The following is a 57,671-nucleotide window of genomic DNA, read 5'->3' as shown; positions in this document are numbered from 1 at the left end:
CTGCTGGCCGGTATTCGCTTTATTCGCAGCCGGAGGGACGTTTTCGGTGCGATTTCCCTGGATCTCTTCGCCGTGCTGCTTGGCGGCGCTACCGCCCTGCTGCCGGTATTCGCTCGCGACATCCTGCTGACCGGCCCCTGGGGCCTGGGCCTGTTGCGCTCGGCACCTGCTGTAGGGGCATTACTCATGTCCTTCTGGCTGGCGCGCTTTCCTATCGAACGCAATGTGGGTCGCACCATGTTTACCGCCGTCGGCGTGTTTGGCGTAGCGACTATCGCCTTCGGCCTGTCCACGTCGTTCTGGTTCAGCCTGGCCGTCCTGGCCGTGCTGGGAGCAGCCGATATGATCAGCATGGTGATCCGTGGCGCCTTTGTACAACTGGAAACACCTGACGAGATGCGTGGCCGTGTCAGCGCGGTCAACGGTTTGTTTATCGGTGCCTCGAACCAGTTGGGCGAGTTTGAGTCCGGCGTGACGGCAGCCTGGTTTGGCACCGTGCCTGCCGTTGTATTGGGCGGCACCGGAACCCTGGTAATCGCGGGCCTGTGGATCAAGCTGTTCCCAACCTTGGCCCGACGCGACCACTTGCATACGCCCAAAATCGAATAGGTCCGTATGGATTGACACAGCGCTTCCGCCCGGTAGCGCTGAACTCTCCGGAGCTACCAAGGGTCAGGTGACAAGACCCATTGGCAGACTCTCCGGGAGCTTCGTCATGAAAATATCACTTGATGGCCAGGTGGCCCTGGTCACCGGCAGCAGTTCCGGTATCGGTGCCGCCTCTGCCAAGGCACTGGCAGACGTCGGTGCTGCAGTTGCAATTAACTACCACTCTAATGCCGAGCCCGCTGAACAACTGGCCGAAGAAATAAACGCGGCAGGCGGTAGGGCCATTGCCGTTGGTGGCGACGTAGGTGATGAGCAAGACGTCGACCAGATGTTCGCCAAGACACTGGAAGCTTTTGGTCGATTGGATATTCTCGTAGCTAATGCCGGTCTGCAACGGGATGCGCCCTCGGCCGACATGTCGCTGAAGGACTGGAATCAGGTTATTCAGTCCAATCTTACCGGCCAGTTCCTGTGCGCCCGTGCGGCGATCCGCCAGTTCCTGGAGCAAGGCGTTAACCCTGAACTGTCGCGTGCGGCTGGCAAAATCATTTGCATGAGTTCCGTCCATGAAGTTATTCCCTGGGCCGGTCATGTCAACTATGCCGCCTCCAAAGGAGGGGTCAGTCTGATGATGAAGACCCTGGCGCAGGAGATGGCACCCAAACGTATTCGCATTAACAGCATTGCCCCTGGTGCTATCGCGACCGCCATCAATGAAGAGGCTACAGGCAATGAAGAAGGACGACGCCAGTTGCTAAAGCTGATTCCCTACAAGCGTGTCGGGGATGTCGAAGACATCGGCAATGCTGTCGTTTGGCTCGCCTCTGATCTGTCCGATTATGTTGTAGGTGCCACCCTGTTCGTGGATGGCGGTATGAGTCTTTATCCAGGCTTCGAAGACAATGGCTGAAACGGCGCGAACAGTGATACGGGACATCGAACACCACGGCATTATTGGCGACTTGCGCACCTGTGCATTGGTCGCCGATGATGGCACTATCGATTACCTATGCTGGCCTAATCTGGACAGCCCCTCCGTTTTCACTGCCCTGCTCGACTCGGATATCGCCGGGCTATTCAGCCTTGCCCCAGACTGGTCGGATGCACGTCGCCTGCAACTGTATCTGCCGGACAGCAACGTATTGCAAACCCGTTGGCTCGCCGAAAGCGGCGTGGCCGAGCTGACCGACCTGATGCCGATCTGTTCGGATGAGGACGCCTTGCCTCGCCTCATCCGGCGAGTTGTAGCCATCAAGGGCGAGGTCCGTCTCAGAATGCGCTGCGCGCCTCGCCATGACTATGCGCGCGCCCGAACACAAGCTATTGCCGACGATGACAGCGTACGCTTCGAGGCGGAAGGTCAGCCCAGTCTCCGCCTTGCAGCCAGCATCCCTCTAGAGCTCGACGAAGAGGCCGCCGTCGCGATGTTCACCCTGCATGAGGGCGAGCAAGCGCTGTTCGTCTTTGGTTCGGCCGACGATGAAAAAGTCATCGCTGACAACATAGAACCTTGTCTGCAAGATACCTTACATTTCTGGCAGAACTGGACACGTAAGAGCCATTATCGCGGGCGGTGGCGGGAAATGGTCGAGCGCTCAGCCTTGGCGTTGAAAGTACTGACATCACGCAAGCACGGCTCGATCGCCGCGGCTGCAACCTTTGGCCTGCCGGAAACACTCGGCGGCGAGCGTAATTGGGATTACCGTGCGACCTGGGTCCGCGATGCATCCTTTACCGTATATGCCTTCATGCGCTTGGGCTATACCGAAGAAGCCAATCATTTTATGCATTGGATTGGTCAGTGCATTGAAAACAGTACTGAGCTACCACACAAGCTGCAGGTCATGTATCGCTTGGATGGTCACTGTGAGTTCAAGGAAGAGTCGCTCGATCACCTTTCCGGTCATGCTTACTCAACCCCAGTACGCATTGGTAATGATGCCTACCGGCAAGTTCAGCTGGATATCTATGGTGAACTGATGGATGCCGTCTACCTAGCTAATAAATACGGTGAAGCAATTTCTCACCAGGGCTGGCAACGGGTCATTCGAATTACCGATTATGTATGTGAAAACTGGCAAAATCCCGACGCAGGCATTTGGGAAATTCGGGGAGAGCCACAGCATTTCCTACATTCACGCCTGATGTGCTGGGTTGCCATAGACCGGGCCTTACGCCTGGCCATAAAACGCTCATTGTCTATGCCCTACCAGCGCTGGTACGACGCCCGTGCAGCGATCCATGACGACATCTGGGCTAACTTCTGGAATAAGGAGAAGGGTCATTTTTCTGCCACCCGCGGAGGGGATTCGCTGGATGGCGCCCTACTGCTGATGCCTCTGCTGCGTTTTGTCAGCGCCACTGATCCTTGCTGGCTCGCCACGCTGGATGCCATCAAGAACACTCTGGTGCACGACGGCATGGTTAAGCGCTATCAGTTGGCTGATACCCCCTCTGATACCCTGAAAGGCGAAGAAGGCTCCTTTACAGCTTGCTCCTTCTGGTACGTAGAGTGTTTAGCTCGTGCAGGTCGCCTGGAAGAAGCCCGTCTGGAATTCGAGAAAATGATCCGCTACGCCAACCCACTGGGCCTGTTTTCCGAGGAACTCGACGCACGCGGGCATCACTTGGGCAATACACCTCAGGCCTTGAGCCATCTGGCTCTTATCAGCGCCGCATTTTTTATCGATCGCAAGCTCAGCGGCAACGGTACGCAATGGCAACCTTGAAGGATGACGTTGTTTTATAGTAGCCCGATACATGCGGCAAGAACGTCATGACTTACAGGCACGAGCATACAGTGGGCCTGAAAAACATAACCTGAGTGCCTCGATGGCGTTATGAGCTAAGAGGCTTGTTTCATGGCGCTTCCAGCCCTCCTCCCCATAACACTTTTACCTCACATCTCGCCTGCACACTAAATTTACGCTCCGCTTAAAGGGGCTTTCGTGGTATCTTTTTAAGTTGAACGATCAATTAATAATGAACCTATAGGGCAAGGACTCGCCCTCGATGCTGTCTTAAAGCCAGCCACCTGACAGAACCGCCACTTGCCGGAAGCCGGCGGTATCCGCTGTACAGGTTTTGGCTTCTGCCTACAGGAGAATGACTCCATGAGCAGTACACCCTCATCCGGTACTGTACGCCTCAATCCCCCCCCTTTTTATTGCGCCGCCCTTTTCATCCTGCTGTTCGCGCTGATTGTGATCGGCTTTCCCGAACGCGCTGGTACCTGGTTACTCAAGGCCCAAACGTGGGCTTCTCAAACCATTGGCTGGTATTACTTGCTGGCCATGACGCTTTATCTACTTTTCGTTGTCGTAACCGCCCTATCGGGCTATGGCAAGATCAAACTGGGTGCCGATCATGACCAACCGGAATTTAGCTACCTGTCCTGGGCAGGTATGCTATTTGCCGCCGGGATCAGCATTACACTCTTCTTTTTCTGTGTTTCCGAGCCGCTAACCCATTTCGCACAGCCGCCTCAGGGCGAGGCCGGAACCCAGGCCGCCGCGCGTCAGGCCATGCAGCTGCTGTTCCTGCATTGGGGCCTGCATGGTTGGGGGGTGTTTGCCCTGGTTGCCATGGCATTGGCTTACTTTGCTTATCGGCACAACCTGCCGCTAGCCTTGCGCTCGGCGTTGTATCCGCTGATTGGCAAACGTATCAACGGCCCCATCGGTCACGCTGTGGATTGCTTCGGTATTATCGCCACCGTCTTTGGTTTGGGCGCAGACATGGGGTTCGGCGTTTTGCAGCTCAACTCCGGGCTCGACTACCTCTTCGGTATTCCTCATACCCAATGGGTACAAGCCCTGCTGATCGTTGTCATGATGGGCGCTGCTATCCTTGTGGCGGTGTCTGGCGTGGACAAGGGCGTTCGTATCATGTCCGACCTCAACATGCTGCTCGCCGTCGGACTCCTGCTGTTCGTGCTGTTCGCCGGTCCGACCCAGCACCTGCTCAATACGTTGATCCAGAATATCGGTGACTACCTGGGCGCCGTACCAACCAAGAGCTTTGACCTGTACGCCTATGACAAACCATCGGACTGGCTGGGCGGCTGGACGGTCTTCTATTGGGCCTGGTGGATCGCCTGGGCGCCTTTCGTAGGCCTGTTTATTGCTCGCATTTCCCGCGGCCGTACCATTCGCGAATTCGTTTTCGGTGTGTTGTTCATTCCGCTCGGCTTTACCCTTGCGTGGCTGTCCATCTTTGGGAATAGCGCCCTGGAACAGGTGCTGAACCATGGCAGGCTCGACCTTGCCCAGACAGCGCTCAGCGAGCCGTCCCGTGTGCTCTATGACATGCTTGAGAGCTATCCCGCCAGCCGCCTCGTTATCGCCGTAACGGTATTCGTAAGCTTTGTATTCTTTGTGACCTCAGCCGATTCCGGCACGGTGGTATTGTCCACTTTGTCCTCGAAGGGGGGCGAAGCGGACGAAGATGGTCCCAAATGGCTGCGTGTTTTCTGGGGCGCCGTGACGGCCCTGGTTACCGGCGGGCTTTTGGTTGCCGGCAGTATGGACGCACTCAAGTCAGCCGTTGTACTAACATCGCTGCCATTCTCCCTGGTGCTCCTGCTCATGATGTGGGGCTTGCATAAGGCCTTCCACCTCGAGTCGCAACGGCAACGGGCCCAGTTGTATTCTCTGGCTCCGGTAACGCCAACGCATTCCCGACGCAGCGGTGGCTGGCGCCAGCGCTTGGCGCAGGCTGTGCATTTCCCATCGCGGGATGAGGTCTATCGCCTCATGGATACGGTCGTCCGTCCAGCCATCGAGGATGTGGCCGAAGTATTTCGGGAAAAAGGGCTTGCCGTGCAGGCGGACCTGGATCCGAACAATGCCAGCCTCAGCCTGGAAATCGGCCATGGCGAGCAGCATCCCTTTATCTACCGGGTCATCATGCAGGGGTATTTCACCCCTAGCTTTGCTCGAGCAGGCATGGGTGGGTTGCACCTGAAAAACCGCCGCTATTACCGGGCTGAGGTTTACCTGGCTGAAGGTAACCAGGACTATGACTTGGTAAGCTACACCAAGGAGCAAATCATCAACGATATGCTCGACCAATATGAACGGCACCTGCAGTTCCTGCATCTGGTGCGCTAGTAATAATCGGGCAGGTCAAGGCCTGCCCGATCCTGAATCGGAAGAATGGATCGGCAGTGAAAGGGTAAAACACGAGCCCTTGCCTACCTCACTTTCTACATGGATATCGCCGCCTGATTGCCGGGCAAAGCCGTAGACTTGTGGCAATCCCAGCCCGGTTCCCTGCCCTTCGCCCTTAGTGGTAAAGAAAGGCTCGAATAAACGGCTCAAAATGGCTGGCTCGATCCCCGTCCCATTATCCGTGACGCTGATTGCCACCTGAGAGCCGGCTCCTTCGTCGATACCTTGATAAACCTGTACGGTAATATGGCCTCGGCCTGCGCTTACGGCATCGCGTGCATTGATAACAAGATTGAGCAGGGCCACATCAAACTGGCTCGTGTCTGCTTTCACCCAGTATGCCTGGGAAGGCAAGATGAATGACAAGGTAGCACTCTGGCCCACGCTGGTACGCAGGATGTGTTCGAGCTTGTGGATCCGCTCACCAACCTCGAACACCTCCAGCGCCAGGGGTTGCTGACGGGAAAAAGCCAGTAACCGGTGGGTCAGGCTGGCGGCCTGCTCGGTCACCTGCCGACCGTAGGCTACATACTGTTGGCGTTTCTCGTCAGGTAGATCCGGGCGTTCCAACATGCTCAGCGTCGTGCTCATGACCGTCAGCAGATTATTGAAGTCATGGGCAACGCCTCCGGTCATCTGACCCAGCGCCTGCATTTTTTGATTTTGTCGCAAGGCCTCTTCTGCCGCTGCCCGTTGCTCCCGCTCGTATTCTCGGGTCGAGTCCACGGCATTGATACGCTGAGCGGACCATAGCGTGATACCTCCCAATAGCGCAGCAGTACAGGTTGCGACCGCAGCCAGCAGGAACAGCTCCGAATACCACCCCTGAAGCTCACTCCAGGCTGCGATCCAGTTGATAACGACCGGCAACCCCAGCATGAAAGGCAACAGCCGCCGTGCTTCACGGCCGCCCAGGGTATCGCTGACAAGCAATGCGACCCAACCCTCAACCGGGGGCATCATCAGCACCCCCAGCGACAGGACGGTCAGAGCAAGCGCCGTAGGGATCGCAACGCTGGAAAATCCGACGATACCGTAGAGCGGGGAGGTTTCGAACAGGTAAGCCAGCAAAGTCGACACGGCAATGAGTAAGCTCAGCGTTGTCGCACCTACGCCGAACCAACACAGTGACGCGCGCCCCTTGGTTAACAGGCTGCCGGATAAAAATAGATAGCACCACGCAACGACTTCCGACATGAGCCCTGGATAAAGCCGGCCCGGCTGCGCCTGTACCGCTTCAGGAAAAAACCAGCTATCAATTCCTATGCTAAGACCCGTCCTGCGTTCGATTAGCGTGAGCAAACAGAGCACAGCCACAAGTGCCGCCGGAACACATGATAGCCGTGAAAGATGGGGAAAAGGTTGCAAACCAAACAGCAACGAGAGTCCAACCAGACCAGCATTCATAGCGGTGATTGGTTGTGTGAACGGAAAGCCGGGCAACAGTGATTTGGCAGCCCCGATATCAAATGCCCAGCCGGTAAGGTTGACCAGCCCAAGCCCTATGCCAAATACCGCGCACAGCAGTGTCCATAACCGAGGGCTCGGCACCCACGATCCAACAGCATGTTCAGCCACAACGTGTTTGTTGGGCACTATGAACGAAAAGCGTCCTTTCACCCTGAATCTCTATCAATAGCCACGCAGTGGTAGAAATATTCAATGGATGGTCCATGGCCTATCGGTTCGAGCGGCCTCGCCTTAATCCCTGTTCCGGCATGATCAACCTAACGGCGACTATTGGCAGAAAATACTGTGTCTGCAAACAGGGAATTGTTGCACCAAGTGAACCAAACGACCTACTTCTACTGATAAACCAGCGAGGCGGCAGTCCGTACGAGTAGCGGCCTATTAATTAGAGTAGCCGCCACGCACAATGGCATTATGCGTATACTGCGTAACCTAGCGCGGCTACGCCGTTAGTGGCTGCCCTGTCGATGGAATTCAAGCATTGCCTCAGCCAGCTACTCCATACGGCTTTTTGCGCCGTACCCCTGCCCTGCAGTGGGTGTTGTTGATCGTTATCTCCGGCCTGGTCTCCTTTATACTAGACCGCGCTGGCTTTCCCGCCGCCCTGTTTCTGGGCCCCATGTTGGTTTCGATTGCTTTTGGCGTAAACGGTGCCACGATCCGTCTACCCAAGCCCCTGTTTCAGATTAGCCAGGGGGTTGTGGGTTGCCTCATCGCACATGCCATGACAGCTGCGGTTCTGCTCATGGTCGCCCAGCACTGGCCCCTCATGCTCTTGTCTACGTCGATTACCGTGTTGCTCAGTGTGCTGGTTGGCCTGTTTCTCGTACGCTTCGGCGGTCTGCCAGGATCTACCGCCGCCTGGGGTACAACGCCTGGCGCCGCGTCGGCGATGGTAGCGATGGCCGAGGAATACGGGGCGGATTCCCGCATCGTTGCAACCATGCAGTATGTCCGGGTGGTATGCGTCGTCATGATCAGTGCCCTGGTAGGCCGCTTCCTGGGCGCCGAGGGCACGGGGGCGGCAACACAGGCCGCCCAACTGGAATGGAACTGGCAGAGCCTGAGCTCATTTGCCGTGACGCTGGGTGTGGTCGTAGTTGGGGCTTGGCTAGGCCGACGCCTGCCTGCCGGTGCACTGATGCTGCCAATCGTGCTTGGCACATTGGTTCAGTTAGGGGCCGGTATCCAAATCACCCTCCCTCATTGGTTGCTGGCTCTGGCGTTTGGCGCCATGGGTTGCTACGTGGGGCTGCGCTTCGATCAGGCTACGGTCCGCTATGTGATGCGGGCGCTGCCCAAGATGATCTTTGCCTCGCTGATGTTGATCGCCCTATGCGCCGTTTCAGCCCTGCTACTGGCTCACCTGATGGACAAGGACTTTCTCTCTGCCTACCTCGCTACAAGCCCGGGCGGTCTGGATTCCATGGCCATCATTGCGGTGGAAAGCCATGCCGATGTTGGCCTTGTTCTAGCCATGCAGGCCTTGCGGTTACTCGGAGTGATCGTAACCGGGCCTTTCCTGGCCCGGCAAATCGCCCGCTTCGCCAAGCCTGCATAGAGCCCGTAAGCGCAAGGCGCTAACGCCGTGGCTTGGCCCGTGCCGTGGCCTCGGCGATCAGTGGGTCGTCTGGCCAGTAATGTTTGGGATAGCGCCCTTTCAGATCCTTTTTTACTTCGATATAGGTACTGCGCCAAAAGTTAGCCAGGTCCTGTGTTACCTGGACTGGTCGTTGTGCTGGCGAAAGCAGATGCAACTTCACCGCGACGCGACCGCCAGCGATGCGCGGTGTGTCGGCCAGCCCGAACATCTCCTGCAAACGTACCGCCAGCACAGGCGGCTCCTCACTATAGTCTAGGCGAATACGAGAGCCAGAAGGCACCTCAAGGGTCTTGGGCGCCAGCTCGTCTAGCCGGGCCGGCAGTGGCCAGGGCAACATCCCTTGCAGAATGGACGCCAGATCCAGCTGGGCAAAGTGGGCTAGACGGCTGACACGCCCCAGATACGGCAGCAGCCAGTTCTCCAAGCTATTGAGCAATGCCGCATCGGACACGTCCGGCCATTCGCTTTGGCCATCACACGCAAGGTCCAGACGCCGCAGCAGGCCGACCCGTGCCTGCCACTGGCGCAGCTCAGGAGTCCAGGGCAGTAACTCCAAGCCCTTGCGGCGTAGCAGCCCCAACAAGGCCTTTCCGCGAGCCGACTCATCCAGATCGCGCAGGGCTTCGCGCGCCAGCACCAGCTCACCTATACGCTGCTGACTCTCGGCTTTTAGCACTCCTTCACGCTCGTCCCAGTCCAACCGTTCCTGTACCGAAACCTGCTCGGCCAGGGGGCCGGCAAACAGAGCCGGGTCCAACTCGGCAGCCAAATAGATGCGCTCTTCCCGCTGCCCCTGCCGACTCCCCAGATCCGCCACAACCAACCAGGGCGACTTCATTAAAGCATCGGCCTCATTGAACAGCGCAGCACGCCCATTAGCCAGTCGGTACTCGGCCCCACCCGCACGACGCTGTTGGGCGATCCGATCCGGGTAGGCAAAGGCTAACAGGCAACCAACCCAACGGGGATGTTCCGGGTCACTGACCGCCTCGCTCGGCTGGCCTCTCAGCAGGCCGCGAAACTGCCGGGAAAGCTGACGGATACGGGACACACTGCCTTTCGGCCCTTTACCTTGTCCGGCCAGTAAGGCCAATCGATGGTAAAGGTCGGCACCTTCGCCCCGTAGCACGTCACGCTCGGAAAGCAGCGCTGCCAGGTCGCAGGCCAGCTCGGTCAACCCGAGCGCCTGTCCACGTAGCAGCAGATGCGCCAGACGAGGATGTGCGGGCAAGCCGCTCATGGCCTGCCCATGAGAGGTCAACGCAGAGCGATCCGGGGACAAGGCCTTCAGGCGCATCAGCATATCCTGGGCCTGGGACAGGGCTGCGGCAGGCGGCGGATCCAACCAGACCAACTCGTCTGCGGCTGCTCCCCAGCGGGCCAGTTGCAGGGCAAGCGAGGACAGATCCGCCTGGAGTATTTCAGCCGTGTCATAGGCCGGCAGTTGCTCATGTTGTGCTTCCGACCACAGGCGATAGCACACACCCGGTTCAAGACGCCCTGCTCGCCCCGCTCGCTGCGTAGCCGAGGCGCGAGAGATACGCCGGGTTGCCAGACGGGTCATGCCGCTGTTGGGGTCAAACGCCGGTGCCCGTGACAGGCCGGCATCTACCACCACCCGTACGCCTTCGATAGTCAGGCTGGTCTCGGCAATATTGGTTGCCAGAACTACCTTTCGCACACTTGACGGGGGAGGCTCAATCGCAGCGCGCTGAGCTGACAGTTCCAGCTCACCATACAGCGGTGCCAGCCGAATATCGGGCCGAGCCCCTAAAGACTGCTCTAATTGTTCATGCACACGCCGGATTTCAGCCTGCCCCGGCAAAAAAACCAGAACGCTGCCCTGCTCTTCGTCCAACGCCTGTAGCACCGTTTGGACGACCCTTGGCTCGAGACGCTCGTCAGCGGTATACGGCCGCCCCCAGCGGGTCTCGACGGGAAACATCCGACCCTCACTACGCACCACCGGCGCCTCGTCAAGCAGCTTTGAGAGCCGCTCACCCTCCAGCGTAGCGGACATCACCAGCACCTTGAGCGGAGTGTCACGCAGCAAGGCGCGACCATTAAGCGTTAGCGCCAGGGCCAGATCGGCATCCAGGCTGCGCTCGTGAAATTCATCAAAGATCACCAGCCCCACGCCCTCAAGCGCCGGATCGTCCTGCAAGCGCCGGGTCAGAATACCTTCAGTAACCACCTCGATCCGGGTACGCGGCCCGACCTTGCTGTCCAGCCGGATGCGATAACCCACCGTTTCGCCAACCGCCTCGCCGTATTCCGCTGCCAACCGCTCCGCGGCGGCACGGGCCGCCAGACGGCGGGGTTCCAACATAAGTATGCGTTGCCCAGCCAGCCAGGGCTCATCAAGCAGGGCCAGCGGCACGCGTGTGGTCTTGCCCGCGCCAGGCGGGGCTTCCAGCACGGTTTCATCACGCTGGGCCAGGGCGGCACGTAGGGCAGGCAGTACGGCGTCGATCGGTAAGGGTGTCATTGGCAGCAATTTGTGGTCATAAGCGTGGGCCGACGATTATAACGATCCCAACGGCCCGCTTCCGGCGCTTCGTTGCGCCCGTTATAGTGCGGCTCCCTAACCCATGGAGGTGTTTATGCCGATGCGCACTCGACTGATCTGCGGCGCTCTTGCCGCTGCGGTACTCACCCAACTCTCTGCCTGCGGCACCCTGTTCTTCCCGGAACGTCGCGGCCAGATCACCGGACAGATAGACCCCGGCATTGCTATCCTGGATGCGGTTGGCCTGCTTTTTTACGTTATCCCCGGCTTGATCGCCTTTGGCGTTGATTTCGCCTCTGGCGCTATCTACCTGCCCAACGACAAGTATTCGTCCGTAGATCCGACCAAACTCAAGGACGCGATCAATGCCGACGGCACTGTTGACAAGGCCAAGCTCAAAGCCATTATCGAGCGGGAAACCGGCCATAACCTGCCCCTGACTGATCCGCGCCTGATCCAGCGCAGCGGCAGCGTGCAGCAGTTGGCGGCCTATGGTCTACGCCCCGCAGCTTGATCGATGAGTACACCTGCCGAGCAGGCCCGCCTGCTCAAGCTGGCAACAACTGCTTCGCTGTCAATCGCCGGCGTGCTCATTGTAGCCAAGGCAGCTGCATGGTGGTTCAGCGGCTCGGTTAGCCTGCTCGCCGGGCTGACCGATTCGTTGCTGGATGGCGCTGCTTCGCTGTTCAACCTGCTGGCGGTGCGCTACGCCCTCAAGCCCGCTGACGACGACCACCGCTACGGCCATGGCAAGGCAGAATCTCTGGCAGGAGCCGGGCAAGCCCTGTTCATCACGGTAAGCGCCATCCTGATCGGCATCCAGGCGGTTAACCGTCTGCAAAATCCCGAGCCGCTTGGCACACCCCTGCTGGGCATCGCCGTGATGATTCTTTCGCTGGTACTGACTGCCGGCTTGCTCTTGTTCCAGCACCGCGTTATTCGAGCAACGGGCTCCGCCGTTATCCGCGCCGACTCGCTGCACTACCGCTCTGACCTGCTACTCAACAGCAGCATTCTGATCGCCCTGGTGCTATCGGCCTACGGCTGGGACAGCCTTGATGCCCTGTTCGGCCTTGGCATCGCCCTGTACATTTTCTGGAGCGCTCTGGGCATCGCTCGGGATTCGTTCAACGTATTGATGGACCAGGAGCTGCCGTACGAAGTCAGCGAGCATATGTTGGCCCTGGCCTGTAGCGTTCCTCAGGTACTCGGTGCCCATGACCTGCGGACCCGAATCTCCGGCAGCAGCTGGTTTGTACAGCTTCACCTGGAACTGCCCGGCGAGATGACCCTATCCGAAGCTCATCGCCTGTGTGACGAGGCCGAGGCAGCCATCCTGGCAGAATACCCTCAGGCCGAAGTGCTGGTTCACGCTGACCCGCTGGATGCGCCCGATGTACCTCATCGTCACCCGCTGCCACCCGCGTGCCGCTCACGTACCTCCTCAGAGCCCTGAGCGGCACGCTTGGCTATTCCACTGAGGCTGTGTGTCAGGCGGTCAGTAAGCGACGCTATAGCCTTTTCCGCTCAAGCAGGCACCCATGGCCCGACGATAGCGATCAACCTGATCACTCACCACCGCCGCCTTCGCTCGTGCAGGATCAAACCCACTTTCGTTGGCGGCCCAGCGGTAACAATCGTAGCGGTCCTGTTCAAGTTGCGCCTGGCTTTGACCTCGGGCGGGATAGGCTACGACATCGTAGGCATTTCCGGTCGCGGCATAACCGCTGCTCTGAATTGGAGGGTCGACCACAACATAGCCACCACCGCTCTGAGGCAGGTAATAATTTCCTGCTACGAAATAGTAGGTAAGCCCGCCGATAACAAGCGTCTGGGTGAAGTAAGGCAACACATTTATATATAGGCCACGCGGTGGGCTAACAACCACATACTTCCCCCCATAGGGACTGTACCAGTAGCCATCGGCATAAAAGTACTCTCGGTCGCGATGCCGGATACGGGCGAAACCGGGCGGAATACCGCGCACGATAAAACCGGGTCGCCGATCCGGATAAGGCCCCCACCCATGGCGCTCGTCCCGATCATACCTGTAGCCAGGCGAGGGATGGCCGCTCCATTGATCACGATCCCACTGCCGGTTAGGGTCGTAGTCTGGATGATCGTAGCGAGGCCGCTGCGCATCCCAATCGCGATTGAGGTCGTTTGGACCAGAGCGCTCCCAACGTGGCCGCTCATCGCCCCGGCGCACCGCGTCAGGACGGTTCCAGCCATCTTCACGGGAAGTATTAGCGCGGGACGGCGGGGCTGTGATGAAGCGCACCCCATTCTCGTCGACCCGCTCCGAAGGTTGCCGCGGATCATCATGGCGGCGGTGATCATACGTCACACCAGGACTATGGCGATCAAAGCCCGGCCGCTCGACACCGGAGCCGTCACGTCCAATTGCAGGCTCACGCAAGGGCCGTTCAGAGCGCTCTCCCGGTGCTACGGAGCGGCCCGAAGCGTGATCAGAATGACGACCTTGCCGACTGGTCTCACCAGCCCCGCGATCCGCATTTGAGTGACCCATGCTCGGGCCTGCTTGAGATGTTTCCAAGGGCGGAGCAGCCAGGGCCTGCCCCAAGGCCAGAGTAACCAGGCCGGTACTGAGCGAACGCCAGAGGCGCTTCATGTTGATAATCTCCTTTCGCCTTCCGGCCAGCCGTGCACGATGCAGGCGCCGGATGGCCCCTTCAATTTAAACGACGGAGCGGTAGCAAGGCGAGCGCAGAGAGATAGATGGAGAGAGAGACCTGTAACCACAAACAACAGGCATAAAAAAAGGAGGCTTTCGCCTCCCTTGGAATCCCTCGTCCCTCGAGCCGCTTGTGGCGGCTGCTGCGATCGCACACCTCTCGTGAAGGGTGCGTTGCCCGGGCGCGGCGCGGCGTGATACGTCGGCGGCTGATGCAGTTCGCCCTCCTGGGGCTCACCGGTGGACTGTTCATCCGGGCTATCGAATCTAGGGTTTAAGCTTATGCCTATCCCGCTGCGCAAAGTTTGCGTTTTTTGCACTAGATCCTATATTTTCAGCAACCAGAAGTTAAAAAAATCTATAAATCGCAATTTTCTAAAGGTTCCTTTCAAAAATGGACAAACTGGATCGTTACGATCTACGCATTCTGGCGGAGCTGCAACGCGATGCCCGTATCTCTAATCAGGAGCTGGCCGAACGCATCGGCCTATCGCCCTCACCTTGTTCGCGACGCGTAAAGCAACTGGAAGACGAAGGCTATATCTCTCGTCAGGTGGCCCTGCTGGACCGTAAGAAGCTGGGGCTAACCCTTACTGTGTTCGTACTGATCGGCATGGATCGTCACACACCCGAGCGATTCGAACATTTCCAGTCGATTATTCGGCAATGTCCGGAGGTACTCGAATGCAGCCTGGTCACAGGAATGGATGCGGACTACCAACTCAAGGTTGTCGTGCCTGATATGGATCACTATCAAAAGCTGTTGCTGGGTACGCTTACCCGGATTGAAGGGGTTTCGAGCGTACGCTCAAGTTTTGTACTCAACCAGGTTATTTCCAGCACCGAATTGCCGCTTGAGCACTTGCGTACCTAACGATTTCCGGCGGCAAGCCCTATACTGTGCACTGAGTAGACGTAAGGTCTCTGCCTTACGCAAAGCGACCTGCCAACCGCCCTGCTCTCAGGGTCGGTGCACCTTTGAGTCTCTACTGAATTTTCGCGCCGGCAGAGAATGAATCGCTGCTGGTCTAGCTCTGAACAAATCAAAGATCGGCTTACGGCTTTGCCGTTTTCGCTGTGCAGGACGCTTATCAGTCGAAGCAAGCCCACGTGATGAGCCGATCGTTCCTATCTGTGCTGATGAGGTTGCGATGCTTACGCTCACTATCAATGGGGCCGACCATCAGGTCGATGTGCCCGACGACATGCCCTTGCTTTGGGTCTTGCGCGATGTGCTGGGAATGACCGGTACTAAATATGGCTGCGGTATCGCCCAATGCGGCGCTTGCACGGTTCACCTGGACGGCATGGCCGTACGCTCCTGCGTCCTGCCAGTGAGCAACATTGCCCAAGGACAGAAGATCGTCACTATCGAAGCGGTAGGCCAGTCGGATCTGGGTAAAAAGGTACAGAACGCCTGGCTGGAGCATGAGGTTGTTCAGTGCGGCTACTGCCAGTCCGGCCAGATTATGTCTGCCGTGGCGCTTCTTGATAAAAAGCCCCAGCCGAACGATGAGGACATCGATGCCGGCATGTCTGGCAACATCTGCCGCTGCTGTACTTACACCCGCATTCGCGGCGCGATCAAAAGCGTATCCCAGGCCTAAGCGGAGCACGAGCCATGACCAAGAACGTATCGGCCCAGGCCGTGAGCCTGTCGCGCCGTCGGTTGCTTCAGGCCAGCGGCATCGCCGTTGGAGGCCTGCTGCTCGCCACAGCCATGCCGTTCGCCCGGCGCAGCTACGCCGAGCAATATGTCAACAAAGGGCCGGAGGATGCGCCGTTGAGCACCTCGACGGCCCTCGGTGCCTTTTTACGGATCGGCCATGACGGCCGCGTCACGCTGATCTCGCCCAAGATCGAGATGGGCCAGGGCGTCCAGACCGGCTTTGCCATGATGGTGGCCGAAGAACTGGAAGTCCCACTGAATCAGGTTGTCATCCAGGAAGCCCCGCCGAACGAAAAGCTCTATGGAGATAAACTGCTCGGCTTCCAGGCTACCGGTGGCTCGTCTTCTACCCGCAGCAACTGGGAGCCCATGCGTGAAGCGGCTGCGGCTGCCCGGATAATGCTCATTCAGGCCGCTGCAAACCAATGGGGCGTCTCGCCTGCCGAGTGCCGCGCCGAGAACGGCATGATTATCGGCCCAGGCGATCGCCAGATCGGCTATGGAGAGGTCGTCGACGCTGCCGCTCAGCTCCCCGTTCCCGAGAGCGTACCGCTGAAAAAGCCCGAAGACTTCAAAGTCATCGGCCAGCCACTGCGCCGCCTCGATACACCAGGCAAAGTAGACGGCTCCGCCAAGTTCACCATTGACCTGCAAGTCCCCAATATGAAGATCGCTACCACGAGCACGTGCCCCGTTGTAGGGGGTAAGCTGCTGGCCGTGGATGACAGTCGTGCACGTGCACTGCCCGGCGTCCGGGACGTAATCAAGCTGGACAACGCTGTCGCCGTGATTGGCGATCACATGTGGGCTGCCCTGCAGGGTCTCAAAGCCCTGGATATCCAGTGGGACTACGGCCCGCACGCTACTATCGACTCCGAGCAGATCGAGCGCGCGTTGCATGCCGCCTTTGACCGTGAGGGCGCTATCGCCACCGAGGTCGGCGATATCAACAAGGCGATTGGCAGTGCCTCCAGCAAGATCGAAGCAGAATACGAAATGCCGTTTTTGGCCCATGCAACCCTGGAGCCAATGACCTGTGTCGCCCAGGTGCGTGGCGATACGTGTGAATTATGGGTAGGTACCCAAGTGCCGGTGATGGCCGCCGCGGCAGCCGCCCAGGGTTCTGGCGTACAGCCGGAAAACGTCATCGTCAATAACCAGCTCATCGGCGGCGGCTTCGGACGCCGGCTCGAAAGCGACTTTATCAACCAAGCGGCAGCGATTGCCAAACAGGTCGATTACCCTATCAAGCTGGTTTGGTCCCGTGAGGAAGACACAGCACATGACCTGTATCGCCCCCACTATATCGACCGATTTTCGGCCGGCCTGGACAGTAACGGCATGCCGGTGGGCTGGTCGCACACCATTGTGGGCGCGTCGGTATTGGCCCGCTTCGCCCCTGCTGCCGTTCCGCCCAATGGGCTGGACGCCGATGCGGTAGAGGTTTCGAACAAGCCCATCTACAAACTGGCCAACCTCAAGGTGCGCTACGTGCCCGAGGCGCCCAAGGCTATTCTCAATTCCTGGTGGCGAGGTGTAGGCCCGTTGCACGGTGCCTATGTCATGGAAAGCTTTATCGACGAGCTGGCCCTGGCAGCCAAGCAAGACCCGGTTGCCTATCGCCTGAAACTGCTCGACGAACATCCGCGTGCTCAGGCCGTGCTCAAACTGGCGGCTGAGAAGGCTAATTGGGACCAGAAGCTTCCGGCTGGTCATGGCCGCGGCATTGCGGTTCAAGAGGTTTTTGGCAGTTATCTGGCCACTGTCGTGGAGTTGCAGGTGGACGCGCAAAACGGCATTCATATCAACCGTCTGATCTGCGTGGCCGACTGCGGTATCGTCACTAACCCTACCTCGGTGCGCTCGCAGCTTGAGGGCGGCACTTTATTTGGCCTATCCGCAGCATTGTTCAACGAGATTACCGTTCATGAAGGCCGGGTCGAGCAGAGCAACTTCCATGACTATCGACAACTGCGTATGAGCGATGCTCCTCCCGTGGAAGTTCACATCATTCCCAGCGCGGAGCTGCCAGGCGGAATCGGCGAAGCCGGTACAGCCATGATTGCCCCCGCCCTGGTCAATGCCCTGCATGCCGCAAGCGGCAAGCGTATTCGTCGCTTGCCCCTGGCACGCGCCGGTTATCACGTGGTTTAAGGAGCCCCTATGAACGTATTCTCTACCCTCTGGGGATCGGTCACCCGGGGTACGTTGAACGGTGCCGTTTCGGTGGCACTTACTCTGACTGCCTTGTCCGTACAGGCGGCCGACGATGCGACCATCAAGCGCGGCGAGTACCTGGCCCGCGCGGCCGACTGCGTCGCCTGTCACCTCGACGAAAACGGCGGAAAGCCTTATGCGGGAGGACGCGGATTCAAATTGCCGTTCGGCATGCTGTACTCCCCTAACATTACGCCCGATAACGAAACCGGCATTGGCACCTGGAGCGACGACGACTTCGTCAATGCCATGCAGAAAGGCGTCGGTAAGGACGGTAAGCACTACTATCCGGCTTTCCCGTATACGTCCTACACCCTCATGTCACGGGACGATATCCTGGCGATCAAGGCCTATCTGTTTAGCCTGCCGCCGGTAAAGCAGCCCAACAAGGAGAACGATATCAGCTTCCCCTTCAACCAACGCTGGGGAATGATGTTCTGGAACTTCCTGTTCAACCCGAACGAGCGCTTCCAGCCGGACCCGTCCCAATCGGCGGAGTGGAATCGGGGCGCTTATCTGGTGGAGGGTGCTGGTCATTGTGGCGAGTGCCATACGCCGCGTAACCTGTTCCAGGCGCGGGATAGCTCTCGCAATCTCGGTGGTGCCGTAATCCAAGGCTGGAAGGCTTATAACATCAGTGGTGACAAGGCGACGGGCATTGGCGCCTGGCCGGACGAGGCGTTGGCTTCTTACCTGTCTACTGGTCATGCGGAAGGCTATGGCGTTGCAGCCGGGCCCATGGCGGAAGCCGTCAATCACAGCCTGCGCCACCTGACTCCAGAAGACATCCGTGCCATGGTGGTCTATCTGAAGTCAGTGCCGGCCCAGACCTATGGATTAGCCCGCCCCGAGCCGAAGATGCTGAGCCCGGAGCCACCGGCCAAAGGTAATAATCCGCTGGGACAGAAAACGTTTGCCGACGCCTGTGTGAGCTGTCACCTATGGGATGGCACGGGCCGACAAAGTACTTTTGCAGCTCTCAAAGGCTTGCGTACGGTCAACGATCCGGAAGCGACCAATCTGGTACAAGTGTTGTTAGGCGGGGGCAAACTGGAAAACCCGCATGGCGATCATTTCATGCCAGGGTTTGCTCGTGCGTATTCAGATCAGGAACTAGCCGCCGTAACCAACTTCGTGCTCGACCACTTCGGCCATGCCAAGGGCATGATAACGGCCGAAGAAATCGCCAAACGACGTAATCCAGAGTAATGCGCTCTTTAGCCTGCGTCCTATCACCTGGGCGCAGGCTATATCCCTTCATATCAAAGGGTCTTTAAGACTACTACCTTAACTGCTACCCTTCGCGCCGCTTACACTAACCGCCTTTCCGCTTTACCCGACAAGTGGATGTTTTACTGCAAGGATGTGCTATGAAACCTGCCGATCAGGTTATGCAAAGCTATGGCCGCTGCTGTGCCAGTCCCGACTTTTTCGACAATTTTTACCGCCGCTTTCTAGCGAGCTCTCCCCTGATTCAAGAGAAGTTCCTGAATACGGACATGACGGCGCAAAAAGCGCTGCTGCGGCAGGGCATCATGAACTTGGTCATGGTCGCTCGTGGGATGCCGGATACTAAACTGCGCGCTCTAGGAGAAAGTCATAGTCGTCAGCGCATGGATATCCGTCCGGAGCTTTACGTTTTCTGGATAGAGGCCCTGCTTGCGACCATTCAAACCCACGACCCACAGTGCGACGAGACTATACTGGCGTCCTGGCGTGAGGTACTGGGCGAGGGCATTCGGGTGATTACGACGGAATATTGAGCGGCCCGCTTCTAAGGGGCGCACTCCCTTGGGTTAGTGCGCCCTGCTTTCATCTTATGGCAGCCGCGCCGGTACTTCCCGCCATTCGCCCGGCTCCAGCCCTTCCAGCGACCACGGTCCGATTCGAACCCGCACCAGGCGCAAAGTAGGCAAGCCAACCGCCGCCGTCATTCGCCTTACCTGGCGATTACGACCTTCGCGAATCACAAGCTCCAGCCAGGCCGTTGGTACACTTTTGCGAAAACGCACCGGTGGATTACGCGCCCACAGCTCGGGCTCCGGCAGGAGGCTTGCCTCGGCGGGCAAGGTCGGTCCGTCATTGAGCTCAACTCCCTGCCGCAGTTGTTCCAACTGTTCTTGGGTCGGCGTACCTTCCACCTGCACCCAGTAAGTCTTGGCCAACTTGTGCTTTGGATCGGCAATGCGTGCTTGCAAGCGACCGTCATTAGTCAGAAGCAAAAGTCCTTCACTGTCTCGATCAAGACGCCCGGCCGGGTAAATACCAGGAATCGGCACGAAATCCTTGAGCGTGGCTCGCCCTTCTCCGTCGGAAAACTGGGTAAGCACATCGAAAGGCTTGTTGAGCAGGATCAGGCGAGGCTCAACGGGCGGCGTCTTGGCTACACGACGAGGACGAGGGGGTTGGGCAGGACGGGCTGAACGAGGCATGATGGGTACGGACTAAACCTGATAACAGACCGCTTCGCCGCGTCCGGCAGCGGCCATTGATGGACAGGTATCGAGTGTACCGAAAAATCGCGACTCGATTTTCACTCACCGGCATATGAATGCCCTTTTGATGGGACACGCATGCGAATTTTCCGCTCCCTCTGGCTGGTCAATCTTCTTGCCCTGGCAGGCTGTAGCGCCCCGGAATACAACGGTCCACCCTCGGATCATTTCGACGGCGAAAATTTTTATAACCTTGAGCCCTTTTCTAAAAAGAGTTTCTGGACCCTGATCAAATGGCAACTCACCCGCGAACGGCCCGAATGGGTCTGGCAGGATTTGCCCGCTCAGCCAAGCGTACCGCCGGAGCGGGTGCACGGCGACGCCCTGCGCGTTACCTATATCAACCATGCCACCCTTCTCATCCAGCACCGCGGCCTGAACATATTGACCGATCCGGTCTGGTCGGAGCGGGTCAGCCCGTTCAGTTTTATCGGTCCCAAACGCTATCATGATCCTGGTGTGGCGTTGGAAAACCTGCCGCCTTTGGATCTTATCTTTGTCAGCCACAGCCACTACGATCACCTGGACTTGGCTACCCTGCGCCGGCTCGCCGAGAGGAATCCCCTGACGCCTGTGATCACCCTGCTTGGCAATGCCGCGCTGATCCGGAAAGAGGCGGGTTTTGGCAACGTGACGGAAATGGACTGGTGGCAGAGCCAACCGCTGGGTCAGGATATAACCCTGCATGTCGTTCCCTCCCAACACTGGTCAGCCCGTACCCGCTTTGATACCAATCGCACCCTCTGGGGCGGATTTGTTCTCGAATCGCCCAGCGGCCCGCTCTATTTTCCAGGAGACACGGCCTGGGGTGGCCATTTCCAGCGCATCTACGATCGCTTCGGCCCGATGCGCTTCTCAGCACTATCTATTGGTGCCTATGAGCCACGCTGGTTCATGCGTTCCAGTCATATGAATCCCGAGGAGGCCGTAGCGGCTCATAAGGTTTTGCAGTCCCAGACCAGTATGGGAATCCACTTCGGCACGTTTCCGCTCAGTGATGAAGAGCAATTCGCTCCACCACGCGACCTAGCCGCCGAGCGACAGAAGCAGGGGCTTCCGGATGAGGCCTTTCGGGCACCGTTGCCGGGCGAGAGCTGGGACATTACCGTACGGCCCGTATCGGAGGACGCCTCCTGATGCAGCCTGAGCGCATGAGTAGGGAGGGCGACCTCCCAGACCACCTGCCGAGGCGGTCCTCCCTGCCCTCAGTAACGTATCTGCTTGCATGACCACTCAAGCCGCAACACCTTCCTCGCCTCCGGAACGAGGGCGTACTGCCGAGCTATTCCACTACAGCCTGCGCGCCCTGGCGCTGGTCTGGTCGACTTCACGCAGGCTCACCCTAGGGTTGGCGTTCGCTACAGTGGTGGCAGGTCTCTTACCTGCGCTGGCGGCTTGGCTAGGTAAGCAGATCGTCGATGCTGTCGTGGCGGCCATGCAGCTCCATCAGTCCCAAGGCGAGGCACCGCTATGGCCTGTGTTGCGCTATGTGCTCCTGGAGGCTGGTGTGGTGGCACTAATCGCCGCCGCCCAGCGCGGGCTGTCTGTCCAGCAGTCCTTGCTGCGTGTTCTACTGGGTCAGAAAGTCAACCTGATGATCCTGGAAAAGGCCCAGCAACTTTCGCTGGCCCAGTTCGAGGATTCCGAGTTCTACGACAAGCTCACCCGTGCCCGACGTGAAGCGTCGGTACGACCGCTGTCTCTGGTTAACAAACTGTTCAGCCTTATCCAGAACGGGATTTCCCTGGCCAGCTTTGCCGTCCTGCTCGTGCATTTTTCACCGTGGGCGTTAGCCATTCTGGTCATCGGCGCCCTGCCGGTCTTTTTTGCTGAGGCCAAATTCTCAGGGGATGCGTTCCGCCTGTTCCGCCGACGTTCGCCTGAAGCACGCTTGCAAACCTATATCGAGGCGGTGCTGGCCCGCGAAGATCACATCAAGGAAGTTAAGCTGTTCGGCTTGGCTCCACTTCTGCTCCAGCGCTACCGGGATATCTTTGCCACGCTTTATACCGAAGACCGTGCCCTGACAATCCGTCGGGACAGCTGGGGATTTCTGTTCGGCCTGCTGGGTACGCTGACCTTTTATATGGCCTACGTCTGGGTGGTCATCGACACCGTGAACGGCCGTGTCAGCCTGGGTGAAATGACCATGTACCTGCTGCTCTTCAAGCAAGGCCAGTCCACCATCAGTGCCAGCCTCAGCGCCATCAGCGGGATCTATGAAGACAATCTGTATCTGTCCAACCTGTATGAGTATCTGGAGCATCCCGTAGCGGCCGAACAGGGCAGCCTTACCGAGGGCATTTGCCCGGGCGACGGTATTCGCTTCGAGGAAGTAGGCTTTCATTACTCTGGCGCCGCGAAGCCCGCTTTGGAAGGGATAAATTTTCACCTGCGTCCCGGTCAAAGCCTGGCCTTGGTCGGCGAGAACGGCTCTGGAAAAACGACCCTGATCAAGTTATTGACCCGCCTCTACAATCCCAGCCAGGGCCGTATCCTGCTCGACGGCAGCGATCTGCAGGACTGGAATACCGAGGCGCTGCAGCAGCGGATCGGCGTTATCTTTCAGGACTTCATTCGCTACCAGTTGAGTGCTGGAGAAAACCTGGGAGTGGGCGATGTAGCCGCATTCAACAATGAATCCCGCTGGCAGGATGCCGCCCAAAGGGGACGGGCCAGCGATTTCATCGAGCAGCTTGGCCAAGGCTATCAAACCCAATTAGGACGCTGGTTCAAAGGCGGACAGGAGCTATCGGGCGGGCAATGGCAGAAGATTGCTCTATCCCGCTCTTACATGCGCGACAAGGCCGATATTCTCGTGCTCGACGAGCCCACTGCCGCCATGGATGCTGCTGCCGAGGCCGAGGTATTCGAACAGTTTCGCCAGCATGCCCAGGGCAAGATGACCATTCTCATCTCTCACCGCTTTTCTACCGTCCGAAGCGCCGACCACATCATCGTGCTTGAGCAGGGTCGTATTCTGGAACAGGGACATCACGCCGACCTGCTCGCCCATAGCGGACGCTACGCCCACCTATTTCAGCTACAAGCCCGCGGCTATCACTAGCCCAAAGCGCATTAGCACACATTCATATTATGTCAACCTTTATCATCCCTTCATTTTTTACAAAGTATGAGGCATTCTCGGCGACCTTTTAAAATAATTGAGACGGCCCCTGCTGGTCGTATTGCTTGGAAAAGCCCTTTATGTATGTCTTCATGGCTCTCATTTTCGTGCTCGGATACATCTGTATCGCATGCGAGCACACCCTGAAAATCGACAAGGCAGCCTCGGCTCTGCTGACGGCTGTTCTGTGCTGGACCTTACTGGTACTGGGTGCCGACCAGATCCTGCCGCACCTGAATCCAGCGGATGACAACACCCATATTGTGGTTGAGGAATTGCGCCATCACTTGGGCGAGATCTCGGAGATTTTGTTCTTCCTCATGGGGGCCATGACCATTGTCGAACTGGTTGATGCTCATGAAGGGTTCAAGGTCATCACTGATCGCATCCGTACCAGCAAGCGAGTGTATCTGCTGTGGCTCGTGGGGCTGATTACGTTCTTTCTCTCGGCCGCGCTGGATAATCTGACCACCACCATCGTTATGATTTCGCTCCTGCGCAAGCTGATCGGTGATACCAAGGAACGCTGGTTCTATGCCGGGATCGTGGTTATTGCCGCCAATGCCGGAGGTGCCTGGTCTCCCATCGGTGATGTCACTACCACCATGCTCTGGATTGGCAACCAGATCTCTGCCAGCGGCATCGTAGTCAGCCTGTTCCTGCCCAGCCTGGTGTGCCTGCTGGTGCCGCTGATCCTGCTTAGCTTTACCCTCAAAGGCGAGACGGCCCGTGCTCATACGGATGAGCCTGAGGACAGCGCGAATGCCACGACAGCGTTCGAGCGCAATCTGGTTTTCGCCCTGGGTATCGGCGCGCTGCTGTTTGTCCCGATTTTCAAAACGGTAACGCACCTGCCGCCATACATGGGCATTCTGCTTGGCCTGGGTGTGCTATGGATTGCAACAGAGGTGATCCATCGCGGCAAGAACGATGAGGATAAGCATCCGCTTTCTGTTATCGGCGTGCTGCGCCGCATCGATATGCCTAGCGTATTGTTCTTTCTCGGCATTCTCCTGGCCGTCTCGAGCCTTGCTACGGCAGGTCATCTCGTTCAGGTAGCTACATGGCTGAAAGACAGCCTGGGTAATGTCTACGCAATCAACATCGCCATTGGCCTGTTGTCTTCCGTGGTCGATAACGTACCGCTGGTAGCAGGTGCAATGAAAATGTATCCCTTGATCACACCGGATGCCCTGTCAGCCGCTAACAGTGCGGATGCAGGCTGGCTCGATCACTTCCTGGTCGATGGCACTTTTTGGGAAATGCTGGCCTACTGCGCCGGCACTGGCGGTAGCTGCCTGATCATCGGTTCAGCCGCTGGCGTGGCGGCCATGGGTATGGAGAAGATCAACTTCATGTGGTATCTCAAACGCATGAGCCTGTTGGCCCTGCTGGGCTACCTGGGCGGCGCCGCGACCTATATCGCCCTGGCCACTCTGGTCTGAACCTACAGCTTTACGCCTTGCAACCGAACAAAAAGGCCAGCATTGAGCTGGCCTTTTTGTTATCTGCACCGGCTCAACGGAACGGTGGTTCGTCGAAACTGCGCAACTTGCGTGAGTGCAACGAATCGAGCTGAGCCCGCAACAGCTCCAGCGCCATGATGCCAATGGCCAGGTGCTGGCTTACGGCCCGTTCATAGAACGCATTTGCCGACCCCGGTAGCTTGATCTCACTATGCAATGGCTTGTCCGACACGCATAGCAACGTGCCATAGGGCACCCGTAGTCGATACCCTTGGGCTGCGATAGTGCCACTTTCCATGTCAACCGCAATGGCTCGCGCCAGATTGATTACCGGACGCTCCTGCGCCCAGCGCAACTCCCAGTTACGATCGTCATACGTGAGTACCGTTCCCGTCCGCAGCCGGCGCTTAAGCGCCTCTCCACGGTCGCCGGTGACCTGCGCTGCCGCCTCGGCCAGCGCTACCTGTACCTCAGCCAATGCTGGAATGGGGATATGCGGCGGCAGTACGCGATCCAGAATGCCGTCACGCCGCATGTAGGCATGGGCCAGTACATAGTCGCCGATCGTCTGCGACTGCCGCAGCCCACCGCAGTGGCCGATCATCAGCCAACAATGCGGGCGCAGGACGGCCAGGTGATCGGTAATGTTCTTGGCATTGGACGGGCCGACGCCAATGTTAACCAGCGTGACACCGTGACCATCCGCCGCCACCAGGTGATACGCCGGCATCTGGAAACGGTGCCAGGCGATACCGCCAATAATGGCCTGCGCTTCGCCTTCATCCAGCCCCCGTTCGATCGCAACATTTCCCGGCAGGATCATTCGCACGAAGCGGGGGTCGTCACGCAGCTGCTGTAGGCCGTGACGGATGAACTGGTCGACGTAACGGTGGTAGTTGGTCAGCAGGATCCATGGCTGCACGTGACGCCAGTCGCTGCCGGTGTAGTGCACAATTCGGCGCAGGGAAAAATCTGTCCGTACGGCATCGAACAGGGACAGCGGCAGGATCTGCTCACGAGCCCAGTCGTACAGCCCATCGGCTATATCATCATGGGCGGCAGACAGATCCGTACTGGGAAACACGCGGGCCAGCTCGGCGGCTGTCACACCAGATCCGGCCAGCTCGTCCCCCTGCTCCACCACATAGGGGTACGGAATGTCCTGCTGGCTCGGCCCAATCTCGACCAGAATGTCGTACTCCTCCATCAGCGGTTCGAGCTGTTCGAGCAGGTACTTACGAAACGCCGCCGGGTGGGTCACAGTGGCTCGATAGTTACCAGGCAATTGCACCTTGGCATAGGCACGGGTTGTAGTGGGCACCGCCTGTCCCGAGCGGTAACACACTCGGATCTCAGGGTAGCGGAACAACTGCCGCTCGTCCTCCGTCGGCTCGACCCGGCTCTTGAGGTATCGTTTGAGGGCCTGGCTCAACGCCTGGGTCGCCTGTTGGTGCAGCGCGGCAAGACGATCGACCGCTTCACTGGCTGTACTGGCTACGACAAAACCATCTTCGAACGTTTGAGTCATCCCGGATTCCTTACTCGATACGTACTTGCGCTTATTTGGAGACTACCTGATGAGCATCACGCTTTTCTGACAATGTTGTTTCATCCCGACGCTGATGCCACAAATGATAATAATGACCTTCTGGATGGGTCAGTAGCTGCTCGTGACTGCCATCCTCGACGATTCGTCCCTGGCGCAGCACGAGAATACGGTCCGCCTCGCGAATCGTGGATAGCCGATGCGCCACGACAATCATCGTGACCCGCCCGCGTAGGTCATGCAGCGCCTCCTGCAAAAGAGTTTCGGTTTCACTGTCGATACTGGCGGTAGCTTCATCCAGCAGCAAGACCTTGGGTTTTCGCAGTAGCGCACGTGCCAGGGCCAGCAACTGTCGCTCCCCGGTCGACAGGGTAAACCCTCGCTCGCCCAAGCGGGTCTCCAAACCTTCCGGCAGGCGTGCGACCAACGGGCTTAAATGTGCATCATCCAAAGCCTCTTTAAGTTGTTGCGGATCAACTTTGCTACCCAGCAACAGGTTATCGCGCAATGTACTCGATCGGACAAAGGGTTCCTGCGGTACGCTGGCAATCGCCGCGCCGAGTACATCCGGCGTCAGGCTGGATAGCTCACGACCATCCAGCAACAAACGTCCGCCACTGATAGGTTGAAGCCCGGCCAGTAGATCCAGCAACGTGGATTTGCCACTGCCGGTCGGTCCGACAATAGCCAAAAAAGTGCCTGGGGCAATCGTCAGGTCAATATCGCTCAGGGTGTCATGCTCGGCTGCCTCGTGGCGGAAGCGAACCTGTTCAAGCTCGAAACAGGCCTTTTCGACAGGACGGTCATCCGTACCCTGGCTAACCTGATGCTGATCCAGCACATGCAGCAAACGAGCACCCGCCACGGTCGCCTGTTGATAGAGATTAAAGCGCTGGGTAATTTCCATAAGCGGCTCGGTCACCCGCCCCAGGTAGGTAATAAAGGCATACAGCACCCCGATTTCCGCCCCACCGAGGAGATGATCCATGCCATAACTAAGCAACAGAACAGCTAGTACAGCCACGCTGATGAGATCAAGCGCCGAACGCAGCAGCAGGCCTGACAGACGTACCGTACTGATGCGCGCTTCATACTGCGCCTGGTTAAGCGTATGGAAATGCTCGCGGAACGCACGGGTCTGGTTGAATGCCTGAATGATCCCCATCCCGCCAATCGCCTCGTTCAGGCGTGCGCTCTGCTCGGCGCGCAAGGCGCGTACCCGCATCGCGGCCGGTCCGCTCAAGCGCTGGTACAGCCAGACGATAAAAGCGGCTGCCGGGATCAGCAAGGCGGCAATGGCCATCAGATGAATATCCATCAGCGCCATGGCGATAAGAATACCGGCCAGCAGGACAATATTGCCTACCACTGTGCCCAGAAAGGCAACATAGAGTTCACGTAGGGCATCAGTGTCATTAGTTACCCGGGCCACCAACTCACCGGTGGCCGTGCGATCATGAAAACTTTGCGGCAGGTGGAGTACGTGTCGAAACAGGCGCCGTCGCAGGAGCAATACGGTATCCATCGCTATACCAGCAAAGCGCAGGCTTTGTATGTAGTGTCCTGTGGCCGCCAAGGCTTGAGTGGCGATGTAAATCAGCAGCAGCGTGACAAGGGGTTGCGCCCGTAAATCGCCCGGCACCAGATAGGTATCGAGATAATGTTTGGTCAGCCAGGGGCCGGCCACATCCAATGTCGTTGCTCCTATTAGAATGGCAACGGTAACGGCAAGCCGCCGCGGATTGGCGAATACCGGTCCGAGCAATAATTTAAATACGCGACGTTCAAGCATGGTCGACCCCCGCCTGCTGCAACTGCCAGAGCCGGGCATAGACGCCGCCCTGAGCCAGCAAGGTTGCATGAGTACCCTGCTCGATAATACGTCCCTCCTCCAACACGACCAGCTGATCGGCTGTTCTCACGGCGGACAGGCGATGACTCACAATAATACTGGTTCGATCGCCTAAAGAGGCCAGCGTGCCTAATAGCCGCGTTTCGGTCGCCGTATCGACAGCGGAGAGCGTGTCATCAAGTAATAAAATAGGCGCGTTGGACAACAAGGCACGTGCCAGCGCCACCCGCTGCCGCTGCCCGCCCGACAAAGTCACACCCCGCTCGCCAACCAGGGTATCAAGCCCTGCTGGCAGCTGGGCCAGATCGGTACCGAACGCGGCTGCTTCCAGTGCGCGCTGAATGTCCTCCCGTGTTGCCTCAGGCCGCCCCAACGCCACGTTCTCGGCCAGGCTTCGAGCAAACAGGAACGGGTCCTGGGGCACGTAGGCGAACTGGCTGCGCAAGGTTTCGAGCGAGTACTCTTCGAGCGGATGGCCGCCCAATAGAATCTCACCGTGCTCTAGAGGAAACTGACGGAGCAGCAAGCGCAGCAGCGTACTCTTGCCACTCCCGGTAGCCCCGACGATACCCAGCGTACTACCAGACGGAATGTCGAGAGCAATATCCTGTAATGCCGGGACCTGGGCCTGCGGATACGTAAAGGCGCTGATATCTATATTTAGTCCAGCTTGCGGCTCGGAGAGTCGGATACCCTGGTCGAGAATGTTCTCCGGCGCTGCAAAGAATTCCTGTAAACGCCGTCCGCCCGCCTCACCTCGCTGAAGGATGTTCAGGCACCAGCCGATGGCATACATGGGCCAGATCAACTGCACAAGATAAAGACTGAAACTGGTGAGCTGGCCAAGCGTAATGGCGCCATGCTGGTAGCGAACAGTGCCAACGATTAGCGTTAGCAACGTTGCGCAACTCAAGGCGACGAAAATAATCGGTTCGTATTTGGCCTCGGTACGCTGTACCGCATAGTCAGCCCTGGCGGCGGCGCGAGCCCGTTCATCAAAATCGTCGAGCTCGGCTTCGATCAGAGCATTCTGACGCAGCATGCGCAAACCACTGAGCGCCTCCTGGGTACGGTCATTCAGAGCGGAAAACCGCTGCAAGGTCTGGGTAAAGCGCTGCTGTACCCGCTTGGCCACATGATAGAAGCCCCAAGCCATGAACGGAAACGGCAACAACGCAAGCATGGCCAGTGGCGCATCGATACCGATGACCATAACCACCAGCACCAGAACGAGTGTCATACCCCCGTCGAAACTCGACAGCACTCCTTCTCCGGCGGCCATCTCCACCGCATCGATGTCTTGGGTCGCTCTAGCTAAGAGATCGCCTGTCCGGCTAGCTTGAAAGAAACCTGGATCAAGACGGGTTAACTTGGCGTAAAAGGCATCGCGCAACTCAACGCCAACCTTGTAAGCCGTGCCAAACAACCGTACCCGCCAGTGATAGCGCAGCACGTACAAACCAGCGCCTACGGCAATCAGCAGGCCCACATGCCAGAACAGGCCCGCTCGATCCAGCTCACCCGCACGTAAGGCATCGATGGTTTTGCCCACCCACCAGGGCAGCGAAAGGTTCAGCAGACCTACGCCCAACAAGCAGAGAATAGCCCCGGCATAGGCCCGCCGATGGCGGTCGAGAAAGTCGCGCAGTAACGTCCAAAGCGCCATGACAAAAAATTCCAAACTGACGTAGCCGGCCAGTATAGCCTTCAAAAGGTTTCCATCTGCGGCTGGCACAGCAGCCAATCCTGCAGCATGGACTGCAATTCGTTCAGTTTGACCGGCTTGGACAGGTAATCACTCATTCCAGCCGCCAGACAATGGTCGCGGTCACCATGGTAGGGATGTGCCGACAGGGCCAGCACAGGCAGATTCTCGCACCCGGACAAGGCGCGGAGTGCACGACAGGTCGCAAAGCCGTCCATAACGGGCATCTGGCAGTTCAGCAGCACCACATCGAAAGTCTTCTGATCCAGCAAATCCAGCGCTTCGGAACCACTACATGCCGTACAGACCCGATACCCCAACCGCAACAGCATGCCGCGAATGATAACTGCGTCCTGCGGATTATTTTCTACCAGCAAGACCGTACAGTTGGCCGGTTGACGCTTGGTCTGCAGACAGGCACGCCGCATGAGCATCGGACGATCCATGGAACTGGGCAACGGCAAGGTGATGGCCAGGGAAAAGCGGCTGCCCTCGCCTGGCGTCGACGCATGCTCCAACGTACCGCCCATGAGAAGCACTAGCTTGCGGCACAGCGCCAAGCCAACTCCCAACCCACCGTACCGGCGCGTTCGAGAGCCATCCAGCGGATGAAACCGCTGATAGAGCTGCGCGCTCTGCTCTGGTGTAAACCCAATTCCGGTATCGACCACCTCAATCAATAACCGCTGCCCCTGCGGATCGGGCGAAGCCTCCGGGTGAGCCTTGACTGTCAGAACCACCTCCCCGCAATGCGTGAATTTGAAAGCATTATCGAGCAGGTAGCTAAGAGCCTTCGCCAGCTTGGGCGCATCGCCCTCAAAGGTATCAGGCAAGAGCGGATCAACTTCGACGACAAAAGCGAGGTCCTTTGCCTGAGCACGGGCAGTAAACCGTCGATTGAGACTGTCGCAAAGGCCATGCAGGCTGAACGGCATTCGACGTGCCACCTGCTTACCGGCCCTCAGCTCGCTCAAGGCAAGAATGTCGTCCACCATGCGCATCATCGTACGTGCCGACTCATGGGCAGACTCGTGATACTTGGCCATTTCCGGACTCATGGGCTGCGTCTGAAACAACTCCAGTGACCCGATAACGCCGTTCATGGGAGTACGCAGCTCATGCGTTACGGTCGCAAGGAACTCATCTTTCAAGCGGTTGCTGTTGGCTAGCTCTTCGTTGAGGCGTTCCAGCGCATGGCGAGAGTCTTCTAGAATACGCGCCCTCTCCTCACGCATCGCATGGATTCTGTCGGCCAGTGCCAGAGACAACAAGGCAACCTCCAGCGCCGATCCGATCTGGCTCGCATACACGGTCAGGAAGGTGTATGGCAGCAGTCCCGACACCATCAGGATGTTGGCCAGTCCGCCCAGCAGAAAAATGGTCCAGGCGATAATGAAGTAACGTGCCACGCGCATGCCGTCGAACCAGGCCCGAATCCCGGCGGTAAACATGGCAAAGATGAAAACCAAGGCCAACAACGTGGCCAAACGCATCGCAACAGCATAATCGCAGGTCAGCGAGGCCACGATGGAAAGGCCTGCCAGACCAATCAGCGCGATCAGGCAACGATCGATGTGTTGGCTATGCTGGCGCGTCTGTAGAAAGTGCCGGGCAAACTGAGTACCAAAGACTCCGGCCAGGCCGAGCAAAAAAGGAGTAGCCGTGTTGGCCCACCAAGGGCTGTCCGGCCACAGGTACTCCGAGCCGGTACCATTGATGGACACAAGATACAGGGCAAACGCCCCAACATAAAAGATATGGTACAGGTAGCTGAGATCACGAACGCTCAGGAAAATCAGGAGGTTGTACAGCATCATTACCAGCAGCACACCGTAGATGATGCCGGTAAGGTAGGTCCGTGCCGGTTGGTCTTCAATAAAAGCCAGAGGCGACCAGAGCGTCAGCGGTGCCTGAACCGATCCCTCACTTGCCACGCGCAGATAAAGCCGTTTCGTCTCGCCTGGCTCAAAGGTCATCTCATACAGATAGCTACTGTGCCGGATTGGACGGCTACCAAAGGGCAAGGTATCGCCCATTCGCTGAGCCAGCCGGTAGCGCCCTGCTTCGTCCACCGTGTAGATATCATAGTGATCCAGCGGCGGGTAGGACATTTCCAGTAACCAGCGGCGCTTTCCGGACTCACGCTTCGGCTGATAAGTCAGGTCTACACGAATCCAATAGGCCGAGCGCGAATAACCCGCGCCGAATACGGCGGACCGGTGCTCGACAAAACTTCCGCTTAGCGCGGGCGAGGAGATATCCGCAATGGTGGTCGTACCTTGTACGTCCTCGAATACCTGAAGCGAGCGCCCCAGCGATAAGTGTTTGGTGGACTCATCAAATTCGATTGCCCATACCCATAGCGGGCAGGCTAGCAGAATGAACAGCAGCCAGTTGCGCATAAAAGGCTCGCCAGATGTAAGCTGCAGGCAGCATCACGCACATACGGCCTTTTCGTGCGACGCGTCCCTTCAAGCATGGAGTCGGATGCGGCACTCTACCACAGACGCCCGGCTCGGCCATATGACCGTTCAGGCCTTGATTCAAATTGTTTGGTGATAAGCTTTCCTACATGAACATACATAACGCTCGTCCCGTTGTCCTTTGTCTTTCCGGCCATGATCCAAGTGGTGGAGCCGGGCTGCAGGCAGATATCGAAGCCCTGATCGCCCAGGGCTGTCATGCCGCGCCAGCCGTTACCGCCCTGACTGTTCAGGACACAGTCAACGTATCCGACTTTCGGGTACTTGATCGCGAATGGGTAATGGCTCAGGCCAATGCTGTGCTGGCCGACCTCCCTGTAGCGGCTGTCAAACTCGGCATGTTGGGCTCCATCGAGATGGTAGAAACCGTACTCGACCTCCTGATCGATCACCCTCACCTGCCTCTGGTCTGTGACCCGGTTCTTCGGGCTGGCGGTGGCGGTTCGCTCGGCCGGGATGATGTCGGCTATGCCATTCGCGAACGTCTTCTACCGCGAGCGACCATTGCAACGCCCAACCTGCCGGAGGCGCGTATTCTGGCTGAGCTGCCCGAAGGCACGGCGGACCAATGCGCCGAAAAACTGTTGCCGTATTGCGAGAATTTGCTCATCACGGGTGGCCATGGCGACGAATACGAAGTACACAATCGGCTGTATGGTCGCGACGGTACTCAGCAAACCTTTACCTGCCAGCGCCTGCCGGGCAGCTACCATGGCTCAGGGTGTACCCTGGCCAGCGCCTTGGCAGGTCGCCTCGCCTTGGGCGAAGCACTGCCCAGCGCTGTGCGCTCTGCTCTAGACTACACATGGCGTACCCTGCGTGATGCCGAACAACCCGGTCGAGGCCAGTATGTGCCACGCCGCCTACCGCTGGACTTCTGCTCATGAAACCGTTGAGTGGCAAACCATTGCGCGGCCTTTATGCCATTACCGATAGCACTCTGCTGGCCGATGGTAAGCTGGTCTCGTATGTAGAGGCTGCCTTAAAAGGCGGCGCACGACTAATCCAGTACCGAGACAAATCTACGGATACTGCCCGCCGTTGGGACGAAGCTCAGGCACTGGCAGAGCTCTGCACCCGATATGATGCCGACCTGATTATCAATGACGACCTGGAACTGGCCATGCGCCTGAGCGTAGGCGTTCATCTGGGGCAGGAAGACGGCTCTCTTGCAGCGGCCCGTGTCCGGCTCGGCACCCGCGCGCTTCTGGGCGGCACCTGTCATGCCCGGCTCGACCTGGCTGAACGTGCTGTTGCCGAAGGGGCAGACTACGTTGCCTTTGGCCGCTTTTTCACGTCGCAGACCAAGCCAGGGGCACCAGCCGCCACGCCTGAATTACTTGAGGAAGCCCACCGCCACTTGAATGTGCCGATTTGCGCTATTGGCGGCGTTACTCTGGATAACGCACCTGACCTCATCGCGCGCGGTGCCCATCTGGTCGCCGTTATTCATGCGCTGTTTTCCGCCACGTCCGCTAACGAAGTGGAGCAACGTGCCCGTGCCTTCAGCGCCTTATTCTGACTTTTTTAGAGACTTGCCATGTCCCGCTCCGAAAGCCTTTTTGCCGATGCCCAGAAACACATCCCCGGCGGGGTCAACTCTCCCGTTCGCGCCTTCAAAAGTGTGGGTGGTACGCCGCTGTTCTTCAAACATGCTGCAGGCGCTTATGTCACTGACGAAGACGACAAGCGCTATGTCGACTATGTAGGCTCCTGGGGTCCCATGATCCTGGGACATAGCCACCCCGACGTCCTCGATGCCGTTCGTCGACAACTAGAGCATGGCTTGTCCTACGGCGCTCCGACTGCGCTCGAAACTGAGATGGCCAACCTTATCTGCGCCCTGGTTCCCTCGATGGAGATGGTGCGCATGGTCAGCTCCGGTACTGAAGCTACGATGAGTGCAATCCGCTTGGCGCGGGGCTATACCGGTCGGGATACCATCATCAAGTTCGAAGGTTGCTATCACGGTCACTCGGACAGCCTGCTGGTCAAGGCCGGCTCCGGGGCTCTGACGCTGGGTGTGCCAAGTTCGCCCGGTGTTCCAGCCGCTTTCGCCCAACATACCCTGACGCTGCCCTACAATGACTTGGATGCCGTCAAGGAAACCCTGCTGAAAGCAGATCCTGATATCGCCTGCATTATCGTCGAGCCTGTGGCAGGCAACATGAACTGCGTTCCACCAGCACCGGGCTTCCTGCAAGGACTCCGAGCTCTATGCGATGAACACGGCGTCGTGCTGATCTTTGACGAAGTGATGACCGGTTTTCGCGTTTCCCTAGGTGGCGCTCAAGCGTTCTATGGTGTCACCCCCGACCTGACCACTTTCGGTAAGATTGTAGGCGGCGGCATGCCGGTCGGCTGCTTTGGCGGCAAGCGCGAGATCATGGAAAAAATCGCCCCGCTCGGACCGGTCTACCAGGCGGGTACGCTGTCAGGTAACCCGCTGGCGATGGCGGCAGGTCTGACCACCCTCAATCTGATCAGCCGCCCCGGCTTTCATGATGAACTGAGCCGCTACACAGCTCGCATGCTGGATGGTCTGCAACAACGTGCCGATGCAGCCGGCATTCCTTTCGTGACCACCCAGGCGGGCGGCATGTTCGGCCTGTATTTTAGCGGTGCGGACGACATCGTAACCTTTGATGATGTAATGGCCAGCGATGTCGAGCGCTTCAAGCACTTCTTCCATCTCATGCTGAAAGGCGGCGTGTACCTGGCCCCTAGCGCCTTCGAAGCCGGCTTTACGTCCATTGCTCATGGCGAAACCGAACTCGACATTACTTTCCAGGCTGCGGAACAGGCGTTTGCAGCCCTTAAAGGCTAATTGATGACATTAGGTTCCGCTGCATTGACAGCGCAGCGGAACCATTGCCGCCACTACGCCTCTCATAAAAGTCCCGTTATCAAAGCAACTACAAAAGAAGTTCATATGAGCACGTAAATTTTTTGTAAAGTGATACCGGGTTCGCTCATACTAATAGAGCCGGCGCGTGTTTCGCCGGTCGGGTTCTGGAAAGACCTGCCTCGATTCTGGAGGCGTTTCATGCATCGCGCCGGCCGTATCCTCATCACTGGACTCTTGCTGTTCCCCCTATTGGCTCAAGCGGGCGGTAATTCCCTGCTTATCCCAAGCACCAGTCGGTGCAACCTTAATACCGCTCCTGAAGAACTGGCACAAGCCTTGGGTAAATGTCAGCAATTCGCCCGAGACGGCGACGCTCAGGCCCAATATGAATTGGGTGCGTTTTACTACGAAGGTAAACAGGCTCCTCGGGATTTCAATCAGGCGCGGATCTGGTTTGAGCAGGCCTCACTAAAAGGGCATGCCGAAGCCCAATACCGTCTGGGCACGATGTTTTTCCGCGGTGAAGGCGTGCAACCTAATACCGTACAGGCGTATATCGTCTTGAAAATGGCAGCGATCAATGGCTCCGAAGACGCCATGGATACGGCCGATTTGGTAGCCGAGCAAATGCACCGGGACGAGCTGGAGATTGCGACCCAGGTACTAGGCCAGATCTTTCGTGATTATCTGCAGGATTTGCAGACGGCTGGTAGCGGTAATCCATTCGACCCGCTACCCCGGTGAGCCCGTGATTTCGACGGGCTGCTCATTAGGCAGGGGTGCGCAATGGCCTACTTTTCCGGCATTGGCACCGGGAAGGGCATAACGTTGGTACCGCCTTTAGCTTCGCTGATCTTGGCCTGGCCCAACCGCTCGACTTCATCAATCCGAATAATGGAGTGCAGCGGTACGAAACTGCGGATAACTCCTTCGAACTGAGCCTTAAGCTTCTCTTCGCTTGGATCGACCACTACTTGGGTACGCTCACCGAAAACAAACTCTTCGACCTCGAGAAATCCCCATAGATCGCTTTGGAAGATTTGCTTGGCATACATCTCGTATACCTGCCCCTGGTTATGAAAGATCACCTTATAAATTGCGGGTTTGCTCATAGCTGTAGGTAACCGGAGGGAAAAGGGGCGCGGATAATAACAGTGAGGAGACGATCAGTGCTAGGAAGCCAGCCTTCTCCCCCCTATAATACACGGTCCTCAAAGCCACTCTCCCGACGAAGCGCATGACCAAGAAGCTTTTCATCGAAACCCATGGCTGTCAGATGAACGAGTACGACTCGTCCCGCATGGTCGATCTCCTCGGTGAGCATCACGCGCTGGAGCTGACCGAAAACCCGGCCGAAGCGGATGTGATCCTGCTCAATACCTGCTCGATTCGTGAGAAAGCCCAGGAAAAGGTTTTTTCTCAACTGGGCCGCTGGCGCGAACTGAAACTGCAAAATCCGGAGCTGGTCATCGGCGTCGGCGGCTGCGTGGCCAGTCAGGAAGGCGCCGCCATTCGCGACCGTGCGCCTTATGTCGACGTTGTGTTCGGCCCGCAGACGCTGCACCGCTTGCCTGAGATGATCGATGCGGCGCGTACGACCCGAGCCCCGCAAGTAGATATCTCCTTCCCGGAAATCGAAAAGTTCGACCGCCTGCCGGAGCCCCGTGTTGACGGCCCTAGCGCGTTCGTATCGATCATGGAAGGTTGCAGCAAATACTGTACTTTCTGCGTGGTGCCCTATACCCGCGGCGAAGAAGTCAGCCGTCCGTTCGACGACGTTCTCGCCGAAGTCATTCACCTCGCGGAAAATGGCGTTCGGGAAGTTACCCTTCTCGGCCAGAACGTCAATGGCTATCGCGGCCTGACCCATGACGGACGTATCGCCGACTTTGCCGAACTGCTGCGCGTGGTCGCGGCAGTCGATGGCATCGACCGTATCCGCTATACCACCTCACATCCGCTGGAGTTTTCCGATGCCTTAATTCAGGCCCATGCGGAAATTCCGGAATTGGCCAGGTTCGTACACCTGCCCGTGCAGGCGGGCTCCGACCGTATTTTAGCTGCCATGAAACGTAACCATACGGCACTGGAATACAAGTCGCGAATCCGCAAGCTCAAGGCTGCAGTCCCGGATATCTGCATCAGCTCCGACTTTATCGTTGGTTTTCCAGGCGAAACGGAGAAGGATTTCGAGCAGACCCTGAAGCTGATCGAAGATGTAGGATTCGATTTTTCCTACTCCTTCATCTACAGCTCGCGCCCCGGCACTCCAGCCGCCGACCTGGTCGACGATACCCCGGAAGCGCTCAAAAAGCAGCGCCTGCAAATCCTGCAGGCCCGCATCAACCAGCAAGGATTCGAGATCAGTCGACGTATGGTTGGCTCCGTCCAGACCATCTTGGTCAGCGACTTCTCGAAAAAGGATCCCGGCATGTTGCAGGGCCGTACTGAGAACAACCGGATCGTCAATTTCCGCTCCAGCAACGCCTTGCTGATTGGGCAGTTTGTCCAGGTGCATATCGATGAAGCCCTTCCCCACTCGCTTCGCGGCACCCTTCTGGCGGAAAGTACGCCTTCTCATGCAACTTCTGAGACTACTTTACCGGTCTGACTAATTAGTAACGTGCGTACTTTGCCAAGTACGCACAACCGGTTACTCTTCAAGTAAATATCATTGGCCACAGGGCGATTACTGACTCCTTGAACACACCTCAAGAACCCCGGCGCTTTACCCTCGAACCGTTCGATGCTCAACGCTTCGCCAGTCTTTGCGGCCAGCTCGACGAAAACCTGCGACAGATTGAAAAGCGGCTCGAGATTGAAATCCGCAACCGCGGCAATCAATTTGAACTCGTGGGCCCTGCGGAACGTGTCCAGGCGGCTGAAAACCTTTTGCGTCGTCTGTATCGTGAAACCAAAAACGAGGGAGACCTTACGCCTGACACTGTCCATCTTTTCCTTCAGGAATCTGGACTCGAAGGCTTGGAAAACCCCGAGAGCGAACTCAACGTCTCCTTGCGTACGCGCAAGGGAATGATCCGTCCTCGCGGTGCCAATCAGCAGCGTTATGTACGCTCGATTTTGGACCACGATATCAATTTCGGTATCGGTCCAGCCGGCACTGGCAAGACTTATCTAGCCGTCGCCTGCGCCGTAGACGCACTTGAACGCGAGCAGATCCGTCGCATCTTGCTGGTTCGCCCAGCGGTCGAAGCGGGTGAAAAGCTTGGCTTCCTGCCTGGCGACCTGGCGCAAAAAATCGATCCTTATTTACGTCCACTGTATGACGCTTTGTATGAGATGCTCGGCTTCGAAACCGTAGCCAAACTCATCGAGCGTCAAGTCATCGAAGTGGCTCCGCTGGCCTACATGCGTGGCCGTACCTTGAATAACAGCTTTATTATTCTTGATGAAAGCCAAAACACCACGGTTGAGCAGATGAAGATGTTTCTCACCCGGATTGGCTTTGGCTCCACGGCAGTCATCACTGGCGACATTACACAGGTCGATCTACCACGCGGTACCCGCTCTGGCCTCGCTCATGTGATCAATGTCCTGAAGGACGTACCTGGCATCGGCTTTACTCACTTCCAGGCCAAGGATGTCGTTCGCCATCCTCTGGTCCAGCGGATCGTCGAAGCCTACGACCGCTTCGAGCAGCAAACGGAAAAACGTGCGCCCAAGGAACCGCCGCATGACAATTGAACTGGATGTGCAGGTCGCCAGTGAAGCGCCCGACCTGCCTGAGGAACCCCAGTTACGCCGCTGGTGTGAGGCTGCCCTCCGCCAGCGCACGGCAGATTCGGAGCTCACTATCCGGCTTGTAGACGAGCCGGAGGGGCGCGAACTCAACAGCACTTACCGTCACAGGGACTATGCCACCAACGTGCTGACATTTCCCGCAGACATACCGGACGAATTGCTGGACATTCCCTTATTGGGCGATGTGATCATCTGTGCACCGGTAATCGCGCGTGAGGCCGCCGAACAAGGTAAGTCACTTGAGGCCCATTGGGCGCATATGGTGATCCATGGCTGTCTCCATCTACTCGGCTATGACCACATTGAAAATGATGAAGCCGAGGAGATGGAAGCATTGGAACGGCACTTGCTAGCAGAATTAGGGCATCCTGACCCGTATGGCGACGAATAGAACCGACATGAACGAAGATCGATCGAGTAGCGGGCATAAGTCCTGGCTGGAACGGATTGTCCAGGCCTTTGCCCATGAGCCCAAGAGCCGCCAGGAACTACTGGAATTGCTCCGGGAGGCCCATGAAAACAAGGTGCTCGACAGCGAGGCCCTGTCTATTGTGGAGGGCGCCATTTCAGTAGCGGACTTGCAAGTTCGTGACATCATGGTGCCGCGCTCCCAGATCATCAGCGTTAAGGCCAGCCAAACACCGGAAGAATTTCTCCCTGCCGTTATTGAGGCAGCTCACTCGCGTTATCCTGTAATTGGTGAAACGCCAGATGATGTCCTTGGCGTACTACTGGCTAAAGATCTGCTACCTCTGATTATCAAGCATGATCAGGATTTCGACCTGAAACGCCTCTGGCGTCCCGCTACCTTCGTACCGGAATCCAAACGGTTAAACGTATTGCTTCGAGAGTTCCGCACGACCCATAACCACATGGCTATCGTTGTGGATGAGTACGGTGGTGTGGCCGGTCTTGTCACAATTGAGGACGTGCTAGAGCAAATCGTCGGTGACATCGAAGACGAGCACGACGTTGAAGAAGAAAGCTTTATCAAGCCCTTGCCCAGCGGCGATTTCATTGTAAAAGCACTGACGCCGGTCCAGGCAATCAATGACTTCTTCGAAACCGAATTTCCCGATCAAGACGTGGATACGGTAGGAGGACTCGTCATGAGCGCCTTCGGGCACCTGCCCCGGCGTAACGAGGAGATTGTGATCGATGATTTCCGCTTCCGCGTACTTAACGCAGATGGTCGACGTATCCATCTGCTACGCATGACGCCCGTCACCGAGCGTTAAGATTAAGGCGTCTGACTTCCCAAACAGACGCCTTGCTACTTCAACCCTACAACTTTTAACACGCCCCTCACGTAGCGAATGGCGACATGCATCCTATAAGCTTGCGCGTCATCGAATTACCAAGGATTTCCAATGCGCTGGATGATTACGCCCGGCTGGAAGGGCAACCTGCTCGCTCTAGTTGCTGGAGCCCTGACCCCGCTTGCCTTTGCACCCTTTAACCTGTGGCCGCTCGAACTCGTATCGATTGCTGTTTTCTACTTGTCGCTTCGCGAGTTGAGTGCAGGATGGGCATTGCTGCGCGGCTGGTGTTATGGCTTGGGTGTCTTCTTGGCTGGTACCAGTTGGGTCTATGTCAGCATTCATGACTACGGAGCGGCCTCGGTTCCCCTGGCCGCTGGCCTGACCTTTGGCTTTTGTGCCGGAATCGCCCTGTTGTTTGCCCTGCCCGCCTGGTTATGGGCCCTTTGCCTTCGGCGTAACCACGCACCAATCATGGACGCACTTGCCTTTGCTGCGCTCTGGTTTGGCCTGGAAGTCTTTCGCAGCTGGTGTCTGACTGGCTTCCCTTGGCTGTTCGCTGGCTACAGCCAGATGGACGCCCCCTTATCCGGCCTTGCTCCGGTTGGAGGCGTGTGGTTGCTGTCATTTTCACTAGCCCTGACAGCCGCACTGATCGTTAACGCTCTCGGCTTCGTACGTAACCCAGGCAGTCTTGTGGCGGGCTTGATTCTCCTGGCAACGCCTTGGGTAGCCGCTAGTATTTTCAAAGGTCAGGTCTGGACTACACCCCTAGGGCAGCCGCTTAAGGTCAGTGCCATCCAGGGCAATATTGCACAGGAACTCAAGTGGGATCCCAAGCATGTACAGGAAACTCTCGCCCTTTATCGCGAAATGACCGTACGGGAAGGCCGGACGGACTTGATCGTCTGGCCGGAAAATGCGGTTCCAGTTCTCAAGGAATATGCCGAGAGTTATCTGAAAGAAGTCACCGGCATTGCGAATCAACGGGGAGCCGCCTTGATCACCGGCATTCCTGTACGCGAACGCGACGATCAAGGGCAGGATCGTTTCTACAACGCCGTCGTGGTCAGCGGTGAAGGTAGCGGTACCTATTACAAGCAGAAGCTGGTTCCCTTCGGCGAGTATGTTCCGCTACAAGAGCAACTGCGCGGACTAATCGAATTCTTCAACCTGCCTATGTCTGATTTTGTACCGGGCCCCAGCCATCAGTCGCTTTTGATTGCCAAAGGCTACAAGATCGCCCCGTTCATTTGCTATGAAGTGGTCTATCCTGAGTTTGTTGCCGCCGCCGCCGCACGTAGCGACCTGCTTCTGACAATCAGCAATGACACGTGGTTCGGCAAGTCCGTTGGGCCCCAGCAACACCTGCAGATGGCACGCATGCGCGCCCTGGAAAGCGGCCGCTGGATGATCCGCGGAACCAACAACGGCATTACAGCCCTGATTGATCCCTTCGGCCGGCTGACAACGCAGATTCCTCCTTACCAATTAGCTGTATTACATGGCACGGTGGTACCGATGGAAGGTCTGACACCGTATCTAAAATGGCGGTTGTGGCCGTTGGCCATTCTGTGTGGCCTGCTGGGAGCTTGGGCCGTGATACGTCGCCTGATGGAGCGCTCACGCCAAGTTTTTTGACGAAAATTTAAGCCCTGACCGTTTGCAGGAGAGCGGTCATGGTCAGGCAGTCACCGATAGGCCAGTGGATACAGGAGCAGCCCAATAGCCTCATTGATCAACAGACCGTTCTGCCAGAGCGGCTTGGTTTCAGGTAACCAACCGCCCAGCGGCCGACCGTTGGGCACACTCATGAAGCCCATGGGCGCAGGAATCACTTCGAATCCCTGCTGTTCAAAGCATCTCTTGGCACGAGCCATGTGAAAGGCTTGAGTAACCAGGACAATACGTTTTACTCCGTCGCGCTTGAGAATAGGTGCACTTAACGTCGCATTTTCCCAAGTCGTTCGGCTTTCTTTTTCTAGCCAGCGTACCGGCACGTTGTAATCTTCTTCCATTACCTCAGCCATTAGCTCGGCTTCGCTCGGCGGATCAACCAGCGGAGTACCTCCCGTAATCAAGACAGGCAAGTGCGTCACCCGGGCTATTCGCGCTGCATAGCGCACCCGCTCGGCCGCCAGGCTACTAGCAACGTCACCTTCCCAGGCAGGATCTGCCCGCTCTCGGCCCGCCCCCAAAATCACGATCGCATCTGCCCGTCTCGACAATGAGGGCCAATCAGCCTGCGCCACAGGAGGGTCCCGCTCAATAACAGTAGCGCCCCATTCGACCACAACCGGCAAACTCATTAACCAGAAACCAGCCAAACCTAGAGCCAGACAACTTAGAGAGAGTCGAGGCCAGCGGCGACGCAGCAGGAGGGCGATCACTATTAGCAGGAGCAAGCCGCCAGGCGGCATTACCAATTGTTTGACGACATACCGAAACAGCATCGAAACGTCCATGCGAGCGCTCTGTCCCTACGAGTCAAAAAAGGAGGATAACGCAGATAACATAAAATACTGATGCTAAGCCGTTATGCATCGCACTAGAAGAAACAGCTGTCCGTCAGACAGGACGATTGATGAGCCGCACAATGAGTGCACCCCCTAAGCGCTTTTCCTTCATTCACCCGCAATCCACAGCGTAGGCAGCGAACCGCCTGTAGAGCCTCTGCCGATGGCAATGGCCGAGGATAAATAAGCTCTTGATTCCCCTGGACCCAATAATCGTTTCGAATCAGCCACGCTTTGATAATATCGAGATCTGCCAAGTGCAAACCGTCGATTTCCACCTCATCAATCACCTCTCGATACAAGAGTTCGGCCGTAGCGGCCTCGTCTAGAGCACGCTCTAGACGTTGCTGCAGACGCTCGAACGGAAGTTTCGCCAAGCGCCGCGGTTGATGACGACCCATAGATAGCCTCCGGAAAGTCCTTTCCTGCGTTATCCAAGCGTAGTGCCACCTGACCGAAACTGCGAGCAGCCGGGATAACGAATTTCATTTTTATGAAACATAAATGCTTTCCGGCTAAAGGTTCCTTGGCTAGAGAGGGTTCATGTATGCTTACTGGCTTATCTAAATTGCCCTCGTAGCCCGCAGATCACGCCATGCACGAACATTACCAACCCCGTGAGATCGAAGCCGCCGCCCAATCCTGGTGGGAACAGAACAATGCCTTCTCCGTAACGGAGCAACCAGGAAAGGACAAATACTATTGCCTGTCCATGTTTCCTTATCCGAGCGGCAAGCTGCATATGGGGCATGTGCGCAACTACACCATTGGTGACGTAATTGCCCGCTACCACCGGATGCAAGGCAAGAACGTTCTTCAGCCCATGGGCTGGGATGCTTTTGGTATGCCCGCAGAAAACGCTGCAATGAAGAACAACGTTGCGCCTGCCAAGTGGACGTACGAAAACATCGAGTACATGAAGAACCAGCTCAAGAGTCTGGGTCTTGCCATCGACTGGTCCCGTGAAGTCACTACCTGCAAGCCCGACTACTATCGTTGGGAGCAGTGGCTGTTCACACGTCTGTTCGAGAAAGGCATCATTTATCGCAAGAACGGTAGCGTAAACTGGGACCCGGTCGACCAGACCGTTCTGGCGAACGAGCAGGTTATCGACGGTCGCGGTTGGCGCTCCGGCGCGCTGATCGAGAAACGCGAGATTCCAATGTACTACTTCCGCATTACCGACTATGCGGAAGAGCTGCTGACTTCTTTAGATGACCTTCCCGGCTGGCCGGAACAGGTCAAGACCATGCAGCGCAACTGGATCGGTAAATCCCGCGGCATGGAAGTCCAGTTCCCCTATGACCAGGCTTCCATTGGTCATGCTGGTGCGCTCAAGGTCTTCACGACTCGTGCTGACACACTGATGGGCGCCACCTATGTTGCCGTCGCGGCCGAGCATCCACTGGCTACCCAGGCAGCAGAAAACAACCCTGAGCTACAGGCCTTTATTGACGAGTGCAAGCGTGGCGGCGTGGCGGAAGCGGACATCGCTACCCAGGAAAAGAAGGGCATGCCGACGCCTCTGTTTGTCGAGCATCCGCTTACTGGTGAAAAACTACCGGTCTGGGTCGCCAATTATGTACTCATGCATTACGGTGAAGGCGCGGTCATGGCCGTTCCGGCACATGACGAGCGCGACTTCGAATTCGCGACCAAATACAACCTGCCAATCAAGCCAGTTGTACGCACCAGCACAGGCGATGAGACACCTGCCCCTTGGCAGGCCGCCTATAATGAATACGGTACGCTAATTAACTCCGGCGAATACAACGGCCTGGACTTCACCGCAGCCTTTGATGCTATTGGCGCTGCCTTACAAGCCAAAGGACTAGGTGAACCACGGACTCAGTATCGTCTGCGTGACTGGGGCATTAGCCGTCAGCGCTACTGGGGCTGCCCGATCCCAATCATTCACTGTGATAGCTGTGGTGATGTTCCTGTTCCGGAAGATCAACTCCCGGTCGTTCTGCCGGAAGATGTGATTCCTGATGGCGCCGGCTCTCCTTTAGCTAAAATGCCAGAGTTCTACGAATGTATCTGTCCAAAGTGCGGCGCCGCAGCCAAGCGCGAAACCGACACCATGGACACCTTCGTCGAGTCGTCCTGGTACTTTGCGCGCTATGCCTCACCAAAGTTCGAAGGCGGCATGGTAGACAAGGACGCAGCCAATTACTGGCTGTCGGTCGATCAATACATTGGCGGCATCGAGCACGCCATCTTGCACCTACTCTATGCGCGCTTTTTCCATAAGTTGATGCGTGATGAAGGACTGCTTTCTTCTGACGAGCCCTTCAAGAATCTGCTGACTCAAGGCATGGTGGTTGCAGAAACCTACTACCGCATGAACGAGAGAGGCGGCAAAGACTGGTTCAACCCCGCCGACGTAGAGGTAGAGCGCGACGCCAAGGCCAAAGTTATTGGCGCCAAGCTGAAGTCAGACGGCCTGCCGGTTGAAATCGGTGGCACAGAAAAGATGTCCAAGTCCAAGAACAACGGCGTGGACCCGCAAGCCATGATTGACCAATACGGCGCTGACACCTGTCGTCTGTTCATGATGTTTGCGTCACCGCCAGATATGAGTTTGGAATGGTCTGACTCAGGTGTAGAAGGCGGTAGCCGGTTCCTGCGTCGTATTTGGCGCCTGGCACAAGCGCATGTCAGCCGCGGCCTGCCAAATGCACTCGATACCGCCTCGCTCAACGATTCACAGAAGGATGTCCGTCGCGCTATCCATCTGGCTATCAAACAGGCTAGCCAGGATATCGGTCAGCACCACAAGTTCAATACGGCTATCGCGGCCGTCATGACCCTGATGAACGTACTGGAAAAAGCTGCGCAGGACACCGAACAGGACCGCGCACTTCTTCAAGAAGGTCTAGAGACCGTTACGCTGCTGCTGGCGCCGATCACTCCGCATATCAGCCATGCCCTGTGGAATGCGCTAGGTCATGCCGATGCGGTTATCGATGCAGCCTGGCCCAACGTTGATGAAAACGCTCTGGTGCAGGACAGCCTGCAAATTGTGATACAGGTAAACGGCAAGTTGCGTGGTCATATCGAAGTTCCTGCAAGTGCCACACGGGAAGATATCGAAGCGGCGGCCCGCATCAATGAAAACGTTCTACGGTTTACCGAGGGGCTGACCATCCGAAAGGTTATTGTCGTGCCGGGTAAGCTGGTCAACATCGTCGCCAATTAAGGCTGAACGGAGTAAGAAGATTATGATGAAACGGAGTCTCTCCTGCCTGGCAATAGTGGGCATAGCCGTTCTGCTAAGCGCGTGCGGTTTCCATTTGCGTGGTACGGGTGAAACCCAGTTGTCCTTGCGCGAGTTAAATTTAAGCGCCCGCGACAGTTACGGTGATACCGTCAGACAAGTCCGTACGATGCTGGAAAACAACCACGTACGGATCAATGCCGGTGCGCCCTATACGCTTTACCTCGCGGGCGAGCAGCAAACTCAGCGTACAGCCAGCTATACCAGCGGTGCGCGCAGCGCCGAAATCGAGCTGTCCACACGCCTGCCTTACGAAATCCGTGGCCGCAACGATGCCGTACTGCTCAGAGAAGAACTGGACACCCAGCGTTCTTATGTAACCGATGAAAACAACATCATCGGTTCTGAGCAACAGTCGCAGCAGCTGCGGACTGAAATGCGGGCTGAACTGGTTAGGCAATTGGCTTCCCGTCTGCAGGTCATTACGCCGCAGCGCCTGGAAACCTTGCAGAATGAGGCAGATGCGCGGGCACAGGCGGAGCAGGAGGCAGCTCGCGCTGCACGTGAAAGCATGCCGCCGCAGCAATCTCCTATTGAAATCCCTTCCCGTTAAGCCGAGTCGGGGCCGCAAGGCCCCGATTTCATATCGATGAAACTGAACGCCAATCAACTGTCGAAACACTTGCAAGGCACGCTTGCCCCTCTTTATGTCGTCAGCGGTGATGATCCATTGCTATGCCAAGAGGCCTGCGATGCCATTCGTGCGGCGGCACGCTCACAGGGATTTGAGGAGCGCCAAGTCTTTAATGCCGAAGCGAACTTTGACTGGGCGCAGTTATACGAAGCGGGTGCCAGTTTGTCCCTGTTCGCTCAGAAGCGCCTGATCGAACTACGTATCCCCAACGGAAAACCAGGGGACAAGGGCGCTGAAGCACTCTTGCGTTACAATGCACGCCCTGCCGAAGACACTGTTTTGCTGATCAGCCTTCCCAAGCTTGACGGCAATAGCCAGAAGAGCAAATGGGCCAAGGCCTTGATCGATGGCTCCGACGTGCAGTTCATCCAGGTTTGGCCCGTTGATGTCCACCAGCTTCCGCAGTGGATTCGGCAACGACTAGCCCAGGCTGGCCTTACCGCTACGCAAGAGGCTGTTGAGTTGATAGCTGCCCGCGTAGAAGGAAACCTGCTTGCCGCTGCCCAAGAAATCGAAAAGCTCAAGTTGCTTGCGGAACAGGGGCAAATCGACATAGCTACAGTTCAGGCAAGCGTTGGAGACAGTGCTCGCTTCGATATTTTCGGCCTGATTGATGCAATCCTCGCCGGCGAAACCAGCCATGCCCTACGAATACTTGAAGGATTACGCGGTGAAGGTGTTGAGCCGCCTGTCATCCTCTGGGCACTGGCTCGAGAGTTACGCCTACTTGCCAGCCTAGCCCAGCAACATGAACAGGGCATTCCGCTCGAGCGCGCCTTTGCCCAGGCAAAACCTCCGGTTTGGGAAAAGCGCAGGCCGTTGGTGAGCCGGGCGTTGCAGCGGAGCACAACTAACAAGCTCAACCGCCTGTTACTCGAGGCCCAGCATGTTGACGCACAAATCAAGGGACAGGCCCCTGGCGATGTATGGGCAACGCTCAGCCGACTGACCTTAGTGTTCTCAGGACAGCGTTTTCCATTACCATCTCCCGCGCTAGAGAGGCTATAACAGTGGCCTTATCATCAAGTCATGTACTCTACTCATGAGGAATCAATATGCGGTCATCATTACGCCGGCCCAACAAGGCCAAATCGCTAGTTTGCAAACCCTATCTCCGCTGCCGCCAGGAGAAGCCTAAAAAAGGCAAAGGCAGCTACCGCCGCGAAGCCTTCTCAGTTGATAACGAGAAGGCTTTTTTGTTTGTGGCTGCCTGAGCGGAAGAGTCCTTTTGTTATGCAGACGCGCCGTCCAAGGCATGTTATGGTGACTAGCCTGTTGACGAGCCCGGTGGAGATTCATGCAACACGGGAAAAAAAGCAGACTGAAACACAGCAGTCTCATCGCCGGCACGCTGGCTACCTTGATCACCGGTATTATTGCCGCTTGCGCCCAAACACAGACGCAGTCTCCTGGTGCAACGACCAGTACGTCGCCCGCTACATCCAGCACCTTCCCCGTACAAAAAGATAAGGGCACGCTGCCTACGCCTGTCGCGCTCCCCCCCGAAAGCTTTGATCAATGGCGTGAACGCTTTCGCCAGGATGCCATGCGTGCAGGAATCGATACTGCCACCTTGGATCGCGCATTAAATGGCCTCTCGCCGGATGACGCAGTAATCGCGGCAGATCGTAGCCAGCCAGAATTTACGCGCCCTGTATGGGAGTATCTTGCCAGCGCCGTATCACCTACTCGAGTACGTAACGGCCAAGCTTTATTGACCCAGCATGCCGTCCTGCTGAACCGCCTTGAAGCAAGGTATGGCATCGAACCCGAGCGCCTCGTGGCGTTTTGGGGAATCGAAAGCAATTACGGCAGTAACATGGGTACCAAAAACGTCATTCGCTCACTGGCTACCCTGGCCTATGAGGGACGTCGCCCCGAGTTTGCCCGTACCCAACTGTTGGCCGCCCTAGGCATTCTGCAACAGGGTGACATCACGCCTGAGAGTATGATCGGCTCGTGGGCAGGCGCCATGGGGCAAACACAATTTATTCCTACCACCTACAATGAACACGCCGTTGATTTTGACGCAGACGGCCGACGTGATATTTGGAATTCGACAGCCGATGCTCTGGCTTCTACGGCTAACTACCTGAAAGCTTCCGGCTGGCAGGACCGTAAACCCTGGGGCTTCGAAGTAAGGCTTCCGCAAGGCTTCGATTATGCCCAAGCGGATATGGATATCCGTAAGCCCTTAAACGAATGGACTGCTATGGGCATTCAAGGCGTCAGCGTTGCCCTACCATCAGCCTATTCCACGGAGCAGGCATCAGTGCTGCTACCTGCCGGTCATCGTGGGCCGGCTTTCCTGGTCTTCAACAACTTTCGCACCATTCTTCGTTATAACAATTCATCGTCCTATGCATTAGCCATTGGATTGCTCTCGGATAGTTATCAAGGCGCTGGCAAGGTTCAAGCTGCCTGGCCACTTGAGGATGCTCCCTTGAGCCACAGCGAGCGCATCGAATTGCAGCAGCGCCTCTCCGATAAAGGTTTTGACCCAGGCACACCCGACGGCATCATTGGCGCCAATACCCGACGCGCTATCCGGGCGTTCCAACAGACCTTGGGCTGGCCCGCTGATGGCTACCCTACCCCGTCTTTACTTGCTCGCTTGCGAACATAGCTTCTTCGTACGCATAAAAAAGGCGCCTTTAGAGGCGCCTTTTTTCAACCCAAGTACTTAGCTGATCTTGCTTCCATGAGCCTGCTGATCGGCATGGTAGGAAGAGCGTACCAGTGGTCCAGAGGCAACATTCTTAAAGCCCATCTTTTCACCCTCCTCGGCAAACCAAGCAAAGGTGTCTGGATGCACGAACCGTTGGACTGGCAGGTGATTACGCGAGGGCTGTAAATACTGTCCTAGCGTCAGCATATCGATGTCATGCTCACGCATTCGTTTCATCACCTCGATGACTTCATCATCGGTTTCTCCCAATCCAAGCATAAGCCCGGACTTGGTCGGCACGTGTGGAACGCGCTGCTTGAACTTCTGAAGCAGGTCTAGCGACCACTCGAAATCAGAGCCAGGGCGGGAAGACCTGTACAGCCGTGGAACTGTCTCCAAATTGTGGTTGAATACATCTGGCGGCTCACTCGCTGTAATATCCAGCGCAATATCCATTCGTCCGCGGTAATCCGGTACCAACGTTTCCAGCTGAATACCTGGGGACAGCAGGCGGATCTCACGCAAACAGTCAGCAAAATGCTGAGCACCGCCGTCCCGCAGATCATCTCGATCCACCGATGTGATCACTACGTATTTCAAACGTAGATCGGCAATTGCCACAGCAAGGTTCTTTGGCTCATCTACATCCAGCGGCTTCGGACGGCCATGCCCTACGTCACAGAATGGGCAACGACGAGTACAAATATCACCCATGATCATGAAGGTTGCCGTACCACCAGAGAAGCACTCGCCCAAATTCGGGCACGACGCCTCTTCGCAAACGCTATGCAGCTTGTGCTTACGCAGCAACTGCTTGATGCGATCTACCTCCGGCGTTACCGGAATCCGTACGCGAATCCAGTCAGGCTTGCGCGGTAATTCTTCAGTTGGAATGATTTTTACCGGTATACGGGCAACCTTCTCGGCACCCCGTAGTTTGACGCCTGCCTCGACCTTTTGCCGCGTAGGCATCTGGGGCGCATTTGGCGCAGAAATCTCGGCATTCACACTGTCTTGTACGATCGTCATGTCAATTGTTTTCCAGGGTGATCTGGTCGGCATAGCCGAGCTGCGACACAAGCTGCTGGCGCAGCCTCTGAGTCACCTCGGCAAATTCAATCGGCCCGGTATGATCACGCAGTTGAGTCATGGCCAGGCCGGCATAACCACAGGGATTAATACGGCGAAACGGCGCTAAATCCATATCCACGTTTAACGCCAAGCCGTGGAAGGAGCGCCCGTTGCGGATTCGCAGACCCAGCGAGGCAATTTTCGCTCCGTTGACGTAAACACCCGGCGCATCGGGCTTAGCGACTGCTTCAACATTATAACTGGCTAACAGCTCAATAAGGCTCCGCTCAATCCGCGTCACCAGCTCACGAACGCCTAATCCCAGGCGTCGTACATCTAACAATAGATAGGCGATTAACTGTCCAGGCCCATGGTACGTTACTTGGCCGCCGCGATCGACCTGTATGACCGGAATATCCCCAGCATTAAGCAAATGCTCGGCCTTACCGGCCTGGCCTTGTGTGAAGACGGACGGATGCTGTAACAGCCAGGCCTCGTCCAGTGCAGAAGGCTTACGCTCATCGGTAAAGCGCCGCATGGCCTGCCATGTTGGCTCATAAGGAACCACCCCTAGTTCGCGAAAGCCGAGCGGCTTGTCCATTACAGCACCATATGTACACGGCCAGTAGCACGCAGATCCACATGGATGTTCTGCAACTGCTCAACGCCTACAGCGCGAATCAGCACCTGAACGGACAAAAACCGCCCGTTTCGGCTATCACGCGTGACCAGGGTTCCTGGGTCAAGATCAGGTGCATGCCGCTGAATGATTTCAATCACCAAGTCAGCAAAGCCGTCTCCAGCATCACCAATGACTTTGATGGGATAGTTGTCGCAAGGAAATTCTATTTTGGGCGCTTGTACGTCGTTATCGGTCATGACAGTCAGGGGCCTGAGCCCGAAATGGCAGGCGCCTGCAGGAGGCAGGCGCCTAAGGATTAGTTGAACAATCCGTAGAAGAATAGACGAATGCTATCCCACAACTTACGGAAGAAACCACCCTCTTCGACCGGTTGCAACGCTACGAGATCAGCACTGTGCAGAACCTTATCGTCCAGCTTGACCTCGACCTTACCAATAACTTGGCCTTGAGCAATAGGCGCCGTGATTTGCGGATTCATAACCATTTCAGCATTGAGCTTTTTGAGCTGGCCCCGGGGTAATGTCATAGTCAGGTCATTGGCCAATCCAGCGGATACCTCATGCTCGGTGCCTTTCCAAACTGGTGCGCGTGCAAGCTCGACCCCTTTTTTATAAAAGGTCTGAGTTTCAAAGAAGCGGAAACCATAAGTGAGCAATTTTTGAGTTTCAGCAGCGCGAGCCTGCTCGCTGTTAGTACCGAATACCACGGCGATCAGGCGCATACCGTCACGTACAGCAGAAGCCGCCAAACAATAGCCGGCTTCCTCAGTGTGGCCTGTTTTAAGGCCATCTACGGTCTTGTCGCGCCATAGCAGCAGGTTACGGTTAGGCTGCTTGATGTTGTTCCAGAAGAACTCCTTTTGCGAATAGATCGCATAGTGGTTCGGCTCTTCGAAAATAATGGCACGAGATAACTTAGCGATGTCATGGGCCGAGGAGTAATGATCCGGATGAGGCAGGCCAGTTGCGTTCATGTAATGCGAGTTGGTCATACCCAACCGCTGAGCCGTGGTATTCATCATATCGGCAAACGCATCTTCGCTGCCGGCGATGTGTTCGGCCATAGCCACGCTGGCATCGTTACCCGATTGAATAATAATCCCGTGCAGCAGGTCACTCACCGATACCTGATTACCTACCTGAATGAACATACGCGAACCGCCTGTACGCCAGGCGTGCTCGCTGACATTGACCATATCGCTTTCTTTAATCCGGCCTCGCTCGATCTCCAGGGTGGCGATATAGGCAGTCATCAGTTTGGTCAGGCTTGCTGGTGGCAGGCGTTCGTCAGAGTTGTATTCCGTAATCACAGTGCCGCTATTGGCATCCATCAGGATCCAAGCCTTGGCAGCCAGTTGAGGCGGTGATGGAATCATGGGCTCAGCCGCCCAGGCGGTCGGCGCAGTGACGAACAGAACGAGCAAGAACAAGCGTTTAGCTAAGGAGGTGATGTTCATCCGACTCTCTAATGGTTAAGCAGGTGTTTAAAACGAGCCCAGAGGGCCTATACAAAATGCTTCCGACTTTTCCTTCGTCAATCCGGCCGCACCAAGGAAGCCTGCCCCAGATTGGCGAGGCGAACCGCGCTCTGAAGCTGACTCGCCTCACCCGGCGTGCCGATCGGCCCCATCCTCACCCGGTGTAGCGTCTGCTGGTTGCGTACGACCGAGCTGATAAATACCGGGGCAGCCGTCAGGTCGCTGAGCTTGTCCTTCAAGAGCTCCGCAGCGTCCGGGTTGGCGAACGCGCCCACCTGGAGATACAGCCCATCGACTGATGCAGAAGCGTTTTTTTTTGACTCGATCTCCAGTGGCACCACAGGGGCAGCATGCTGTTGAGGCGGCGGTGTGTACGCTTCAATCGTTGCTACCGCTTGCGGCTTGGGAGCAGGCGCAGCTGCCCGCTGGGGTTGGGCTAATACCATAGGCATGGGCCGTCCTTGCTGAGCCCACCAAGCCGCCGGATCGATGCCTTCGACACGAACTCGCGCCGTGCCGGTTTCGGCATAGCCTAATTTTTTGGCCGCCGCGAAGGACAAATCAATGACTCGATCCGAATAAAACGGACCTCGATCATTGACCCGTACGATTACGCTTCGATTGTTATCTAAATTAGTAACCCGTACGTAACTGGGTAACGGTAGCGTTTTATGGGCTGCCGTCATCCCGTACAGGTCGTATGTTTCGCCATTAGCCGTGGCCTGGCCGTGAAATTTGGTGCCATACCAGGACGCTGTACCTGTTACCCGATACGTACTGGACTCGTTGAGCGGGAAGTACGTCTTGCCTAGCACAGTATAGGGGTTGTTCTTGTACGGGCCATAATGCGGCATAGGAACAGCATCGGGAATCCGCGATACGTCGACATCCCACCAAGGAGCGCCGTCCTTGTGCGGACGAGCATAGCTACCAGGCCCGGACACTGATCCATAGGTAGGTGTCTGTGACGGGCGGCTACTCGAGCAGCTTGCTACTAGCACGGCCAGACCGACGCAGACAACAGCACTTACGCTTCGATTAAAAAAGCAATTCATTGGACAACCTCACGGCTATGACGCACAGCAATGGCTTCAGCCAGCTGATTGACAGCCATCGCGTACATGACGCTGCGGTTATAACGAGTGATTGCATAAAAGTTTGGCAATCCCATCCAGTATTCCGGACCAGCCTCGCCATCGAGACGGAACGAGGTGACCTTCAGATCGTCGCGGAGCTCAGCCTGACTGGTCCACCCTAAATCGCGCAACTCTGCCACGCTTTTTGTTGGCTCAATACTCTGAACGACACCTTCTTCAATCCTGCTGCCCTTGACCTGGGCTCGCGCAACCACAGTATCTCCAGCAGTCCAACCGTGCCGTTTGAAATAATTCGCCACGCTACCAATCGCATCGGCAGGATTGCTCCATATATCGATATGGCCATCCCCATCAAAGTCGACTGCATAGGCACGAAAACTACCTGGCATAAACTGCGGCAGCCCCATGGCGCCGGCATAGGAACCATTGAGACTGAGTGGATCAAGCTGCTGCTCACGACTTAACAAGAGGAACTCACGTAGCTGGCTACGAAAGAAAGGCGCGCGCTGGGGGTAGTCAAAGGTCAGCGTGGACAAGGCATCGAGGACACGGTAATTGCCTTTATTGCGACCATAGAAGGTTTCTACACCAATAATGGCCACTATGAACTGAGCTGGCACACCATACTCTCGCTCGGCACGAGCTAGCGCTGAAGCGTTTTCGTTCCAGAAGGCAACGCCTTGAGCGATGCGCCTATCGGTGACGAAGATGGGCCGGTATTCACTCCAGGACTTTACCCGCTCGGCAGGACGGGAAATCGCCTGGAGAATGGATTGTTTACGACTAACCTCTCGAAACAGGTCCGTCAGTTGTTCATGAGCAAAACCATAGTTTTGCGTCATTTCTTTAATAAAATCCGCGGCCTGGGGAGAATTATCGTAATCGCCTGCCGAGGCAGCACTTGTTATAACCAGTGTCCCAATCAGGCCAACGCACTGAAGGCAGCGGCCTATCCATCCAAACGGTGTCAGCATTGCGTCCTTCACTTAATCACGCTTGAGCGATCCACTTCCGGTGCGTATGAATCGCCATTAAAACCCCGAACCCACACAACAGTGTCACCACCGAGGTACCACCATAACTGATAAACGGTAGCGGTACGCCGACTACAGGCAGCAAACCGCTGACCATACCAATGTTTACGAAAACGTAAACAAAAAACGTCATGGTGACGCTACCAGCAAGCAACTTACCAAATAAGGTCTGTGCCTGAACAGCAATGGTCAGGCCGCGGCCGATCAATAACAAATACAAGCTGAGCAGCAGGCAAACCCCTACCATGCCAAATTCCTCGCCGAGGACAGCAATGATAAAGTCCGTATGGCTTTCGGGCAAAAAATCCAGATGAGATTGAGTTCCAAGCAACCAACCCTTGCCAAAGACACCACCGGAACCAATGGCCGCCTTGGACTGGATGATATTCCAGCCTGCTCCCAAGGGATCCATTTCAGGATCAAGAAAGGTCAGTACACGACGTTTCTGATAGTCATGCATTACGAAGTACCACATGGCGACAGCCACAGGAGCAGCGGCCGCTATAGCACCTAACAGCCAGCGCCATTGTAGACCTGCCACGAACAGAACGAATCCCCCGGAGGCCAGAATCAACATGGCAGTTCCCAGGTCAGGCTGATCCAGGATCAGGACGAAGGGAACGCCAATCATAATAATGCTCAAGACTACATGCTTGAGTTGCGGCGGTAGGCTGCGCTTGGAAAGATACCAAGCCACCGTCATTGGCATTAGTAGCTTCATGAACTCGGACGGTTGGAACCGGATAACCCCTGGAATGTTGATCCAGCGCGTGGCCCCCATGGCGTTATGCCCCATAACGTCAACGACAACTAGCAAGGCCACGCCAATGAAATAGCCCAGTGGTACCCAGCGTGCCATGAATCGGGGTTCGAACTGGGCAATAAAGATCATCGCCACGATACCTAGCCCAAACGAGGTGCCCTGCTTGATAACAAGGTCCCAGTTCTTGCCACTGGCCGAGTAAAGTACAAACAGCCCAACCGCGCCCAGCATCAATAGAATGAGCAACAGCGGGCCGTCGATATGCATCCGCTGCAGGAGCGAGGCACGGCGACGCATAACATCGCCTTCCGGCAAGGTACGGTCAAAATTAGAATTCATGGACTGTCCGCCTTGGCTACCACCGACTTGGCATACTCAGCCTTGAGCTGTCCCTTGTCATCCAATAGCCAGGCATCAGCTACCTGCTTTAGAACAGGAGCGGCCACGCCGCTGCCCGACTCTCCGTTTTCCACCATGACGGCTATAGCAATTTGGGGATTCTCGGCAGGAGCGAAGCCGACAAACAAAGCATGGTCCCGGTGACGCTCGCGCAAAGCAGCCGAGTTATAGCGCTCGTTCTGCCGTATTGCCACGACCTGGGCAGTACCGCTCTTGCCTGCAAGATGATAGGCCATGGTTGCCCCTACTTTGTGTGCAGTACCGCGCGGGGCATGCAGTACCATTTCCATTCCCCGGGTGACTCGGTCCCAGTTGGCCGGATCCTTCAAGGTAATGTTAGGCATCGGATTAGAGTCAACGGGCGGTACACCTTCAATCGTCTTGGCCAGGTGCGGACGGATCCATTTACCACGATTAGCAATCAGGGCAGTAACCTGAGCCAATTGCAGCGGAGTCGTCTGCATATATCCTTGCCCAATTCCCAGAATAAGCGTTTCGCCGGGATACCAGACCTGCCGACGCGTAGCGCGTTTCCATTCACGGGACGGCATAAGCCCCGACGCCTCTTCGAACATATCCAGTGCCACCCTCTGGCCTATGCCGAAGCGAGACATGTAATCATGTAGCCGGTCGATACCTAACTTGTGGGCCAGATCATAAAAGTAGGTGTCGTTGGATCGCATAATAGCGGTTTCCATATCCACCCAACCGTCACCGCCATGATTCCAGTTGCGGTATTTGTGGTCGTAATTGGGTAGTTGATAGAAACCTGGGTCAAAGACACGTGTACTGGGTGTAATTACACCCGCATCAAGGCCTGCCAAAGCAACCGCAGGCTTAATAGTGGAGCCTGGCGGATAAAGACCGCGCAGAACCCGGTTGTACAAGGGGCGGTCAATGGAGTCCCTCAGTAAGGAGTAGTCCTTGAAACTGATGCCGGTTACGAAAAGATTGGGATCGTAGCTGGGCTGACTTACCATCGCCAGCACGTCGCCCGTGCTTGGCTGAATAGCAACAATAGCGCCACGACGGCCACCTAGGGCCTTTTCCGCCGCAGCCTGCAAGTTAGCATCCAGCGTTAAAATAATGTCCTTTCCTGGCTTAGGGTCGGTCCGATTGAGTACCCGCAGCACACGCCCGCGGGCATTTGTCTCAACCTCTTCGTATCCTACTTCGCCGTGCAGTTCATTTTCATAGAAGCGTTCGACGCCTGTCTTACCAATATGGTGTGTTCCGCTATAGTTAACAGGATCAAGCTTTTTAAGCTCTTGTTCATTAATACGGCCGACATAGCCGACCGAATGGGCGAAATGCTCACCTAGGGGATAATGCCGGACCAGTTGAGCGGTTACGTCAACGCCTGGAAGGCGGAACTGATTTACGGCGATACGCGCTATCTGTTCTTCTGTCAGCTCGAACAGGATGGGCACCGGTTCGAACGGGCGCCGGCCCTGGCGCATACGTTTTTCAAAGAGATCCCGGTCTTCGGGCGGCAGCTCCAGGATTTCCATAATGGCATCCAGCGTCTTTTGCCAATTACCAGCACGCTCTCGCGTAACGGTCAGGCTGAAGCTAGGCCGATTATCCGCGAGAATAACGCCAT

Annotated in this window: 48 protein-coding genes (2 of these 48 running past the window's edge); 29 read left to right on the top strand and 19 right to left on the bottom strand. The window is 56.8% G+C overall.

Annotated features, from left to right (window positions below; genetic code table 11):
* From IQ22_RS10480 to betT, 4 genes are all read left to right on the top strand, one after another.
* Window positions 1–609, top strand: the 3' portion of a protein-coding gene (locus tag IQ22_RS10480; protein WP_145141479.1) for an MFS transporter. Its footprint begins 618 nt before the window's first position; only the last 609 of its 1,227 coding nucleotides appear in the window; its start codon lies beyond the left edge, outside the window; it ends in the stop codon at window positions 607–609.
* Between the two features lie 106 nt (window positions 610–715).
* The gene (locus IQ22_RS10475) at window positions 716–1,519 is read left to right on the top strand and encodes an SDR family oxidoreductase (protein ID WP_145141477.1); all 804 of its coding nucleotides are present in this window, start codon (window positions 716–718) and stop codon (window positions 1,517–1,519) included.
* Window positions 1,512–3,338, top strand: a complete 1,827-nt coding sequence (locus IQ22_RS10470; RefSeq protein WP_145141475.1) for a glycoside hydrolase family 15 protein — start codon at window positions 1,512–1,514, stop codon at window positions 3,336–3,338. The genes IQ22_RS10475 and IQ22_RS10470 overlap by 8 nt, the downstream gene beginning before the upstream one ends.
* A gap of 384 nt (window positions 3,339–3,722) precedes the next feature.
* Window positions 3,723–5,720 (top strand): choline BCCT transporter BetT, encoded by a 1,998-nt coding sequence (gene betT, locus IQ22_RS10465; RefSeq protein WP_145141473.1) that lies wholly within the window; start codon window positions 3,723–3,725, stop codon window positions 5,718–5,720.
* 15 nt (window positions 5,721–5,735) lie between these two features.
* Here the strand turns inward: betT and IQ22_RS10460 are convergent, their stop codons facing one another.
* Complete coding sequence (locus IQ22_RS10460; RefSeq protein ID WP_145141471.1) at window positions 5,736–7,400, bottom strand: sensor histidine kinase; 1,665 nt, start codon at window positions 7,398–7,400, stop codon at window positions 5,736–5,738.
* Window positions 7,401–7,731: 331 nt separating this feature from the next.
* Between IQ22_RS10460 and IQ22_RS10455 the strand changes: the two genes are divergently transcribed.
* The gene (locus IQ22_RS10455) at window positions 7,732–8,811 is read left to right on the top strand and encodes an AbrB family transcriptional regulator (RefSeq protein ID WP_244309081.1); all 1,080 of its coding nucleotides are present in this window, start codon (window positions 7,732–7,734) and stop codon (window positions 8,809–8,811) included.
* Window positions 8,812–8,830: 19 nt separating this feature from the next.
* Here the strand turns inward: IQ22_RS10455 and hrpB are convergent, their stop codons facing one another.
* Window positions 8,831–11,341, bottom strand: a complete 2,511-nt coding sequence (gene hrpB / locus IQ22_RS10450) for an ATP-dependent helicase HrpB (protein WP_145141469.1) — start codon at window positions 11,339–11,341, stop codon at window positions 8,831–8,833.
* Window positions 11,342–11,456: 115 nt separating this feature from the next.
* Here hrpB and IQ22_RS10445 point away from each other — a divergent pair, with 115 nt between their 5' ends.
* Together IQ22_RS10445 and IQ22_RS10440 are read left to right on the top strand one after the other, a co-directional pair.
* Entirely contained in the window at window positions 11,457–11,876 is a 420-nt protein-coding gene (locus tag IQ22_RS10445; RefSeq protein ID WP_145141466.1) for a polyribonucleotide nucleotidyltransferase, read from the top strand.
* Between the two features lie 3 nt (window positions 11,877–11,879).
* Window positions 11,880–12,818 (top strand): cation diffusion facilitator family transporter, encoded by a 939-nt coding sequence (locus IQ22_RS10440; protein WP_145141464.1) that lies wholly within the window; start codon window positions 11,880–11,882, stop codon window positions 12,816–12,818.
* 42 nt (window positions 12,819–12,860) lie between these two features.
* Here the strand turns inward: IQ22_RS10440 and IQ22_RS10435 are convergent, their stop codons facing one another.
* Entirely contained in the window at window positions 12,861–13,994 is a 1,134-nt protein-coding gene (locus tag IQ22_RS10435) for a DUF6515 family protein (protein ID WP_145141462.1), read from the bottom strand.
* Between the two features lie 457 nt (window positions 13,995–14,451).
* Between IQ22_RS10435 and IQ22_RS10430 the strand changes: the two genes are divergently transcribed.
* From IQ22_RS10430 to IQ22_RS10410, 5 genes are all read left to right on the top strand, one after another.
* Window positions 14,452–14,931 carry an Lrp/AsnC family transcriptional regulator gene (locus IQ22_RS10430; RefSeq protein ID WP_145141460.1) on the top strand — a complete coding sequence of 160 codons (480 nt, stop codon included), beginning with the start codon at window positions 14,452–14,454 and terminating at the stop codon, window positions 14,929–14,931.
* Between the two features lie 277 nt (window positions 14,932–15,208).
* A complete protein-coding gene (locus IQ22_RS10425; protein WP_145141458.1) occupies window positions 15,209–15,664 on the top strand; it encodes a (2Fe-2S)-binding protein in 456 nt (151 codons plus the stop codon).
* Window positions 15,665–15,678: 14 nt separating this feature from the next.
* Window positions 15,679–17,880 (top strand): xanthine dehydrogenase family protein molybdopterin-binding subunit, encoded by a 2,202-nt coding sequence (locus IQ22_RS10420; RefSeq protein ID WP_145141456.1) that lies wholly within the window; start codon window positions 15,679–15,681, stop codon window positions 17,878–17,880.
* Window positions 17,881–17,889: 9 nt separating this feature from the next.
* Complete coding sequence (locus IQ22_RS10415) at window positions 17,890–19,152, top strand: cytochrome c (RefSeq protein ID WP_145141454.1); 1,263 nt, start codon at window positions 17,890–17,892, stop codon at window positions 19,150–19,152.
* 161 nt (window positions 19,153–19,313) lie between these two features.
* Window positions 19,314–19,706, top strand: coding sequence for a globin (locus tag IQ22_RS10410; RefSeq protein WP_145141452.1), 393 nt, complete (start codon window positions 19,314–19,316; stop codon window positions 19,704–19,706).
* A gap of 54 nt (window positions 19,707–19,760) precedes the next feature.
* Here the strand turns inward: IQ22_RS10410 and IQ22_RS10405 are convergent, their stop codons facing one another.
* A complete protein-coding gene (locus tag IQ22_RS10405) occupies window positions 19,761–20,375 on the bottom strand; it encodes a pseudouridine synthase (RefSeq protein ID WP_145141450.1) in 615 nt (204 codons plus the stop codon).
* A gap of 141 nt (window positions 20,376–20,516) precedes the next feature.
* Here IQ22_RS10405 and IQ22_RS10400 point away from each other — a divergent pair, with 141 nt between their 5' ends.
* The 3 genes from IQ22_RS10400 to nhaD all read left to right on the top strand — a co-directional run bounded on the left by IQ22_RS10400 (window position 20,517) and on the right by nhaD (window position 25,010).
* Complete coding sequence (locus IQ22_RS10400; RefSeq protein ID WP_145141448.1) at window positions 20,517–21,575, top strand: MBL fold metallo-hydrolase; 1,059 nt, start codon at window positions 20,517–20,519, stop codon at window positions 21,573–21,575.
* 88 nt (window positions 21,576–21,663) lie between these two features.
* On the top strand, window positions 21,664–23,505 hold the full coding sequence (locus tag IQ22_RS10395) for an ABC transporter ATP-binding protein (RefSeq protein WP_145141446.1): 1,842 nt from the start codon (window positions 21,664–21,666) through the stop codon (window positions 23,503–23,505).
* A 140-nt stretch (window positions 23,506–23,645) separates the two neighbouring features.
* Complete coding sequence (gene nhaD, locus IQ22_RS10390) at window positions 23,646–25,010, top strand: sodium:proton antiporter NhaD (RefSeq protein WP_145141444.1); 1,365 nt, start codon at window positions 23,646–23,648, stop codon at window positions 25,008–25,010.
* A 73-nt stretch (window positions 25,011–25,083) separates the two neighbouring features.
* Here nhaD and amn read toward each other — a convergent pair whose 3' ends face one another.
* Genes amn through IQ22_RS10370 form a run of 4 tightly spaced genes read right to left on the bottom strand, consistent with a single transcriptional unit; the run spans window position 25,084 to window position 32,536 of the window.
* Complete coding sequence (amn, locus tag IQ22_RS10385; protein ID WP_145141442.1) at window positions 25,084–26,559, bottom strand: AMP nucleosidase; 1,476 nt, start codon at window positions 26,557–26,559, stop codon at window positions 25,084–25,086.
* 31 nt (window positions 26,560–26,590) lie between these two features.
* A complete protein-coding gene (locus IQ22_RS10380; protein ID WP_145141440.1) occupies window positions 26,591–28,369 on the bottom strand; it encodes an ABC transporter ATP-binding protein in 1,779 nt (592 codons plus the stop codon).
* Complete coding sequence (locus IQ22_RS10375) at window positions 28,362–30,140, bottom strand: ABC transporter ATP-binding protein (RefSeq protein ID WP_244309079.1); 1,779 nt, start codon at window positions 30,138–30,140, stop codon at window positions 28,362–28,364. Before IQ22_RS10375 ends, IQ22_RS10380 begins: the two co-directional genes overlap by 8 nt.
* Window positions 30,137–32,536: a hybrid sensor histidine kinase/response regulator gene (locus IQ22_RS10370; protein ID WP_145141438.1), complete on the bottom strand. Its 2,400-nt coding sequence runs from the start codon at window positions 32,534–32,536 to the stop codon at window positions 30,137–30,139. The genes IQ22_RS10375 and IQ22_RS10370 overlap by 4 nt, the downstream gene beginning before the upstream one ends.
* A 170-nt stretch (window positions 32,537–32,706) precedes the next feature.
* Here IQ22_RS10370 and IQ22_RS10365 point away from each other — a divergent pair, with 170 nt between their 5' ends.
* From IQ22_RS10365 to IQ22_RS10350, 4 genes are all read left to right on the top strand, one after another.
* A complete protein-coding gene (locus tag IQ22_RS10365; RefSeq protein ID WP_145141436.1) occupies window positions 32,707–33,504 on the top strand; it encodes a hydroxymethylpyrimidine/phosphomethylpyrimidine kinase in 798 nt (265 codons plus the stop codon).
* Complete coding sequence (thiE, locus tag IQ22_RS10360; RefSeq protein ID WP_145141434.1) at window positions 33,501–34,139, top strand: thiamine phosphate synthase; 639 nt, start codon at window positions 33,501–33,503, stop codon at window positions 34,137–34,139. The genes IQ22_RS10365 and thiE overlap by 4 nt, the downstream gene beginning before the upstream one ends.
* Before the next feature lie 18 nt (window positions 34,140–34,157).
* The gene (gene hemL / locus IQ22_RS10355) at window positions 34,158–35,444 is read left to right on the top strand and encodes a glutamate-1-semialdehyde 2,1-aminomutase (RefSeq protein WP_145141431.1); all 1,287 of its coding nucleotides are present in this window, start codon (window positions 34,158–34,160) and stop codon (window positions 35,442–35,444) included.
* Window positions 35,445–35,663: 219 nt separating this feature from the next.
* The gene (locus IQ22_RS10350) at window positions 35,664–36,209 is read left to right on the top strand and encodes a tetratricopeptide repeat protein (RefSeq protein ID WP_145141429.1); all 546 of its coding nucleotides are present in this window, start codon (window positions 35,664–35,666) and stop codon (window positions 36,207–36,209) included.
* Window positions 36,210–36,256: 47 nt separating this feature from the next.
* On the opposite strand, the gene IQ22_RS10345 is transcribed toward IQ22_RS10350, so the two are convergent.
* On the bottom strand, window positions 36,257–36,577 hold the full coding sequence (locus IQ22_RS10345; RefSeq protein WP_145141427.1) for a DUF1820 family protein: 321 nt from the start codon (window positions 36,575–36,577) through the stop codon (window positions 36,257–36,259).
* A gap of 125 nt (window positions 36,578–36,702) precedes the next feature.
* Between IQ22_RS10345 and miaB the strand changes: the two genes are divergently transcribed.
* The 5 genes from miaB to lnt all read left to right on the top strand — a co-directional run bounded on the left by miaB (window position 36,703) and on the right by lnt (window position 42,127).
* Window positions 36,703–38,076 carry a tRNA (N6-isopentenyl adenosine(37)-C2)-methylthiotransferase MiaB gene (miaB, locus tag IQ22_RS10340; RefSeq protein ID WP_145141425.1) on the top strand — a complete coding sequence of 458 codons (1,374 nt, stop codon included), beginning with the start codon at window positions 36,703–36,705 and terminating at the stop codon, window positions 38,074–38,076.
* Between the two features lie 89 nt (window positions 38,077–38,165).
* Window positions 38,166–39,170: a PhoH family protein gene (locus tag IQ22_RS10335; protein ID WP_145141423.1), complete on the top strand. Its 1,005-nt coding sequence runs from the start codon at window positions 38,166–38,168 to the stop codon at window positions 39,168–39,170.
* Window positions 39,160–39,618, top strand: a complete 459-nt coding sequence (gene ybeY / locus IQ22_RS10330; RefSeq protein ID WP_145141421.1) for an rRNA maturation RNase YbeY — start codon at window positions 39,160–39,162, stop codon at window positions 39,616–39,618. Before IQ22_RS10335 ends, ybeY begins: the two co-directional genes overlap by 11 nt.
* A gap of 7 nt (window positions 39,619–39,625) precedes the next feature.
* Window positions 39,626–40,465 (top strand): CorC family transporter, encoded by an 840-nt coding sequence (locus IQ22_RS10325; RefSeq protein ID WP_145141419.1) that lies wholly within the window; start codon window positions 39,626–39,628, stop codon window positions 40,463–40,465.
* Window positions 40,466–40,597: 132 nt separating this feature from the next.
* Window positions 40,598–42,127: an apolipoprotein N-acyltransferase gene (lnt, locus tag IQ22_RS10320; protein WP_145141417.1), complete on the top strand. Its 1,530-nt coding sequence runs from the start codon at window positions 40,598–40,600 to the stop codon at window positions 42,125–42,127.
* 50 nt (window positions 42,128–42,177) lie between these two features.
* On the opposite strand, the gene IQ22_RS10315 is transcribed toward lnt, so the two are convergent.
* Complete coding sequence (locus IQ22_RS10315; protein ID WP_145141729.1) at window positions 42,178–42,939, bottom strand: YdcF family protein; 762 nt, start codon at window positions 42,937–42,939, stop codon at window positions 42,178–42,180.
* A gap of 95 nt (window positions 42,940–43,034) precedes the next feature.
* A complete protein-coding gene (locus IQ22_RS10310) occupies window positions 43,035–43,403 on the bottom strand; it encodes a hypothetical protein (protein WP_145141415.1) in 369 nt (122 codons plus the stop codon).
* A 194-nt stretch (window positions 43,404–43,597) separates the two neighbouring features.
* Between IQ22_RS10310 and leuS the strand changes: the two genes are divergently transcribed.
* The 5 genes from leuS (at window position 43,598) to IQ22_RS10285 (ending at window position 49,542) form a co-directional block, all read left to right on the top strand.
* Window positions 43,598–46,204, top strand: a complete 2,607-nt coding sequence (gene leuS / locus IQ22_RS10305) for a leucine--tRNA ligase (RefSeq protein WP_145141413.1) — start codon at window positions 43,598–43,600, stop codon at window positions 46,202–46,204.
* Window positions 46,205–46,226: 22 nt separating this feature from the next.
* The gene (locus IQ22_RS10300; protein WP_145141411.1) at window positions 46,227–46,835 is read left to right on the top strand and encodes an LPS-assembly lipoprotein LptE; all 609 of its coding nucleotides are present in this window, start codon (window positions 46,227–46,229) and stop codon (window positions 46,833–46,835) included.
* Window positions 46,836–46,871: 36 nt separating this feature from the next.
* Window positions 46,872–47,924, top strand: a complete 1,053-nt coding sequence (gene holA, locus IQ22_RS10295) for a DNA polymerase III subunit delta (protein ID WP_145141409.1) — start codon at window positions 46,872–46,874, stop codon at window positions 47,922–47,924.
* A gap of 47 nt (window positions 47,925–47,971) precedes the next feature.
* Window positions 47,972–48,130 carry an alternative ribosome rescue factor ArfA gene (arfA, locus tag IQ22_RS10290; protein ID WP_145141407.1) on the top strand — a complete coding sequence of 53 codons (159 nt, stop codon included), beginning with the start codon at window positions 47,972–47,974 and terminating at the stop codon, window positions 48,128–48,130.
* An 83-nt stretch (window positions 48,131–48,213) separates the two neighbouring features.
* Window positions 48,214–49,542, top strand: coding sequence for a lytic murein transglycosylase (locus IQ22_RS10285; protein WP_145141404.1), 1,329 nt, complete (start codon window positions 48,214–48,216; stop codon window positions 49,540–49,542).
* Window positions 49,543–49,599: 57 nt separating this feature from the next.
* Here the strand turns inward: IQ22_RS10285 and lipA are convergent, their stop codons facing one another.
* The 8 genes from lipA to mrdA all read right to left on the bottom strand — a co-directional run.
* Window positions 49,600–50,556, bottom strand: coding sequence for a lipoyl synthase (gene lipA, locus IQ22_RS10280; protein ID WP_145141727.1), 957 nt, complete (start codon window positions 50,554–50,556; stop codon window positions 49,600–49,602).
* Between the two features lie 58 nt (window positions 50,557–50,614).
* Window positions 50,615–51,256 (bottom strand): lipoyl(octanoyl) transferase LipB, encoded by a 642-nt coding sequence (lipB, locus tag IQ22_RS10275; RefSeq protein ID WP_145141402.1) that lies wholly within the window; start codon window positions 51,254–51,256, stop codon window positions 50,615–50,617.
* Window positions 51,256–51,534 carry a DUF493 domain-containing protein gene (locus tag IQ22_RS10270; RefSeq protein WP_145141400.1) on the bottom strand — a complete coding sequence of 93 codons (279 nt, stop codon included), beginning with the start codon at window positions 51,532–51,534 and terminating at the stop codon, window positions 51,256–51,258. The genes lipB and IQ22_RS10270 overlap by 1 nt, the downstream gene beginning before the upstream one ends.
* A 59-nt stretch (window positions 51,535–51,593) precedes the next feature.
* The gene (locus IQ22_RS10265; protein ID WP_145141398.1) at window positions 51,594–52,754 is read right to left on the bottom strand and encodes a D-alanyl-D-alanine carboxypeptidase family protein; all 1,161 of its coding nucleotides are present in this window, start codon (window positions 52,752–52,754) and stop codon (window positions 51,594–51,596) included.
* Window positions 52,755–52,831: 77 nt separating this feature from the next.
* The gene (locus IQ22_RS10260) at window positions 52,832–53,830 is read right to left on the bottom strand and encodes a septal ring lytic transglycosylase RlpA family protein (protein WP_145141396.1); all 999 of its coding nucleotides are present in this window, start codon (window positions 53,828–53,830) and stop codon (window positions 52,832–52,834) included.
* Window positions 53,827–54,846, bottom strand: coding sequence for a lytic murein transglycosylase B (gene mltB, locus IQ22_RS10255; RefSeq protein WP_145141394.1), 1,020 nt, complete (start codon window positions 54,844–54,846; stop codon window positions 53,827–53,829). The genes IQ22_RS10260 and mltB overlap by 4 nt, the downstream gene beginning before the upstream one ends.
* A gap of 16 nt (window positions 54,847–54,862) precedes the next feature.
* Window positions 54,863–55,966 carry a rod shape-determining protein RodA gene (gene rodA, locus IQ22_RS10250; protein WP_167654168.1) on the bottom strand — a complete coding sequence of 368 codons (1,104 nt, stop codon included), beginning with the start codon at window positions 55,964–55,966 and terminating at the stop codon, window positions 54,863–54,865.
* A gap of 38 nt (window positions 55,967–56,004) precedes the next feature.
* Window positions 56,005–57,671 carry the 3' portion of a penicillin-binding protein 2 gene (gene mrdA / locus IQ22_RS10245; protein WP_145141390.1) on the bottom strand. 223 nt of this gene lie beyond the right edge of the window, so 1,667 of the gene's 1,890 nt are visible here — the last part of the coding sequence; its start codon lies off the right edge, out of view — the gene reads right to left on this strand; its stop codon occupies window positions 56,005–56,007.

Source organism: Pseudomonas duriflava, assembly GCF_007830155.1.
GTDB lineage: Bacteria > Pseudomonadota > Gammaproteobacteria > Pseudomonadales > Pseudomonadaceae > Chryseomonas > Chryseomonas duriflava.
The sequence above is the reverse complement of the archived record's forward strand: the minus strand, read 5'-3'. Positions and strand labels throughout refer to the sequence as shown.

Excerpts from the sequence above, each read along its gene's own strand:
- IQ22_RS10475 (WP_145141477.1), top strand. The coding sequence starts at position 716 with ATGAAAATATCACTTGATGGCCAGGTGGCCCTGGTCACCGGCAGCAGT.
- IQ22_RS10470 (WP_145141475.1), top strand. The coding sequence starts at position 1,512 with ATGGCTGAAACGGCGCGAACAGTGATACGGGACATCGAACACCACGGC.
- betT (WP_145141473.1), top strand. The coding sequence starts at position 3,723 with ATGAGCAGTACACCCTCATCCGGTACTGTACGCCTCAATCCCCCCCCT.
- hrpB (WP_145141469.1), bottom strand. The coding sequence starts at position 11,341 with ATGACACCCTTACCGATCGACGCCGTACTGCCTGCCCTACGTGCCGCC.
- IQ22_RS10445 (WP_145141466.1), top strand. The coding sequence starts at position 11,457 with ATGCCGATGCGCACTCGACTGATCTGCGGCGCTCTTGCCGCTGCGGTA.
- IQ22_RS10440 (WP_145141464.1), top strand. The coding sequence starts at position 11,880 with ATGAGTACACCTGCCGAGCAGGCCCGCCTGCTCAAGCTGGCAACAACT.
- IQ22_RS10435 (WP_145141462.1), bottom strand. The coding sequence starts at position 13,994 with ATGAAGCGCCTCTGGCGTTCGCTCAGTACCGGCCTGGTTACTCTGGCC.
- IQ22_RS10430 (WP_145141460.1), top strand. The coding sequence starts at position 14,452 with ATGGACAAACTGGATCGTTACGATCTACGCATTCTGGCGGAGCTGCAA.
- IQ22_RS10425 (WP_145141458.1), top strand. The coding sequence starts at position 15,209 with ATGCTTACGCTCACTATCAATGGGGCCGACCATCAGGTCGATGTGCCC.
- IQ22_RS10420 (WP_145141456.1), top strand. The coding sequence starts at position 15,679 with ATGACCAAGAACGTATCGGCCCAGGCCGTGAGCCTGTCGCGCCGTCGG.
- IQ22_RS10415 (WP_145141454.1), top strand. The coding sequence starts at position 17,890 with ATGAACGTATTCTCTACCCTCTGGGGATCGGTCACCCGGGGTACGTTG.
- IQ22_RS10410 (WP_145141452.1), top strand. The coding sequence starts at position 19,314 with ATGAAACCTGCCGATCAGGTTATGCAAAGCTATGGCCGCTGCTGTGCC.
- IQ22_RS10405 (WP_145141450.1), bottom strand. The coding sequence starts at position 20,375 with ATGCCTCGTTCAGCCCGTCCTGCCCAACCCCCTCGTCCTCGTCGTGTA.
- IQ22_RS10400 (WP_145141448.1), top strand. The coding sequence starts at position 20,517 with ATGCGAATTTTCCGCTCCCTCTGGCTGGTCAATCTTCTTGCCCTGGCA.
- IQ22_RS10395 (WP_145141446.1), top strand. The coding sequence starts at position 21,664 with ATGACCACTCAAGCCGCAACACCTTCCTCGCCTCCGGAACGAGGGCGT.
- nhaD (WP_145141444.1), top strand. The coding sequence starts at position 23,646 with ATGTATGTCTTCATGGCTCTCATTTTCGTGCTCGGATACATCTGTATC.
- amn (WP_145141442.1), bottom strand. The coding sequence starts at position 26,559 with ATGACTCAAACGTTCGAAGATGGTTTTGTCGTAGCCAGTACAGCCAGT.
- IQ22_RS10380 (WP_145141440.1), bottom strand. The coding sequence starts at position 28,369 with ATGCTTGAACGTCGCGTATTTAAATTATTGCTCGGACCGGTATTCGCC.
- IQ22_RS10370 (WP_145141438.1), bottom strand. The coding sequence starts at position 32,536 with ATGCGCAACTGGCTGCTGTTCATTCTGCTAGCCTGCCCGCTATGGGTA.
- IQ22_RS10365 (WP_145141436.1), top strand. The coding sequence starts at position 32,707 with ATGAACATACATAACGCTCGTCCCGTTGTCCTTTGTCTTTCCGGCCAT.
- thiE (WP_145141434.1), top strand. The coding sequence starts at position 33,501 with ATGAAACCGTTGAGTGGCAAACCATTGCGCGGCCTTTATGCCATTACC.
- hemL (WP_145141431.1), top strand. The coding sequence starts at position 34,158 with ATGTCCCGCTCCGAAAGCCTTTTTGCCGATGCCCAGAAACACATCCCC.
- IQ22_RS10350 (WP_145141429.1), top strand. The coding sequence starts at position 35,664 with ATGCATCGCGCCGGCCGTATCCTCATCACTGGACTCTTGCTGTTCCCC.
- IQ22_RS10345 (WP_145141427.1), bottom strand. The coding sequence starts at position 36,577 with ATGAGCAAACCCGCAATTTATAAGGTGATCTTTCATAACCAGGGGCAG.
- miaB (WP_145141425.1), top strand. The coding sequence starts at position 36,703 with ATGACCAAGAAGCTTTTCATCGAAACCCATGGCTGTCAGATGAACGAG.
- ybeY (WP_145141421.1), top strand. The coding sequence starts at position 39,160 with ATGACAATTGAACTGGATGTGCAGGTCGCCAGTGAAGCGCCCGACCTG.
- IQ22_RS10325 (WP_145141419.1), top strand. The coding sequence starts at position 39,626 with ATGAACGAAGATCGATCGAGTAGCGGGCATAAGTCCTGGCTGGAACGG.
- lnt (WP_145141417.1), top strand. The coding sequence starts at position 40,598 with ATGCGCTGGATGATTACGCCCGGCTGGAAGGGCAACCTGCTCGCTCTA.
- IQ22_RS10315 (WP_145141729.1), bottom strand. The coding sequence starts at position 42,939 with ATGCTGTTTCGGTATGTCGTCAAACAATTGGTAATGCCGCCTGGCGGC.
- IQ22_RS10310 (WP_145141415.1), bottom strand. The coding sequence starts at position 43,403 with ATGGGTCGTCATCAACCGCGGCGCTTGGCGAAACTTCCGTTCGAGCGT.
- leuS (WP_145141413.1), top strand. The coding sequence starts at position 43,598 with ATGCACGAACATTACCAACCCCGTGAGATCGAAGCCGCCGCCCAATCC.
- IQ22_RS10300 (WP_145141411.1), top strand. The coding sequence starts at position 46,227 with ATGATGAAACGGAGTCTCTCCTGCCTGGCAATAGTGGGCATAGCCGTT.
- holA (WP_145141409.1), top strand. The coding sequence starts at position 46,872 with ATGAAACTGAACGCCAATCAACTGTCGAAACACTTGCAAGGCACGCTT.
- arfA (WP_145141407.1), top strand. The coding sequence starts at position 47,972 with ATGCGGTCATCATTACGCCGGCCCAACAAGGCCAAATCGCTAGTTTGC.
- IQ22_RS10285 (WP_145141404.1), top strand. The coding sequence starts at position 48,214 with ATGCAACACGGGAAAAAAAGCAGACTGAAACACAGCAGTCTCATCGCC.
- lipA (WP_145141727.1), bottom strand. The coding sequence starts at position 50,556 with ATGCCTACGCGGCAAAAGGTCGAGGCAGGCGTCAAACTACGGGGTGCC.
- lipB (WP_145141402.1), bottom strand. The coding sequence starts at position 51,256 with ATGGACAAGCCGCTCGGCTTTCGCGAACTAGGGGTGGTTCCTTATGAG.
- IQ22_RS10270 (WP_145141400.1), bottom strand. The coding sequence starts at position 51,534 with ATGACCGATAACGACGTACAAGCGCCCAAAATAGAATTTCCTTGCGAC.
- IQ22_RS10265 (WP_145141398.1), bottom strand. The coding sequence starts at position 52,754 with ATGAACATCACCTCCTTAGCTAAACGCTTGTTCTTGCTCGTTCTGTTC.
- IQ22_RS10260 (WP_145141396.1), bottom strand. The coding sequence starts at position 53,830 with ATGAATTGCTTTTTTAATCGAAGCGTAAGTGCTGTTGTCTGCGTCGGT.
- mltB (WP_145141394.1), bottom strand. The coding sequence starts at position 54,846 with ATGCTGACACCGTTTGGATGGATAGGCCGCTGCCTTCAGTGCGTTGGC.
- rodA (WP_167654168.1), bottom strand. The coding sequence starts at position 55,966 with ATGCGTCGCCGTGCCTCGCTCCTGCAGCGGATGCATATCGACGGCCCG.